Genomic DNA, 54355 nt, shown 5'->3' with positions numbered 1-54355 from the left:
GAGTACGTCTGCTCGGTCGGCACCGACATCGATACCGTCTAAAACCCCACTTTTTTCTGTGCTACGAGACGGCGAAGCCGTCTCGGCATCCTCAAAAGAGCCGTCGGCTCTTTTGGACGGGGCGATTCCGAAGGAATCGCTTGCAGTCGGCGCGACGCGCCGACGACCTCGCGGGACCGAAGGTCCCGCTCAGTGACGAAAGGCGCTTCGCGCCTTTCGAACCACGTCGGGTCGACTCACTTCGTTCGCCGACCGCTCCTTGAAAAATCTGGAGTGAAAACACCCGCTCGCAAACCGCGCGAGCGGTGTTCTCGTGAACGACCGCAGGGAGTGAGCGAGAGCCAGAGAGACGCGAAGCGTCTCTCGTGAACCGCGCTCGTTTCACTCGCGCGGACGCTCACGAACTGCCACCGCGCAGCACAGCACCGCAGAAGCCCTCGGCACTCCCTTCGGTCGTGCCTCGCCCTTCATCCACCAGGAGAGCACGGCTCTCCTGAGCCTCGGCTCGCTTCGCTCGCCGAGACGCCAGGGACCGCAACCGCGCCGCCACCGCAGCGGCCGCCGACCGCACCCGCTAAGTGTGGCCGAACCGAACGTGACAGTATGGACCACCGCGAACTCGGCGATTCGGGGGTCGAGGTATCGGAAGTCGGCTTCGGCGCGTGGGTCGTCGGCACCGACTGGTGGGGCGACCGCGGCAAAGAGGAGAGCATCGAACTGGTTCGCCACGCCGTCGACCAAGGTATCACGTTTTTCGACACCGGCGACGTCTACGGCCACGGCCGGAGCGAGGAACTCATCGGTGAGGCGCTCGCCGAGCGCCGCGACGAGGTCGCCATCGCCAGCAAAGTGGGCTATGACTTCTACAACAACCCACAGGCCGGCCACGGCGAGATTCCGAAGGAGATAACGCCCGAATACATCCACGAGGCGGTCGAAAAGAGCCTCGACAGGCTCGACATGGATCACCTCGAACTGCTCCAACTCCACAACGCGAACGTCGACGAGGTGGACGAAGACATCTTGGAGGCGCTCGACGAACTGCGCGAGTCGGGCAAAGTCGAAGCCATCGGCTGGGCGCTCGGTCCCTCCATCGGCTGGCTCGCCGAGGGCGACGCGGCCATCGCCAACGAGTTCGACGCCGTCCAAGTCGTGTTCAACGTCTTCGAGCAGACGCCGGGCGCGCACTTCATCGAGACCATCGCGGACCTCGATGCCGCGACGAGCATCCTCCCCCGCGTCCCGCACTCTTCCGGACTGTTGAACGAGCAGGTCACGCCCGAGACCGAACTCGACGCCGGCGACCACCGTGGCTTCCGGCCCGACGAGTGGTACGACACCGGCTGGGAGAAAGTCGAGAAGCTGCGCTTCCTCGAACGAGACGGTGAGCGGACGATGGGACAGGCGGCCATCCAGTGGCTGCTCGCCCACGACGAGGTCGCCTCGGTCACGCCGACCTTCCGCACGACCGCGGACGTCGACGAGTGGGCCGCCGCGCCCGACACGTCCGCACTCTCCGAGGACGAACTCGCCCGCGTCGCCGACCTCCACGCCCGCGACTACGACATCGAGCGCGACGACGGAATGGAAGGGCTTCGCTCGTCGGTCGATGGGACTGACCTCGAAGCGGTCGACGCGGCACACGCTGGCGACTGATCTCGATTCGCTCTCGTGTCTGCCGACTGCTGCTGCGGCAGTTTGCCGCAGCGGCGGTGCGGTTTGCGGTCCCTGGCGTCTCGGCGAGCGAAGCGAGCCGAGGCTCAGGAGAGCCGTGCTCTCCTGGTGGATGAAGGGCGAGGCACGACCGAAGGGAGTGCCGAGGGCTTCTGCGGTGCTGTGCTGCGCGGTGGCGGTTGCGGTCGGCATCCGTGCGAGCGAAGCGAGCGCGGTTCACCGCGAGCGCCACAGGCGCGAGCGGGTGTTTTTCATGAACGTTTTTGCGAGGGGTCGAGCGCGAGCGACTGCGGGGAGCGAGCGCGAACCCCCGAAGTAAAAAGGTTCTATTCGGGCTGTAGGCCTTCCTCCTCGACGCGCATCACGGCCTCGCCGTCGGCGAGGTTGGGGGCGTCGACGAGTCGGACGATGCGTTTGGTCCCTTTGGATTTGCGGAGGTACATTCGGAAGGTGGATTTGTGGCCGAGGATGTTGCCGCCGATGGGCTGGGTCGGGTCGCCGAAATAGGAGTCGGGGTTCGAGGCGACCTGATTCGTCACGACGGTGGCGGCGTTGTAGAGATTCCCGACCTTGTCGATGTCGTGGAGGTGTTTGTTGAGTTTCTGCTGGCGCTGGGCGAGTTCACCACGGCCGACGTACTCGGCGCGGAAGTGCGCGGTGAGCGAATCGACGCAGACGAGGCGGACGGGCCAGTCGGAATCCTCGTGTTCGCTGGCGATATCTTGGGATTTCTGGGCGAGCAGAATCTGGTGGTTCGAGTTGAACGCCTTGGCGACGTGGATGTTGTCGAGGATCGCGTCGATGAGTTCGTCCATCGCCTCCTCACTATTAGGACTGCCCTCGATTTCTCGCTGGTCCATCGCGGCGGCGAGCGCGTCGTCGGGTAGGCCGCGCACCATCTGGGCGATACGCTCGGGGCGGAAGGTGTCCTCGCTGTCGATGAAGATGGCGCTGCCCTCCAGTCCGCCGTACTCTTGGGGGAGTTGGACGTTGACCGAGAGCTGGTGAGTGACCTGCGATTTGCCGGCACCGAACTCGCCATAGACTTCGGTGATGGACTGGGTTTCGACGCCACCGCCGAGGAGGTCATCGACTTCGTCGACCTGCCACGAGAGCTTGCCGATCTGCTCGCGGCGTTCGAGGACGTTCGCGCCCGTCTCGAACCCGCCGATGTCGGCGGCGTCGCGCGCGGCGTTGATGATGTCCGCGGCCGTGCTCTCGCCGATATCGGCCGTATTGGAGAGTTCGCCGGGGCTGGCCACCGCGATGCCCTGATAGGAGTCGAAGCCGGACTCGGTGAGTTTGTCCGCGGTCGCGGGACCGACGCCCGGCAGGCTCTCTAGGTCTTCGGTTGCTGCCATACGACCGGGTTGTGCGGCTTCGGTGATAAAGCCTCGTTAACAGCTCGGCGGAAGTGAAGCGACGGCGGGATTCGTTACTCCCACGGATGCGTGCCCGTCGAGGGCCAGAGCGGATACCAATACTCCTTGTCCTCTTCGACGTCGAGTTCACCGTCGAGGACCGATTCGAGCTTGAACTCCACACTCGAATCGCGCTCGTTGCCCGCCCGTGGCGCGAACGGGTAGTACGCCCCGCGCCGGAACGAATACACCCAGTACACAGGACCATCCTTCTCGAAGCCAAAGAGCGCCGCGAGCAGTCGCGAGCCGTAGCCGCGCTCGATGAGCGTGTCGGCGGCAAAGTGCACGCTCGTCACCAAATCCTCGAAATCCGGGTCTTCGAGCACGACCCACTCGTAGCCGTGTGAATCGTCGACGAAGCGGGCCTCGGTGCCCGTCTCGACCTCGCCCGCGTCCAGAATCGCCTCGACCTCCTCGACCGCGTTTGCGAAGTCGGTGCTGTCGACGCCCGAAAAGCAGAGTGCGGCCACGCCCGCGGGGTCGAAGCCCAGATCGGCCTCCATCGTGAGGTGGGCCGTGCTCATCCCGAAGAGGTCGTCGGGGTCGGCGTCACGCGTCGCATCCGCCTCCGCACTCATCCCGAGCGCCGACCGGAGTCCGTCGAGAAATCCCATGTCCCGGATTCGTGTGCCAGCGGTAAAAACCGAAGTGATACGACGAATCCATCACGGGCGGTCGGCGCGCGGGAGTGTGCGAAGCACACGACTCGCACGAGGGATGAGAAGTAGCCTTACGCCGTTTCGAGTTCGCGCTCCATCTCCCGCAGCCGCTCGATGCGGTTCTCGGTCGAGGGATGCGTCGAGAGGATGCGCCCAATCGCGCCGCTCTTGATGGGGATGATGAAGAAGGCGTTCATGTCGGCTTGCTGGCGCATGTCGTCGGTCGGGACCTTGTCCATCCGCCCGTCGATTTTCATGAGCGCGGAGGCGAGCGCCGATGGTCGGCCGGTGATGACCGCACCACCTCTATCGGCGGCGAACTCCCGGTAGCGCGAGAGCACGCGCACGAGCAGGAACGACACCACGGCGACGACGAGCGAGACGAGGATGGCGACCAGTACGGGTGCACCGCCCTCCTCGCTGTCGCCACTGAACAGCCAGCCCCAGCGGACGATCATGAACGCGAGCGTCGAGAGGAACGTGGCAATCGTCATCACCATCACGTCGCGGTTCTTGACGTGGGCGAGTTCGTGGGCGAGCACGCCCTCCAACTCCTCGCGGTCGAGCGTGTTCATGATGCCCGTCGTCACACACACGGTGGCACTCGACGGCGAACGTCCCGTGGCGAAGGCGTTCGGCGTCCGGGTGTCGGCGACCGCCACCGTCGGCTTGGGGAGGTCGGCCTGCTGGGCGAGCCGGCCGATAGTGGCGTGGAGTTCGGGATACTCCTGTTCGCTGACCTCGTGAGCACCCATGCTCCGGAGGGCGAGCTTGTCGCTGAAGAAGAACTGCCCGCCCATGAACAGCGCCATGATAACCACAGTCCAGACGAGTCCGATCCCGGAGTACGCGAGCACCCCGAGAAAGACGACGTACAGCACGAGCAGCAGGACCATCGTCAGTCCCATCCGGGCGCGGAGACCCCAATCAGTCTTCCATTCCATGTGGCTACCGATAGGCGCTCGATTCATAAGTCTCCGTCGCTCGCCGTTCGAATCGGCTCCGTGGTCGTCGCTCGCAGCAGACGAACGGCCGTGTGGCACGCCGTTTAACCCGTCCGAGGCGCTACGAACGCCAATGAGTCAGTCACGCCAGTTCTGTCCGCGCTGTGGCGACCCTGTGGAGGGCGAACCGGAAGCGGGCGGACGGACGCCGCTCTGTGGGGACTGCTATTTCGACGAGTTCGACCTCGTGGAGGCCCCCGAGCGCATCGAGGTGCTCGTCTGTGCGACCTGTGGGGCCGTCAAGCGCGGCAATCGCTGGGTCGATGTCGGCGCGCGCGACTACACCGACGTCGCGGTCGACGAGGTGACGGAGGCTCTCACGGTACACGTCGACGCCGAGGAGTTCTCGTGGGGGGTCGACCCCGAGCAAGTGGACGAAAACACCATCCGCATGCACTGTCGGCTCTCGGCGGTCGTCCGCGGCGAGTCGGTCGAGGAACGGGTGACGGTCCCAGTGAAGGTCTCGCGGGGAACCTGCACGCGCTGTGGCCGCATCGCCGGCGATTACTACGCCAGCACCGTCCAGATTCGTGCGGGCGGCCGTACCCCGACCGACGCGGAGACCCAGCGCGCACTCGACATCGTCACCGACTACGTGCACGAACGCGAGGCAAACGGCGACCGCGACGCCTTCATCACCGACATCGACGAGACGGCCGACGGTGCGGACGTCAAGCTCTCGACCACCAAGCTCGGGCAGGCGGTCGCCGAACGCATCGTCCGGCGCTTCGGCGGCGAGTTCGACGAGTCGGCAACGCTCGTCACCGAGGACGAGGACGGCGACGAGGTCTATCGCGTCACCTACGCCGTCCATCTCCCGGAGTTCACACCGGGCGACGTCATCGACCCGGCCGACGACGATGGGCCGGTATTGGTCGAGAGCGTCCGGGGCAACCTCAAGGGCGTGCGCGTGACGACCGGCGACTCCTACGAGGCGGCCTTCGAAGAGGGCATCGCCCCGGATGCAACGCTGCTCGGCCGGCGGGAGGACGGTGAGGAAACGACGCTCGTCGCCGTCGAGGACGACAGGGCGATACAGGTGTTGGACCCCGAGACCTACGTGGCCAAGACCGTCTCGCGGCCGACGTATCTCGATACCGACGCCGACACCGTGGACGTGCTCAAGAGTCGGGCAGGGCTGTACGTGCTCCCGGCAGCCGAAAGCGACTAATCGCTCGCGGCGCTCGGGGAGATATGAATCGCCAGCAGTTCATCGCCATCCTGTTCGTCCTCCTGATGGTCGGTTCGTCGTTCGCCTACGCCATCACGTTCATCTGAACCGGCGGACGGCGCGGACGCCCGGCACGGTACTTTTTTGTTCCACCCCTCGAACGCGGGAGCATGCCGCTCGAAACCATCTCCGCGGGACCGTGGTCGCTACTGCCGGCGCTGCTTGCCATCTCGCTGGCGTGGTACGTCCGCGATGCCCTCGTCGGCCTGTTCGTCGGCATCGCCGGCGGCGCGGTCGTCTATGGGACTTTTCGTCCCGAAGCCGTCGGCGTTCCAGCAGGCTTCGATGGGGTCGCCCAGTCGGTGCTCGGGGGGGTTCTCGGTATCACGGTCATCCCCGACCTCGTCGCCACGTCGCCGCTGTTCGCCGACCCGTGGTACGTCAAGAACGTGTTGCTCGCGCTCTTCGCCATCGGCGGGCTGATGGGGCTGATGATTCGCGCCGGGGCGATTCGCGGCGTATTGGAGGCGCTCGCTAGTCGTGTGGATTCGCCCGCCGACGCCGAGAAGGCTTCCTTCCTCGCGGGCATCATCATCCACATCGACGACTACTTCAACTGCTTAGTGGTGGGGTCGATGATGCGTCCCCTCACTGATGAATACGACGTCTCGCGGGCGAAGCTCGCCTACTACGTCGATTCTGCTGGGAGTCCGGCCGCCCGGTTGGCCTTCTACTCGACGTGGGGCGTCGCGCTCGTGGGCTTCATCGGGGCCGGTCTCACCGCCGCCGCACGGCAGAACGTTCTCCCATCGGATATGTCGAACTACGTCACTCGGACGGGCGACGGCGTACAGGCGGCCACCGACGCGGTCTGGCCGCTGTTTTTCAACACCCTCGGGTTCGCCTTCTACTCGTGGACGGCGCTCGTCATCGCCGCGCTGGTCGCGTGGCAGATAGTGCCGAATATCTTCGAGATGGGTCGTGAGGAGTCGCGTGCCCGCGCGGGCGATGGCGTCATCGGTCCCGATGCCGACCCGCTCATCTCCGACGAGGTGGCGAACTACGAGATGTCCGAGGCCGCGACGCCGGACTGGCGCAATTTCGCCGTCCCCGTGCTCACCATCGTCGGCGTGGGCCTGATGGCGATGTTCTGGCGTGCCTCGCCGGTCGTGAACGCCCCGCAAACGACGACGCCGTTCTCGCTCCTCGGATACCAGTTCGTCCTCCCCGCAGGCGGGCCGTGGTCGTTCAACATCGGCGGGATTCGTCTCGGTCTCGCCGCGATGATGGGCCTCCTCGTCGGGTTCGTGCTCTTCCGGGCGCGCGGGGACATCCCGACGAACGCCGACGCGACCGACGCGATGGTCAACGGGTTCAAGGGCATCTTCCTCGCGGCCGCGATTTTGACGCTGGCCATCACCATCCAGAACACCGTCTCGACGCTCGGGATTTCGAACTTCGTCACCGACTGGTTCCAAGGTATTCCCGTGGGACTCATCCCGGTGCTCGTCTTCGTCGTGACGGCGTTCGTCAGTTTCTCCGATGGCAGTTCGTGGGCGACCTACGGCATCATGTTCCCCATCGTCATCCCCGTGGCGTTCACCACCGGCGCGAACCTCCCGCTCGTCCTCGGCGCGGTCCTGTCGGGCGGTATCTTCGGCGACCACTGCTCACCGATTTCCGATACCACAGTGTTGTCCTCCTCGACCAGCGGGTCGGACCACATGGTCCACGTCCGCACACAGATTCCCTACGCGCTCGTGACGGCGGCCATCGCCGGCACGCTCTTTCTCGTGCTCGGGTTCGTGGTTCCGGGCGATTTCTCGCTCATCCCGTACTGAGACCGTTCCGTTTCGTTCAGCTCAGTCCGTGCCCCAGACGTCCGCGAGCGGATGGTCGTCGGGGTCAGTCTGCCGCTCCCGCCGTTCCGGCCACCCCGAATCACCGCTGTCGCCGCTCGCTGCATCCGGGTCGAACGCCGGCAGATTTGGACCCTCCATCCGGTCGACCTGCGCGGCGAACCACTCGGGCATCGCGCTTCGGGAACGGTCGAACAGGTCGAGCAGGCTCGCGTCCGCGAGATACGTTCGTCCGTAGTCCTCGGGCGAGCGAACGACGCGGCCACAGGCCTGAATCACCGTCTTGAGCGCCGTGCGGTAGTACCAGCCCCACCGGTCCTCCTCCAGTCGACGAGCGACCCGCGAATCGCGCGTGTTTGGATACGGTGCTTTGCAGAGCACCTGCCAGCGTGCGAGGTCCCCGTCGAGGTCGAGCGCCTCCTCCATCTTCACCGAGACGAACAGTTCGGGGTCGTCGGTTGCGAGCCACGATGCCAACTGTGCGTCCCTGTCCTCGCGGTCGTGGGTCCTGATGCGCTCGCCGACGCCGAACTCGCGGAGACGGTCGGCGAGACCCTCCGCAATCGCATACGAGTGGGCGTGGACGATACCCTTCTCGTCGCCGTGTTTCGCCAACAGTTGGACGAGCAGCCGGGCGATTTTCGGGATGGTTTCCTCGCGCTGGTCGTAGGTCATCTTGCCCTGCGTCACGTCATAGAGCGGTCGGTTTTCGACCGGAAAGGTGTGGGAGATGTCGACCAGCGCCGTCGAGTTCGGGTCGAGACCCACACCGCGACAGAATCCCTCCTTGTCGAGAATCGTCGCCGACAGCAGCGCGAACTTGTTGCCCCGCTCCCAAACGGTATGTGTGAGATACCGCTCGGGGTTCAGCGGCTTGATTGTCACGGGACTGTCCGCACCCTCGCCATCGACGACCCACGTGCTCGCACTCCCCGGGTCTCGATAGTCCGAGACGAACCAGTTCAGGTTCGAGATGAGTTCCTGAAGCCGGTCGCGTTCGGTGACTTCGGCAATCGAGAGTTCCTCGGCACCCACGAGGGTGTCCTTTCGGCGCGTACAGACATCGACGAGCCGGTCGGCGAAGCGCGCGGCCGCCTCCACGCCGTCGATATCCGGCACTGAAACCTCCTCCCAGACGGGGACCGTCCGGGGCCGGAGGTCGATGGTCGCGTACATCTCGGCCCACTCGGCGAGTCCGTGCGCCTCGTCGACGACGACCATGTCGCGCCGGCCGAAGGCGTCGGAGCCGGCGGTCTGCATGAAGTACGCGAGCGTCATCGCCGCAATCGACCTGTTCGAGGCGATGGCACGGTCGGAGAAGTACGGGCAGCGGTGACGTATTTCACAGTCGAAGCCGGTCTCGCGCGCACACGGCGCGCGGTCGACGGGTGTATCGGTCTCGCCAGGGAGGAGACACGAGTAGTTGCGTTTTCCCCTAATTACCTGCAAATCCGAGAGGAGCGGGTCGGCGGCGACGTCGTCGAGCTGTGAGACTTGGGGCGTGGTGTAGTACGCACCGATAGCTTCCTGCGGGTCGGCCTCGCCTGCTCTGCGCGCACAGCCGGCGATGGCGCGGGCGAGCAGCGACTTCCCGGAGCCGGTCGGCGCACGCACGAGCACGACGTCGTTGCCGGCCGCGAACGCATCGCGTATCTTCCCGAGAGCCTGCTGCTGGGTGCCGCGATAGGAGGGTGCGGGGAACTCGGTTTCGAGCCGCGCGAGGTTCACAGGGAAGGCACCGCCGCCCAGTAGGTAAGTCCTCCGAGCGACGCACGCTCATGACTATCCACCATGAAGCGAAACGCTACGTCCGCTCGTCGAGGGTCGCAACGTCGCCCGCACGTGGGTCGTCGGGGAGTTCCTCGATACAGCCGTAACAGAGGAAATGCTCCGACCCGTCCGCGAGTTCGAGCGTGAGGCCGCCGCTCTCGTCGCCGCCGAACGTCCAGAGGTTGGCGACGCCGCCGGCGATTCGCACCGCGCGTCCACAACCGTCACACGGCTCGGTGGCCATGTCCACGAGCGGGTGCGAGCGCGGATAGCCCTTTCTCACCGTTGGGAGTCGTGAAGCGGAAATTCACAGCTGGAATCGTGCTGTGACGACCGCCAGCACAGCACGATTCCGGACAACAATGAGTGACCGCAACCGCCACGCGCGCCACCGCGACCGAGTTCGGAGAGGTGGGGAGGGTTTCGTGGTGCGTTCGCTACCGCCGAGCGTGAACTTATGGCCCGTCCGCTCCTCGCGTTCCCATGCGCGTTCTGGTCACCGGCGCGACGGGGTTCGTCGGGAGTCGGCTCGTGCCCGCACTCTTGGCAGCGGACCACGATGTGGTCGTGCTCACCCGCGACGCCGAGGGCTACGACGGGCCGGCCGAGGAGGTGCGGGAAGGTGACATCCTCGACCCCGGCAGCTTCGAGCACGCCCTCGAAGACATCGAAGCCGCCTACTACCTCATCCATTCGATGGGTTCGGGGACCGATTTCGCCGCGCGCGACCGCCGGGCCGCTCACAACTTCCAGCGCGCGGCGAGCGAGGTCGGCATCGAGCGGGTCGTCTATCTGGGCGGGCTGGGCGAGACGCGCGAGCAGCTCTCGAAACATCTCCAGTCACGTCGTGAGGTCGAGGCCATCCTCGAAACGGGTGACTTCGCCCTCACGACGCTTCGAGCGGCCATCATCGTCGGCGACGGCTCGTCGAGTTTCTCGATGGTCGAGCAGTTGGTCCACCGCCTGCCGGTGATGGTCACACCCACATGGGTACGCACCGAGTGTCAGCCAATCGCCATCGCTGACGTCGTGACCTACCTCGTTGGCGTGCTCGACGTGCCAGAGACCGCCGACGACACCTACGAAATCGGCGGCCCGGAGGTGCTCACCTACCAGCAACTGCTCCGGCGCACGGCGGCAGTTGCGGACCGGCCGCTCTATATCGTCCCGGTGCCGGTGCTCTCGCCGCAGCTCTCGACGTACTGGGTCAATCTCGTCACCGACGTTCCCAAATCGGTGGCTCGGCCGCTGATTCTCGGGCTGAAAAACCGCGTCGTCGTCACCGACGAGCGCATCGAGGAACTGCTTCCCTTCGAGCGCACCGACTTCGAGACGGCCGTCGAGCGCGCGCTCGGCAGGGCCTCCGAACCCGACCCCGAACGTACCGCGGCGCGCGTGCGGGCCGACTGATGGCGGGTCCCGAATTCGGCGAGACGTGGACCTACGAGAGCATCGTCGGCGCGCTCCCTGGCATCCAGGTTTCGACGACGTTCGCGCTCGCCATTCAACTGGGTATCTTCGAGGTGGGTGTGGTCGTCCTCGCGTGGTACTATGACCTCTGGAACGTCGCGCTCGCGGGGAGTGCGGCCGTCTTCGTCGCGGGTATCGGCTCCATCGAGATGGTTCGCGTCGCCCGGCGGATTCGTAGCGTCCCGATGCCACCGGCCTACCGCCGGCTGCTGTTCGGCTCGAACATGGAGGTCGTGCTGGCGGTACTCGCCTTCAGCGCAATGCTCACTTACCTGTTCGTGCCCAACCCCGCGACCGGGCGCGAACCGTTTCTCGACCGCCTGCTCGGTCCCAGTCCTCCCGTCCTGGTCGTCTACTTCCTCCTCTTGGTGCTCTGGGACGTCTGTTATCGCATCGGCACGGGATGGTGGGCGACCGTCACGGCGGTCTGGCGCTCCTATCGGTACTCGTTCGACGCCGAAACGGCGCGGACGCTCCTGCGGGCCGACGTCGAGACCATCGCGTTCGGGCTGCTCCAGCTCCTCCTTGTGCCGTTCGTGCTCGACTATCCGGTGTTGCTCGCGGTGCTGGTCGCCCACGTCACGGCGGTGGTCGTGGTGACTGGCGTCTCGATGTGGTTGCTGTGGCGAAACGGGGACGAGGGCGCGGGCGCTACCGCGATTTGATCTCGCGGAACTGCGCGAGGAGGTCCTCGGCGTCGGCATCCGCGACGTCGTACTCGACGGTTCCCTCGTAATCGGTGCGGTCGTCGTCGCTGCTCACATCGACCGCACTCGCTTTCTCCTCACGGCGCTGGTGTTCGGCCGCGTCATAGGCACCCATTGACATAGTGATACACTGTAGGGTTGTTCATTCACGACCATGAATGTATCGGTGGTTCGGATTCGCATGAATCGTCGTCAAGCGGCGCTATCGACACGGGTAAACGCACGGAGAACCCATTCATACCGTGGCTGGACCGCTTCGCTTCCGTCTGTCGCACGAGCACTGGGACCGTGCTCGTCTCCGCCGGGACCTCTACGAGCCGCTCGATGCGACAATCGGCGCGGAACTCACCACCCCGTGGTTCAAACCGCCGGGTGACTACGCCGCTCGACGGCTCGAAATGGACAACGGCGACCGCGCATTCTTCCTCTGGAACGACGACGCCTACTGGCTCGGCAACACCGAGACCCCGGAAGCGCTCTGGCGCACCGACAAATACAGTTTCGGGGAGGTCCCCTATCCGGTGGCACGCTGGGCACAGCGCGAACTGCTCGCCGAGCTCGAACTACGGGACCCATGGCTCGCCCAGTACGAGCATCTCGCGTGGTTTTTCCTTCCGGTGCTCTTCTCGAAGGACGGCCGCGGGAGTTCGCGGGCCTTCTTTGCCGACCACGCCGCCGGCTTTCCCGACGCCGACCGCGACGACGCGCTCGCCTTCTACGAGCGATTTCTCTCGACGGGGGTCTTCGACAACTATCGCTACACGATGGCCGCGAAACTCGGCACCAGCGAGCACGTCGATAGCACCCGCATGAGCGCGACGATGAGCGAGTTCAACGCCGCGAAGGTGCTCGCCGACGCGGGCTATGCCCTCCGTCCGGAAATCGCAATGGACTCGGGCTACGCGCTCGATTTCCGGGTCGAGAAGGGCGGCAAGGGCGCGCTCGTCGAGGTCACGCGACCGGGCCGCCCGACCGGTCGAGCAGCCGACACGCCGACGGCGGCCGTCCGGGAGACGGCGCTTGCGAAAACCGACGGTCAGCTCGCCGCCCATCCCGATACTGTGCTGTTCGTCGACTGCACCTCCTTCTACGACGACGAATGGGCCGCCCTCCGGGGAGAAAAGCCGGGCGTCGGCCATCGTCCGGCGGTCGTCTTCCGCGTGCGGCCGGACGGCTCCGTCGCGGGCTATTGCGACGGCGGGGTGCCGCTCGACCTCGCTGCGGCCGGAATCAATTGAGGAGTGCGCTCAGAGCGAGACCGGCTCGTGGCCGTCGACGCCGAGGGCGGTCGGGTCACGGTCGGAGTAGTGCTTGCGACCGATTGCCGCATCGCTGACCGCGCTGTAGGTCGTGAGCCGTGCCTCCTCGGCCGTCTCGAAGGTCGTCGACTCCACCCGGCCGAGTGCGTCGCCGAAGGTTTCCGAGCCGTTCGGCAGCGCGAGTTCGAGGTCGCCGTGGGCGTCGATGAGTTCGTCGGCGGTCACGGGATAGCTGTGTGCGTCGAGCCGTTCGTCGATGTCGGTCATGAACTGCATGGTCGATGGGGACAGTCGAACCATCATAAACATTGTCTGGGGTTTCTGCCCCCGACCTAGTAGTTCATTTAGGGACACGAATCGCCCAGAACGGACTTATTCACGGCCCGTTTGTGACGAACAATGCCCGTTGCCGACCTCCACGTCCACACGACGAACTCCGATGGGACGATGAAACTCGACGAGGTCCCCGAAGCAGCCCGTGCGGCCGACGTCGACGTGGTCGCCGTCACCGACCACGAGCGCCTCCATCCCGACCTCGATACGCCAACCGACGAACTCGACGGAACGACGGCGATTCACGGCATCGAACTCCGTGTCGAGACCGAGCGCGGGCAGGTCGACCTGTTGGGCTATGGCGTGGAACCGACGGCCGAACTTCGTCGAGAACTCGACCGACTCCAGGAAGACCGCATCGAACGCGGGCGAGCCATCATCGGCTGCGTCGAGGAGCGCCTCGACTGCGACCTCGCGCTCGAACCCGCCGAGGGTATCGGTCGCCCGCACATCGCCCGCGCCATCGACGAAAGCGGTGCCGACTACGACTATCAGGGCGCGTTTGCGGAGGTCATCGGTAGCGACTGCCCGTGTTTCGTCGCCCGCGACCTTCCGCCCTTCGAGCGCGGGGCCGCCCTGCTCGCCGAGTCGTGTGGCGTGGTCTCGCTCGCCCATCCGCTTCGCTACGGCGACCCCGAGAGTGCGCTGGCGCTCACGAAATCGACCTACGTCGATGCCGTCGAGCGCTACTACGACTACGGCCGGCCGGTCGACGTCACGCCGGTCGAACACACGGTCGAGCAGTATGGATTGCTCACAACCGGCGGCAGCGACGCCCACGACGACACCCTCGGGCGTGCCGGACTCGACGGGGACGAATACCGGGCGTTCGACGAGCGACTGTCGGCGTCCACGAGGAGCGTCCACCGGACGTGAGCCGCCGCGGAAAGAAAACCTCGCCGACAGGATAGCGGAGGGTTCAATGTCCACCGCCCCCAAACACGGGTGATGCAGTGTCACTACTGCGACCGTGAGGCCGCCGTCGCCGTCGAAAAGGACGCCCTGAAGGTCGGCCTCTGCCGTGACCACCTCCGCGAGCGACTGAGCGAACTCGCCGACGACGACGCCCTCGCCGGCCTGCAGGACGAACTCGACATCGACCGCTCGGAGTTCTGAATCACGAGGAGTCCGGTTTCCGCACCGCGAACAGCATGGCGTGGGCGACGTCGATGTCCTCGGGGTCGGTGACCCCGTCGTCGACGCGTCCACGCGCCCGGAAGGCATAGATTCCGGGACCGACGTCGCCGAGACGGAGCAGCCCGTCGTCGGCGCTCTCGTCGGGGTTTTCCCCGCCGATGCCGACCGTCCACGTGTAGGACTTCCCCGAGCGGAGCGCGACCGGGTTTGCCTCGTCGGCGCTCGACCCGCTCGTGGGTGCGACGAGCCGCCACCCCTCCTCGGTGAGACGGGTCACGAGCCCGTCCGAGGTCACGTAGAAGGCGGAGCCGGAGCCGACCCGCTTGATGGTGAACTCGATGAGGTCCGGCGGCGGGTGCGCCTCGCGTTTCGAGGCCGTGTAGTTGATCGCCTTCGGCCCGTCGTCGTCCTCGCGGTAGCAGATCGTGCGTGTCACCGCGTCGAAATCGAAGCTCTGGAACTTCGGGCAGTCGTACTGGCCGAGTGGTTTGGTCGGTGTGACGGGTTTGGGCGACTCGTCGCCGTCGAGACCGAGCGTCGAGCGCACGCCGCCGAGACACCCACTCATACCGACGGCCGCGAGCGTGACGAGCGCTTCCCGGCGTCGCATACCGTCCCTGTGACGACCGAACAGATAACCCCTCGGCCGGGCATACGCGGGTCGGTATACGGGCCGAGGGATTATCAGGCGGGGAGTCGTCCGCCCGCTCGATGCTCATCGACGAAACCGACGCCGAGTGGCAGACGATTGGACCCGACGACACCGGCTTCCGGCGCAAACAGCTCGGAGCGGCCGCCGACGGCGAGGCCATCGGCTGTAGCCTCTACGAACTGCCGGCCGGCGAGGGGGCATGGCCGTATCACTACCACACCGGGAACGAGGAGGCGCTGTACGTGCTCGCTGGCACTGGTACGCTTCGTCTCGACGGCGAGGACCACGACCTCGCCCCCGGTTCGTACGCCGCCTTCCCCACGGGCGAAGAGAGCGCCCACCGCGTCGTCAACGACGGCGACGAGGTCCTTCGGTATCTCGTAGTATCGACGATGGACGAACCGGACGTGGTGGGCTATCCCGACGCGGACGCACTCGGCGTCTACGCCGGCACGCCGCCCGGCGGCGACGAGGACGAGCGCGTTCTCTCGGGCTTTTTCCGCGAGGACGACCGACTGGATTTCTGGAATGACGTCGCTGGCGAGGAATGACCTGCATTCGACGGCACAACGGATAGGGTCTCGCCGCACCTCTCGACACTTGCTATGACGAACAACGACATCGACGCCGGCATGGACGTCTACGACAGACACGGCGAGGAGGTCGGCACCGTCGCCACCGTCGAGGACGACACGGCGTACGTCGACCTCGACCCCGGTCTCACCGACGAGGTGAGATCGAGTCTGGGCTTCGGCGACACCGACGAGGATACCTACGCACTGCGCGACGAGATGGTCGACACAGTTGCTAGCGACGGCGTCCACCTCCAGGGCACGCACTGAATATCGACGGAATTTTCGCGCGCGGGTCCGAGAGGCAGCCATGACCGAACAGCCTCGACTCGTCTACGACGACGACTGCGGGTTCTGCACGTGGTGTGCGGACTGGGCCGTCAGAAACGGTGGTTTCGAGCCAGTGGGATTCTCGGAACTCACGCCCGACGAGCAGCGCCGCCTCCCCGACGACTACGAGGAGTGTGTCCATCTCCTGGTCGACGACGCGGTGTACTCGTGTGGCAAGGCCACCGAGGAAGTCCTCCGGCGAACGGGGACGCTTCCCGACGAACCGTTCGGCTTCCTGAACGGGTTCGCCGACTACGAGCGCTTTCGGGAAGATGCCTACCGGTTCGTCGCCGACCGCCGCGACCGGTTGGGGAGCGTGGTGAGCGCCGACCCGCCGGTGCGGCGCTGACGGCGAACACCGCGGGACGGCCTGGGTGTCGCGGCGGTGTCGGTATCGAGAACGACACGTCTGGACACGAACTGCGAAAGATAGTCGGAGCTTACAGTTCAGCCCTATTCGAACGCCGAGAACCCGGTCAAATCCTGTCCGAGAATCAGCGAGTGGATGTCGTGGGTTCCCTCGTAGGTGTAGACCGTCTCCATGTTGGCCATGTGGCGCATCGGCGAGTAATCGGTCGTGATGCCGTTGCCGCCGAGCATCTCGCGGGCGACCTTCGACTGTTCGCGCGCCATGCTGACGTTGTTGTATTTGGCCATCGAGACCTGCTGTGGACGCATCTCCCCGCGTTCTTTGAGGTCGGCCAGCCGGTGGGAGAGCAGCTGTGCGGTCGTGATTTCGGTGGCCATCTCGGCGAGTTTGCCCTGCTGGAGCTGGAAGCTCGCGATGGGTTTGTCGAACTGCTCGCGGTCGGTGGCGTACTCGCGGGCGGTCTCGAAACAGTCCCGGGCCGCACCGACCGCCCCCCACGTGATGCCGTACCGAGCCTGTGTGAGACAGGAGAGGGGGCCCTTCATCCCGGAGACGCCCGGCAGGACGTTCTCCTCGGGCACGCTGACGTTCGAGAGGCCGATTTCGCCGGTCACGGAGGCGCGCATCGAGAGTTTCTCGTCGATCTCGTTCGTGCTCACGCCATCCCTGTCGGTCTCGACGAGAAAGCCCCTCACAGGAGAGTCTTCGGCCGACGTGTCGCGCGCCCAGACCACGGCGACATCCGCAATCGGGGAATTGGTAATCCACGTCTTCGACCCCGAGAGGACGTACTCGTCGCCGTCCTTCTCCGCGCGAGTCTCCATCCCGGAGGGGTTCGAGCCGTGTTCGGGTTCAGTGAGGCCGAAACAGCCCACTTTCTCGCCGCTTGCGAGGTCGGCGAGCCACTCCTCCTTCTGTTCGTCGGAGCCGAAGGCGTGGATAGGGTACATCACCAGCGCGCCCTGCACGCTCGCCATCGAGCGAATCCCCGAATCGCCCGCTTCGAGTTCCTGCATCAGGAGTCCGTAGGCGGTTTCTGAAACCCCCGGAAGGCCGTATCCATCGAGGTTCGGCGCGTAGAACCCCAACTCGCCCATCTCGGTGATGAGCTCGTCGGGGAAGGTACCGTTCTCGAAGTGCTCGCCGATGTCGGGGTTGACCTGTTCGTCAACGAACTCGCGGGCCGTGTCACGGATCATCCGCTCCTCTTGGTCGAGGTCGCCTTCCAGCCCCACGTAATCGAGCATACCGGACCTACACGGCAGACCCTGATAAACCTCCCCGTATGCTGCGCGCAACCGTTTTGCCCGTCTCCACCGATGGACACGGACGAATGACGCTCTACCCCACCGAACAGTGGCTAGAGGTGTACAAAGACCATCTCAACGACAGCGACGACCTCGACGAGGCCGGCGCGGGCTGGGGCGTCGACTTCGACGGCGACATGTATTTCGTCATCACCAACGTGCCGCTTTCTACGACCACGCTCGGCGACCTGCCCGACGAGGCGATGGAAGGGCTTCCCGACCAGCTGCGCGACCAGCTCGCGGACATCCCGCTCGATACGGCGAACGACCTCATCGACGAGGACGTCAGAGAACAGATGCCCGAGCAGAGTCGGGACTTGCTCCGACAGGTCGACGAGGACATCAACGACGGCACCATCTACGCGTTCATCGGGTTGTACGATGGTGGGTGTGAGGAGGTCGCGGTCGTCGAGGACCCGGACGAGCGCGACGTCGGGTTCAGGCTTCGTGGGACCCACGAGACGTGGGGCGGTCTCGTCCGGGGCGACGTCGAACCCATCCCGGCGGTGATGAGCGGCGACCTCGAAGTCGAGGGCGACATGCAGAAAGTCCTTCAATACTCGGGCGCGACGGAACTGCTCGGCGACATCGCCGCGGAAGTCGAAACAACCCACCTGTTCTGAGACAATGAGGACCGAAACGACCGACGACACCGCAGCACGCATCGAGCGTGTGCTCGACAAACCCGACGACGAACTCGCGGCGGAGCTACCGGGACTCCTCGATGACATCGAAGGTCGAACCGAGCAGCTCCTCCTCGACAATCCCGCATTGTTCGCCCGCGTCACCCAGCGGATGGATGCGGTCGATATCGCCGGGTTCGCAACCGAATGGCCCGAAACCGTCGAGCAGTTTCAGGGAATGCTCTGGACCGGCATGGAGCTGCTCGTCCAAGCCAGTTCCGATGTCCAAGCGTCGATTGCCGAGGACATCAGTGTGAATTTCGCGGCGACCGACGCGCCGATGACCGGCCACCTCCGTGTCGTCGAGAGCGAGGAAACCGTTCACGGAGGCACCGACCTGCTCGACGACCCCGACCTCACGATTACTGGCCCGGCCGACGAACTCGTCGCGCTCATCACGGGGAACGCGGACCCGATTCAGGGGTTCATGCAGCAAGACTACGACATAGACGGCGACATCCAGAAGGGGACCCGCCTCGCCGCGACGATGAACGAACTCACGAAACTGCTTCCCGGGTAGTGCGCCGATAGGCTACGCGATTCGTTCCGCCATCTGCTCGTCGCGCACGTCACGGACCTGCTCGGTGAAGTTCTCGAACAGCGTCTTCGCCTCGCAGGCTTTCGCGTAGTTTTCTTCGGTGATGCCATCGAGAACAGTTTGAATGCGCTCGTCGGGGAGGTCCTTGCCCCGTGTCACGCTTTCGGCCGTGTCCATGTCGTATTCGGGATGGAACTGTACGCCGAAGGCGTTGCCGACGCGGAAGCCGTGGATGCCGTAGTCGTTTTCGGCGGTTCGCTCCGCGCCCGGGGGGAGTTCGGTCACGGTGTCGGAGTGGGTCGTGAAGACCGTCACCGTATCGTCGAGGAGGAGTCCGTCGCCCTCGACCTCGCGGTAGCCGATTTCGTACTCACCCATGTCCTCGACTATGCCACCGAGCGCTTCGGCGAGCAGCTGGTGGCCGAAACAGATTCCAAGGACGGGCATATCGCGCTCCGCGGCCGCGCTGACCCACTCCTCCAGTGAACGTATCCACGGCTCGTCCCAGTAAACGGAGGCACGCGAACCGGTGACGACCGCGGCGTCGAAGGCGAACGTGTCGGGTACGTCCTGCTGAACGTCGAACTCGACGAGGTCGGCGTCGAGTTCCCGGCGGAAGTTTCGCGGTGTGGAGGGTGCTTGTGAGGCGTTGAGGAGTGCAATCCGAGGCCGACGCATCTAGTTGTCCGTGGTTATCACTCCTGCCTATTGTACGTTGTGTTCCTCGCAGGGTATTTCCCGTTGTCCACTCGATACCATCGACGAGCCAGTGTTCGTCGTCTCGGAACGTCGCGCATGATTCGGCAGTACCGCGAACTCTGCAACCGCGAAAGCGTGTCCGTGACGCTGCGGTCGTCTTCCGATTGCAGCCGTCGTGGTCCGAAAATCACCACGATTCCAGCCGGTCGGTCGTAGCTTGCGGCCACTCCATCGAGACGTTCCGGGAACGTTGCATTTCGGTACCACTCAGCAGCGTCCGCACGTCGTCTTCGAGCCGGTCGGCGTATTCGAGCCGTATTCGTCGCGCCTCGGGAACGGAGATGCTGGAGCGGCGTTCGATCTCCGCCGCAATCGGTCGATACTCCCGTGGGTCGATGGACATCCGTTCGAGATACGTCCACACCGCCGGCGAGTCGAGACCGTGTTCGATTGCCGCCGCCGTGAGTTCCGTGAGCTCCTCGAAGGCCGGAACACGAATGTGTCGAGGCCCGACACCCGGGTCGCCGATTTCGACCGGCTTGACCGCGGTCTGGGCGACGAGCCGCGAGATATCAGTCGTCAGTTTGACGATCTGTGAGGGGAGGGCCGTGTCCGGTGCTCGCCACTCGACGGTCGGGAAGTCCCGTCGCACTCGAATCGGTGCCATGATGACGTCTTCGGGCCGGAAGTGAGCCTCGAACTCCCGCTCGGTGACGCCGCGGTCGAGCGCGAGCACACGGAACGCCTCGTAGGACGCAGCGAGTCGCTCGTTCCACGCCGCGACGTCCGTCATGTACTCCCAGAGGTCCCGAAAGCGGACGAACTCCTCGCCACACAGCGACCGATAGGCGTGCGGGCGCGAAGCGGACATGAGTCCCTCGCCAGCGTAATACGGCGACGAACTCACGAGCGCGAGCGCGGGGTCGAGCGCAGTGAGGAGGTTCACCTGTCGCGCGACGTTGCCGGCGTCGAAGTGGACGTGTGTCCCCGCACACTGCATGGCGGGTTTCAGTCCCACCCCATAGATCCGTTCGAGGAGTCGCCCGCGTTCACTCACGACCGGCGAGGAGCTATCGGCGAGGGGCGTCCCGAGCGGGACGAGTCGCAACCCCTCCGCGTCGGCCGCAGCGAGCACCGTCCGGAGCGTCGACTGCAACGTGTGGCGGAGTTCGAACTCGCTCGCCACCGGCGGCGTCTTGACTTCGATCATCGCGGCGACGAACTCGGGTTCGACGCACTCGTGGGCGGTGACTAGCTCACGCCCGTCGCAGAGCGCGCCCGTTTCATCGACTACCCAGTACTCAGTTTCGACTCCTATCTTCATGATAACTCACCTCCAACCCCCGCAAATCAGGGCTGTACACGACTGAGGCGGTGAACCCGTTTATACTTGTCTATTTTATGAAAGAATTTCTACACTATCTGCGGTTCAGTCGGAGACCTGTTCGAGCCACTCCTCGGCGCGGCTCTCGGGAATCTCGGCGGCGTCGACCACGGTCTCGATGTCCGCAGCGGCGAGGTCGTCGGTCGTCTCGATGCCCGCCTCGCGCAGGCGGTCGGCGTAGGTCGGGCCGATGCCTTCGATGCTCTCGATATCGTCGCTGCCGTCACGGGATTCCTCGCCCGTGCTTTCCTCGGTGTCCTCGGTAGTGCTGGTCGGTTCCTGCGTGTCGACCGCTTCATCCACTTCGTCGCTCGCCTCGTCGATTTCGATGTCCGTGGCGTCCAGTTGTGAGCGCTCCTCGAACCACTCACAGACCTCGGGCCAGACGTCCGCATGGGAACTCCCCGAGACCGAGAGACCGATATGCCCGGTGGAGTATTCGATGACATCGGTGTCCTCGCTGCCGATGACCTCGTTGAATGGTTTGCTCGTCTCGGAGGGTATCAGGTGGTCGTATTCCCCTGTGATCTGGAGCACCGGCATGTCGATGTTCGAGATATCGACGTGCTCGTCGCCGAGATACAGCTCGTTGTTGTAGAGCTTGTTGTCCTGATAGATGTCCGTGACGAACTGGGCGAACGTGTCGCCGGCGACGTCGATGCCCTCCGAGAGCCAGCGCTCCATCCGCCCGAAGTTCTCGATGAAGTCGTCGTTTTCGAGGTTGTCGTAGAGGCGGACGTACTTCGAGACGTAGTTCGAGACGGGGTCCATCAGCGCGAAGCCCACGTCGAGCATCTCGGCGGGCGCGTTTCCATAGGTTTCGGTGAGGTCCTCCGGCGAGAAGTACTCGTCATCACCCCAGAGTTCGAGCACGCCCCCAGTATCGTCGAAGCAGAGACCGGCGGCCATCAGCCCCAGATTCCGGACTTTTTCGGGGTGGAGCGCGGCGTACATCGCCGACATCGTGCCGCCCATGCAGTAGCCCAGCACGTTGATGGAATCCTGTCCCGAGCGCTCGCGCACCTCGTCGACACAGTTGTCGATGTAGCGGTTCACGTAGTCATCGAGCGTGAGATGTTGGTCCAATCTGGAGGGTTCGTTCCAGTCGATCATGTAGACGTCGAAGCCCGCTTCGAGCAGCCGCCGGACGACCGAGCGGTCGGGCTGGAGGTCCAGAATGAACGGCTTGTTGATGAGCGCGTAGATGATGAGAATCGGCACGTCGTGCTGTTCGTCGGTCTGGGGTTCGTAATGCAGCAGTTCGAGCTTGTTTTCGGTGTATACCACGTCGCTCGGCGTCGCCCCCACCTCGACGGAGGCCATCTGGGCGAGCTGTTCGGGAGCGATTTCGGTCTTCTCGATGGCGTCGGCAGCCGCCTCGAAGCTCTGGCGCTGGGCGTCGAGGTTCATCGCGAACGGGTTGAACGGCTGTGCGTCGCGTTCGCTCATTATTCCTCCAGGAGGCGGTCGAGTTTCTTCGCAACCTCGTGCTGGCGGCGTTCGAGTTCGATGAGCCGCTCGGCCACCTCGTCGACGTCGTCGCGGGTGGCGAAGCCCAGACTTTCGAGGGTGTCCTGACTCATGTCGTCGATCTCCTGCTGGAGGTCCATCATGTCGCCGACCATCTCACCCGTGCCGGCGGCGAAGGCCGTGGTCCCCATCACTTCCGAGAACGCCTCGTTGGCGCTCTGGAGCCAGATGTCACGGAACTCGGTCATGTCGACGTCCTCGCCCTCGGCGGCGTCGGCGATGCGCGAGGACATCTGTTCGGCGGCCTCGACCCAGACCTCGTAGGCGCGGCCGTAGCCCGCCATGCCGTCTTCCATGGTGTCGCCATCGGGCGTCGAGTCCTCGAAGGCACCCATCCACGACTCCATGAACGCCGCTTGGGCCTCCATGTTCTGCTCGAACGATTTGGCCACCGCGTCGTTCATGTCGTTCATCATCGTCGCCCAGTGCTCCTGTATCTCCTCGGGGTCGGTGTTGCTCATACTGCTCATAAGTGTGTGGGTGTGAAAAGTGTGTGTCCGTTAGGCCGAGACCTGCGTCTCGAACTCCTCGGCTTGGGATTCGAGCTGGCTCTGGAACTGCTCGACCTGTTCTTGGAGCTGCTGTTGGAACTCCGTCGCTTGCTCCAACTGCTGTTCGGACTGGGCTTCGAACTGTTCTTGGATATCGGCCATGCGCTCCATCTGTTCGTCGAGTTGGCTTTCGAAGCTCTCGGCGAGCTCCTCGTTTTGGCTTGCTGCCTGCTCGACCATCTCAACCATCTGCTCTTGGACCTGCTCGTGGGCCTCGAACAGCTCGTCGAAGCTTTCCGCGAGCGTCTCCGTGTAGTCGTCGGCGAACTCTTCATGACTGTCGAGACCCTGCTCGAAGGCACTCGTGAGCTGGTCGAAGCTCTCGGCGTGGACGTCCTTCAGCTGGGCGAATCCTTCCTCGGCCGGCTCGCGGAACTGCCGGACGCTCGCGCCGGCCGGCGTGGCGGTCTCCATCGCATCGAAGTAGCTCTGGGTCGCGTTTTCGGCGGTCTCGACGCCCTGGCGCTGGAGGTTCTGTTGGCTCTCGATGCCCGAGAGCATCATCTTCCCGGCGTTTTGCTGGAAGTCGATGCCCTGCTCGATGGCCTGCTGGCTCTGTTCCAACACTGTGCGCTGCATTTCGAACGTCGCTTCGATTGGGGTTGTGTACTGACTCATGATTGGTCTCTGTTGCGTTTGACCGGGACGACGACCGTCTGGACGATGTCGCCTTCCTCGATGTCGAGCGCCTCGCGTTCGGCGTCGGGAATCGAGATGCGTCCGCCGCTCTGGACGCGCGTCTTGAAGGTCGCCGTCCCCATACTGGAGGCGGCGATTCCCGGGAGGCTGCTCGGTCCCGACTGTCCGGCGTTCATCATCTGTTTCGCGAACTCCGTCTGTTGCTCGACGGCCTGCTCGCTGGCCTCTTGGAACTGCTTTGCCCACAGCGCCGGCGGCCACGTCGCGTCGTCTTCGTCGGTCATCGCTCACCCCCACCTACACCCTCAGAGCGGATAAGGATTGCGCTCGTTACCATCAATAACCATTCGATGGTATAGCGAGTGCAGAGATGGTGGGTTGTGGTTCGCGGTCGCTGCCGAAGATGTGCCGAAATCGTCGGATGAGTACCCAGAGATGGGGAAAAACGCCTGCATGGGAGTCGAAATCATTTATATACGTCGGTCCCGTACACGGGGTAGCCCATGAGCTCCGAATCGAAGCCCTCCACGCTGACCGATGCGTGGGTTCGCAACTCCACGTACTTCCTCGACAGCGTCCTCGCGGCCAACCGCGCCACGCTCGCCGCACTCGGCGTCGACACCGACGAGGAGGTCATCGCCGGCGAGGAGCGCCCGGAGTGGACCGTCGAACTCACCGAGGACCGCCGCGATGCGCTCTCGGTCGGCGACAGGGTCGAGTTCTCGAAACGCCTCACCGACGACGATGTCCGGTCGTTCGCCGACGCCAGCGGCGACACGAACCCGCTCCATCTCGACGAGGAGTATGCAGAAGGAACGATGTTCGGCGAGCGCATCGCCCACGGCACGCTCGTCTCGGGCCTCATCAGCGCCGCGCTCGCGCGCCTGCCCGGTCTCGTCATCTACCTCTCACAGGACGTCGAGTTCCACAACCCAGTAAGCATTGGCGACCGCGTGACCGCCGAGTGCGAAATCGTCGAGGACCTCGGCGAGAACCGCTATCGGCTCCGCACCACGATCAAAAACGGCGAGGAGACGGCCATCGACGGCGAGGCGGTCGTCATGCTCGACGAGCCTTAGAGAAAGTCGCCCACGAGACGATTGAATTTTTCAGGGTGCTCCCGCGGCGGCCAGTGGCCACACCGCTCGAACGGTTCGAACTCGCCGTTCGGGATTCGCTCTGCGGCCCGCTCTGACCACGCGATGGGAAAGATGGGGTCCTCGCGGCCGTGAATCAACAGCGTCGGGGCTTCGAGTTCGTCGAGGCGGTCGAGATAGCACGTCTGCAATCCACACGCACGAAACTCGTCGCGCTGCCATGTGCCGAGCGCGCGCGCCGCCGTCGGCCCGACCGCGCGCTGCACGTCGGCGACGAATCCCGACGAGGAGTTCACCGTGAGGCCGGCGAGGCTGCCCGCGACCAGTGCCGGATTCAGCAATCCAGCACCCAGCCAGCTGTCGAATCCCGGCGTGTTGAGCAGCGCCGCCCCGCCGGGCCGCCACGGCGCGTCGCGGCCCAAACCATAACTATCGACGAGCACGAGGCGCTCGATTCGCTCCCCATCGTCAAGCGCGTGCCCGAGCGCGACGGCCCCGCCCATCGAGATGCCGACGAGGCTCGCCCGCTCGATGGCGAGCGCGTCGAACAGGCCATCGAGAACAGCCATGTACGAGTCCATCGTGTACTCGTCGGCTCCGTCGCTCTCGCCGTGGCCCGGAAAGTCCGGCGCGATGACTCGATGGTTTTCGGCGAGATGGGGAAGGGTATGTTTCCACGAGACGCTCGCCGCATCGAGTCCGATGCCGTGGAGCAGGATTACGGGGTCGCCCTCGCCCGCAGTCAGGTAGCGGATGCCGACCGACTCGGAACCGGCTTCGACCGTGACTCGTTTCGACTCGACGCCCGCTAGCCCCTCGTTCATACCCTCCACTCGGGGAGCACGCGGATGAGCGTTCGCAAACACCGAGCGACGGTGGGAACTCACGTCGTGATTGGCGCGAAAACGAGACACGCTGACTCCCGAATCGACGATACCGACCGCCTGCTCATCGACACCGAGGAAACTCGTGTGACTATCGACCCCCGGTAGGCTGCTCTCGCTTGCACCCCTTCGACTACAAAAAGAATCGGCGTTGCTTACACCCTGTAAACAGGGGAGTACCTGCTGACTCGGTTCCATCCGGAACCCATCCTAAATGTGAAATAAATATCAACCGTTAGCATTTTTCTTTAATCGTTCTTTCACAACGAGAGACTTGTCATTGAGTTCCCGATATATGTCTTCCTCCCCGATATATGGCTCAGATTTGTTAATAAAATAGTCCATCTTTTCGATCTGATTCTTTTGCAGTTCTTCCGAGTCTCCCAAGCCGTAGTAATCACTATTATCTAGGATATCCGCAGCTTTAACAGCCACCGCACTTCTCCCCATTTCGAAGCATCTTTTATAAATATCGTAGTGTCGTTCGAGATAGTCGTCGATATTCTCGTCAAAACTAGTGGATTCAACAATATTTATAACTTCTTTCCCGAACTTCGAACAGATTTCATCGGAGGTGACATCTGTATCCTCTAGTAGGTCGTGGAGAAGGCCAGAGATGACGATACGCTTTTCGTAATCTCTGTTGTAAAGATTCATTCCCACTCTTGTACTGTGGAGGATCACCGGTTTCGGATTGTCTCCCGAGGATTCGAACGAATGCACCAGATATTGAATAGCCCGTTCGATCTCTTCATCTTCCTCTATATTCCTCATCTCTATGATTAGAGAGCGGATGCGTTCTTAAGTTCGTTTTGACACGAACAACCTGAGATGTCGTTGCTAATCAGCCCACCTTGGGGCTGGTAGGACGAGAACGAACCACCCCCACGACCCGCAACGATCATTTCTCGACGTCGAGCAACGCGACCCGTTCGCAGACGAGCGCCGCGAGACCCGCGTCCGTCGCCGCCAGTTCCCGCTCCTCAACGTCGAAAAACGCCCGAACGCGCTCTTCGTCGAGCGAATCGAGCGTGTCTTCGGCGTCGAGCAGGTTTTCGATCTCCCTCGCCGTTGCCCGCTCTGCGCCCCCGTTCTCGGCAGCGACGAGCACGACGACCGGTTGTTCGCCCTCGCTCACGCCGAGTTCGAGCGCCTGCTCGATTTGCCGGCGGCCGGCGGCGTACAGCAGGATTTCGACCGCGCGCTCGCGCGCGACCGCCTCGTCGCGTTCGCGTGCCCGGTCGGCGAGTGCGAGTGCCCGCTCCAGATGGGTGCGCGAGACGATATAGCGCGCGTCGAAGGCCTGCACCGTACAGCCGTGCTCGTCGCCAATCGCCCCGAGTCGGTCGACGAACTCCTCGATATTCTCGACCGTCGCCTCCCCTTCGACGAGTTCCATCAAGGGACCTCCTGAATCTCGGATTCGGCCATCAGAACTCACCGAGATTCGACTGGTCGTCCCCGTCCGTTTCGTCACCGACGACCGCAACCGACCCCGCCGGCTCGACAGCCGCCATCGATGGGTCGCTCCGCCCGACGTTTTCGAGAACGTTCTCGGCGGTCTTCGTCCGCCCGCGGAGCGCACCCAACACCACGGATTTGTCGGCGTTGCGGAGGTCCGCGCGCGTCTCGATGTCGTTCTCGAACAGTCGGCGGGCGCGCTTACGGCCCACGCCGCGTACGCCCGCGAGGTCGATGAGTTCCGGGCGAATCCCGTGGGCCACACGAGTACGGGCCTCCCTGACGGCGGGTGCCCACTCCAAGCCGAGTTCGCCGGCGAGGCGCTCGGCGGCCGACAGCAGCCACTCGGCGGTGTCGACCTTCCCCCGCAGGTCGCCCGGACCGATGCCGTAGCGGTCGGTAATCGTGCTTTCGTCCAACTCGCTGGCCCAGTCGTCGAGCATGCTGGCGGTCTTGAGCGCCGAGAGCCAGTCCTCGAAGCGCTCCTCGAACTCGCTCGGGACGCTCCCCAAAAGCTCGCTCTCGCGTTCGTGGGCGAGCATGGTGTACTCCTCGCGGTCGCCCGAGCGCAAGTAGAGTTCGTACATGTCCGGCGTGCGACTCACGAGGTGAAAGAGTCCGAGCGCGCTCGGGCGGTCGTCGGCGCTTTCGAGACCGTCGACGATTTCGGCGGCGCTCATCGGGTCGAGATAGAGTCTCGAGACCGTGTGGCCGAGCGACGTGGCTTCGAGGTCGTCGCCATCGCGTTCGAGGAAGTCGTTGGCGACGAGATAGTCGAGCATCGAATCCATGACCCGTTCGAGACGCCCCCCTTCGGTGGTCTGGGTCGCATAGAGGGTTCGGTCGAGGAATTCGAGTAATCCCGACCGCGAGCCGGCGAACCCGGAGGCCACGGTCGCAAGCAGATGCGTGCGGAGGGCGGGTTCGGCGGCGAGTTTCGAGCGCACGGGTTCGGGGTCGGTCCAGATATACCTATCGAACAGTTCGTCGAGTTCGTCGTGGCTCTTCGCAAGAAGGAGCGACTCCCCGTATGGGTCGAGTCCCGGCCGGCCGGCACGCCCGCACATCTGGTGGACTTCGAGCGTCGAGAGCGGTTTCATGCCGCCGGCCTCGCCCGAATACCGCCGCCAATCGCGGACGACGACGCGACGACTCGGCGTGTTGACGCCGGCCGCGAGCGTCGGCGTCGCCGAGACCACCTTCAGCAGGCGCTCGCGGAAGGCCTCCTCGACCAGTTCGCGGTGGTCGCTCGCCAGGCCCGCGTGGTGGAAGGCCGCACCGTCCTCTACTGTGCTCGCCAAGTCCGCGCTCGTCTCGGTATCGCTCACGTCCCGGATTTCGGCGGCGACGTCGGCGAGGCGCTCGCGTTCCTCCCCTGTGAGTTCTCCTTCGACCGTGTCGGCGAGCCGGCGGGCCTCGGCCTCTGCGTTGCGCCGGGAATTGACGAACACGAGCGTCGAGCCGTCGTCTTCGAGCGTATCGCGCACGATGGCGGCGGTCGGCTTCTCGCCGTCCCTGACCGCGAGTTCGTGCTGTGCGCCGTCCTCTAAATGCACGGCCTGTCCGAAGTGGACGCCCTTCTTCAACTCGATGGGTCGCCACGTCGAATCGACGAGTTCCGCATCGAGCCAGTCGGCGAGGATTTCCGGGTTGCCGATAGTTGCCGACAGCGCCACGGTTTGCAGGCCAGGATTGCGCTGGCGGAGTTTTGCGAGCGTCACCTCCAGCGTGGGACCGCGATGGCCGTCGTCGACGAGATGGACCTCGTCGGCGACCACACAGCTCAACTGTGAAATCCACGGCGCATCGTTCCTGACGAGCGAGTCGACCTTCTCGCTGGTGGCGACGATGATATCGCAAGAGGCGAGCCACTCGCCGTCGGACTCGTAGTTTCCGGTCGAGACTCCGATGGAGAGTCCGTACTGCTCGAAGGTCTCGAACTCCGCGCGCTTCTCGCCGGCGAGCGCGCGCAGCGGGACGATGTAGAGGGCTGTGCCACCGCGGGCGACGCTCGCGGTCATGGCGAGTTCCGCGATGAGGGTCTTCCCCGATGCCGTGGGCACGCTCGCCACTAGACTTTGGCCGTCGGTGACGCCCGCTTCGACCGCCTCCGTCTGTGGAGGGTACAGCTCCTCGATGCCCTCCTCGCGCAGATGCTCGGGCAGCCACTCCGGGACCGCCGACAGCTCCGAGACGTTCATTGTATCCTCTCTGCCCGTCTCGGGGTTTAAACTGTCGTCCGAGCGCGGTGAAAGTGAACAGTATGAGGAGACAAACCACTACTGTTGCTGATTCACGAACTCAATGTAGCCACTGTGAGTTTCTTCGCGTAGTAGTTTGGCCATCTCGATAGGGTCTCTTCCGTCAATCATGTCAATCTCTTTCTCTACTACCCATCCTGCGTCACTATATAATGCAACTTGCACAACGCTCTCCTCAGTTCCAAACACGAGTGTTGCCGTTTCCGTTTTAGACATATCCTCATGAGTTAACTTACCTTCAAAATAGATTGGTTCGAAATAAACGGATTTGCCGTCCCACTCGTCCTGATTTTCGCGCCATTCACCCAGTTCTACTTTTTCAACCGGGCGTTCAGGAAGTGATTCGATAACGCGATGGTTGGTAAGGCAAACCTCGCATTCCTGGTCAAGATAGTCTAGCGGATTGTGATTCTCGATCTGTCGCTTCATGCTTTCCGCGTGAGCGCGAAACGAGTCGGATTCGAGAGTTTGTTCAGGGTTCTCCAACATCCGCTCCAATATCTTTTCTTGACTCTCCTCGGACGCTGTGCGCTCTAACACGAGTGTGCCGCGTTGAACGAGAAAATTTTCGATATCGCGTGGAATTCGTTGGGGTGTTCGGATTCGACCTGATTCCTCTATCTCTGTGTTACTGAATCCGGCGAAGTGAGGAGGTTGAATACACGTTATAAGCGCAATTTTGGGTAGTTTGACGTAGTAGTGCGTCCTTGCGCCGTGAACGACTGTGGCGTCTATCGCACGGTCTCGATAGAATTCCCATCGATCAGGGAGTTCGGACGGATCTGTTCGCAATTCCAGATCGCTAAGTAGTACCATGTGGTGTGTGAACGGGTCTTTGTGGACTGGTGCGTCGTTTAGGATGATATCGTGCCAGATGTCTCGCGCATCCTCAACGGCTTCTCTTTGATGTTGTGGTAGGCTTTCCCACTCTGAAAGGTCCGAGTGGATGAGTCGCCAATTGAGAGAGATATGGAACCGGTGGAGCCAGTCGTCGTGACTGAATGTGGTTGAGTCTTCTCGTTGATATGGATGATAGATGTATCCCGCAACGGGACTCTCGAATTTGTTGAGGTGCTGTTCACAGTCTGGGCACAGCAACTTCTCGTTATAATCTTGGATTCGTTCGTTGGGGTTCTCATATCCACGAAGGAATGGTGATGCCCCGCTCTTTTTGAGGTGTTTGAAGACGAATCTGGGAATGATGTGACTGTCTCTAAGTTTCGCTTCATCGCCGCAGAGTGCGCATTTGGAGGGCATTGGATTTACCAATTTTAGAGTTTCAGGGCTTATAACAAGATGGTCGGAGAGACCGGTACCGTACGCGACAGCCACATTCCCCCGCGCCGTCAACCATATGGTCGCGCCCTGGGAATCGGGCGTATGCGAATCGAGTACGACCGCGACACCTGCATCGGCATGTTTCAATGTGTGGCCGAGTGGGAGGGCTTCGAGCGCGACGAGGACGCCGGCAAGGCGGTGCTGGTCGATGGTGAGGAGGACGAACCGGAAGAATTCGTCCGCGAGGTGTCCGCCGACGCGGAGTTGGACGCCAAGTTCGCCGTCCGCGCCTGCCCCGTCGACGCCATCACGATATACGACGACGGCGAGCAGATAATCCCGTAATCAGGCCAACGAGCCGAGCACGGCGATATCGTAGGAACCGACGTCGCTCGGCTTTTCGAGCACGATGACGTCGAAACTCCACGTCCCGCCGGCCGCGAGGTCGTGCGTGCTGTCGAGGTAGCGCCCGAGCTGCTCGCCGTCGGCATTGGAGACGCGCGTGCGGACCTCGACCAGTTCGAGGCGTTGCTGACCGGTGTTCTCGACGGTGCCCTGAATCACGACGCCGCGGTAGTCCTCGTAGACGACGAGTTCGTGGCTCCGCAGCGCGAGGGCATCGAGCGGGACGGCGTAGTCGTGTCCTTCGAGTTCGGCACGCGCCGCCGCAGCGGCCGCCGCGCTGGCGTTCGAGTCGTTGGCCGCGGGTAAATCGACCGTCTCGCCGGCCTCGTACTCGGCGGTGTCGCTACGACCCCCACAGCCGGCGAGGACGCCCCCGACGCCGGTACCGACCAGCGCGAGGAAGCGACGCCGGCCCAGCGAACACGTGGGTACGTCGGGGTCGTTCATCGGTCGTCGTCCACCCCGAGGTCGAGAGAGCGCTGTGAGTCACGGAGGACGAACGGACCGATGGCGAGCGTTCGCTGGGCTATCGTCCCGAGACGGACGATGTACGCCACGAGCACGAAGAACGGGGCCGAAGCGATGGCGGCGGCCGCGCTGACGACGAAGACGACGTTCCCGACGCCGAGTGTCGAACCGACGAACGAGTTCGGGTTCAGATAGAGCAGCCCCATGATGGAGACGGCGAGGGCGGGCACGCCGGTATAGAGCATGTCCCGCGAGAGGTCGACCAGTTCGCGCCGGAAGTACAGCGTCTTGAAGTGCTCGCGTGCCGGGCCGAAGAGGAAGAGGACGTCGAGCAGGTCGTCGAAGGCGTCGTGGCCGTCCGCGTCGAGCGAGTCCGCATAGGCCGACCGGACCCGTCGCGTCGCGTAGATGTTCCACGAGTAATCGTAGTTCAGGATGATGCCGATGACGTCGAAATCGCCGAAATCGGCGTCGGCGAGCCGGTCGCTGATGGTGGCCGCGTGGTCGCCCAGCCGCCCGGTGAGGGCGGTCACGCTCTCGCGCAGCGCCTCGTTTTCGGTGTCGTCAACAGCCGCTTCGAGCGCCGACGCGCGCGCTTCGCTCAGTTGCATGAACGTCCGCATGAACGAAGCGGGGTCGGCCGGCGCGACCGAGCCGGTCAGTTCCTCGATGTCCTGACGGAAATCGACCGCACCCGCCATTCGGTCGCGCTGCTCGCCCAACGGCCCCAGCTCGCGCGAGAGGACGAGCTGGTTGAGCGTGACCACGAGCGTGATGCCGGTCACGAGCGACATGACGAACGACTGGAACAGCCGCTCGACGTGCGTTCCCTGTCGGATGAGCACCCGCAACGAGATCGTGTTGACCGCGCCGGCGACGACGAGCACGACGAACAGCCCACCGGTCAGCAGCGCGGCGATGGCGGCGCGGTTGGCCGTGAGCAACAGCCACGACCGCAGCCGACCGTTGCCCGTATTCGCGCCGGAACCACTCATATGCGCCGGGAGTTCCGTAGCCGACAAAAGTCCTCGGGCTGCGTGGAGCCGGCAGGCTCTTTCCGGTCGCTTTCGCAGACTAGCCATGAACGTTCGGACAGTGCGGTCGTACTACCGGACCATCGACGGAAAACGCTACGAGGACCTCCGGGACCTCCTCGCGCCGGAGTTCGTCCACGAGCGCCCCGACCGAACGTTCGAGGGACGGGAGACCTTCGTTGCGTTCATGCGCGACGAGCGCCCGCGAACCGAGACGGGCCACGAACTCGACAGGGTGTACGACGACGGCGACGAAATCGCCGTCCGCGGCCGCCTGCTGGATGGCGACGAACGCCTGTTCGGGTTCGTCGACGTTCATACCGTCGAGAATGGCTCGATAGCCCGTCTCAGGACCTACACCGACTGACTATTCCTTGCGACCCGCGCCGACCGCGCTCTCGCCGACCGGGTCGTGGCCCTCGATGAGTTCTTGGCCGCCCATGTACGGTCGGAGTGCTTCGGGAATGTCGACCGTGCCATCCGGGTTCTGGTAGTATTCGAGGATGGCGACCATCACGCGCGGGAGTGCGACGCCCGAGGCGTTGAGGGTGTGAAGATATTCGGCGGACTCGTGGCGTTCCGGGCGGTAGCGCAGGCCGGCCCGGCGGGCCTGAAACGCCTCGAAATTGGATGCCGAGGAGACTTCGAGCCACCGCCCGCCCTGCGCCGGACCCTCGGGCATATCGTCGGCGGGAGCCCAGACTTCGAGGTCGACCTGTTTTGCGGCTTTGAACCCGATGTCGCCGGTACAGATTTCGAGTACACGATACGGCAGGCCCAACCGACGAAGCGTCTCCTCTGCCTCCTCCAGCAGCCCATCGAGTCGCTCGTAGCTCTCTTCGGGTTCGACGAAGTTCACCATCTCGACCTTGTTGAACTGGTGGACGCGGACGATACCGCGGGTTTCGGTGCCGTGTTCGCCCGCCTCGCGCCGGAAGTTCGGCGTGTAGGCCTGATGCTTGAGCGGGAGGTCCTCTCGAAGCAAGATGTCGTCGGCGTACATGTTCGTCACCGGAACCTCCGCGGTCGGGCAGAGCCAGAGGTCCTCGCCGTCGAGTTTGTAGGCGTCGTCGGCGAATTTGGGTAATTGGCCCGTGCCGGTCATCGATTCGGAGTTCACCGGAACCGGCGGGAACACGTCGTGATAACCCTGTTCGCGGTGGAGGTCGAGCATGAACTGGGTCAGTGCGTGTTCGAGCCGCGCGCCGTCGCCCTTCAGGAAGTAGAACCCAGCGCCAGTGGTCTTCGCACCGCGTGCCTCATCGATGAGTTCCAGTCGCTCGCCGAGCTCGTAGTGGGGAGTTACCGTTTCGGGCATCTCGCGGCGGGCCGAAAATCCCTCGCGGCGGACCTCGACGTTGTCCGATTCGTCCTCGCCTTCGGGCACGCTCTCGTGGGGAACCTGGGGGATTTCGAGGAGAGCTTCGTTCAGCCGGGTTTCGAGGTCGTCGGCGCGCTCCTCGACGTCGGCGATGTCCCCTTTGAGGTCCTGCGAGCGTTCGATGGCCTCGTTGGCTTCGGTCTCTTCGCCGGCCTGTTTGAGTTCGCCGATGCGACTGGAGACCTCGTTGCGCTCGTGGCGGAGTTCGTCGCCGCGGTTCTTCGCTTCGCGCCACCGTTCGTCGATATCGAGCACTCGGTCGAGGTCCACGTCGGCCCCGCGGGCGTCGAGGGCCGCGCGCACCTCGTCGGTGTGCTCGCGGAGGTACTGTCTGTCGAGCATTTCCCGGCGATTGACGGCCATCAGTCAAAATCCTATTGTTCGACGGGAGGTTTTTCACGGCGCTCGACGTGGCGAGAGGTATGGCAATCGGTGACGTCTTCGCAGTCGATGGCTGTCCGGACCTCCACTACGTCGATACCGGAATGTACGACACACCCGAGTACGGTGCGGTCTACATCCTCAACGCCGACGAACCTGCACTTATCGATACCGGCATCGGTACTCGGTACGAGAACATCCTCGACGCGCTCGCCGAGGTCGGCATCGCCCGCGACGAACTGGCGTACATCCTCCCCACCCACGTCCACCTCGACCACGCGGGCGGAGCGGGCTATCTCGCCGACGCCTGTCCGAACGCCACAGTCATGACCCACGACATCGGCGTCCCCCACCTCGTCGACCCCGAACGGCTGGTCGCGGGCACCAAGGCGGCCGTCGAGAGCCAATGGGAGTTCTACGCCGAGCCGAAGCCCGTCCCCGAAGAGCGCATCGAAGGGGTGAGCGACGGCGACGCAATCGACTGCGGCAATCACATCCTCGACGTCCACCACGCACCGGGCCACGCCCCCCATCAGGTGATGTTCCACGACCGCACAAACGACGCCCTGTTCACTGCCGACGCGGCGGGCATCTGGGTGCCGGAAATCGAGACGATTCGCCAGACCTCGCCGCCCTCAAACTTCGACCTCGAAGCCTGCCTCGACGACATCGAGACGATTCGGGACATCAGTCCGGATGTGCTCTGTTTCGGCCACTTCGGTCCCCGGGAGTACGACGACGCGCTGATGGATGAGTACGCACGGGTGCTTGAGGAGTGGGTCGACGACATCGAGGAGCAACGCGCCGAACTCGACGATGATGAAGCGGTCATCGAGCACTTCGTCGAGCGGAGCGAGATGGCCGATACGTGGTCCGAGCGCAAGGCCAGCGCCGAGGAGCGTCTGAACGTCCGGGGCGTGCTCGCATATCTCGACCAGCGGTAGATTTGCCGAATTTATCCCCGTCCTGTCTCTGGAATTCGCTGATTTAATCCGATTCGAAAATACGCTCATTCATTCCGGATGCCTCATCTACCGCTTTGGCTACGTCGTCGGATACCTCGGGGTGCGATGTCGCTCCCATGAGCATGAGCACTGCTGCCCCCTCTTCGTCCTCGCTGCTGACCTCGACTTCCGACATCGTTTCGTGTGTCTCGTGGTCAGCCAGTAGCACGAAATTTTCATCGGTCTCGAATTTCGATGTGCGTAATTCGTAGCCACTACGACGGCTCACGAAGCGTCTCGTTCGTTCATCCTCGTCTTCTAGGTCCCAGTCGCCGACGAGCGAGTTCACATCTATCATCGAATGCTCTATCAACAACGGTATTGTGTGACATCGAAACGCTTTCGCTCACTCGATCTGTTTTTCTGGCAGCAATGTCCCGATGGCAGGAGGTCGTCCGCCGAGAACTCGCTCGATACGAGACACAGACGGGCTACGATGTGGCCGAGCTGAGTGAGTTGTACGAGCAGTCCCTGCCGACACTCCGTGAGGAATTTCCGGACAACCAGCATTTGAAGGCGAAACTCAGGCAGATACTCCAGCAACTGCGCGACCGCGACGAATTGAAGTTTCTCGGAAGCGGTGTGTATCGAATCGAGGCACTCGATATGGACACCGAAACCACTGCCGAGGCAGCCGAGGGCGAATCGACGGTGGAGTACACGGCCGAGACCTACGAAACGACAGTTGCTGCGCGCTCGTTGCCGGCAGCGTTCAGAATCGGGATTCTCGACCGATACGACCATACCTGTCCGGTCTCCGGCGTGGACCACGACCGCCTGCTCGACGTGGCGCACGTGCTTCCGTGGAGCGATTTTCCGGAGTATCGAACCGAGCCGGCGAACGTGTTGTGCCTGAGCAAGACCCACCACGCGGCGTTCGATGCAGGGCTATTTACACTCGATGAGTCGTGTCGGCTCCGAGTCAGCCCGGAGTTCGAGACCGACAGCGACCTGCTTCGGCGGACGCTGCTCGACCGCGCTGGCGAACGTATCGAGCTACCCATCGATTCCGCAGCTATGGGTGGTCGTCTGCGGGAACACAATACCCGTCATTTGGATTGGTGGGAACGGTGAGACCGCTTCCTTCCTCGACACTGGAGAAGGAATAAATACGCTTGAGTTCGCGCCCACACACCACGCATTCGCCGTGGAGTTCGACGTAGTCCGTGCGCCAGTGGCCGATAAACTCGAAATCGTCGCCGCCGTAGGTGACGGTTTCGGTGTCGAGACAGTCCTGCGGACGTTCGTGGTCGTTCATCGATACGATCACGATTCCGGCCAGCCGTCTTGAGCGTTGGGTGTGTTCGCCGAAAAGGTCAGACAACTTCGAAACCGGATGGCCGATGTTTATTACCGAGCCAGCCGGTGATGGGGCATGGACTGGCAGGAGGCGGAGGCGAACTTCGAGAGCGAGGTGCTCGGCGAGCGAACGCTGTCACGGATGTTCGCACAGAGCGCCACACGCCACGACGAGCAAATCGCCCAGCAGTACAAAGGCGGCGTCTACGACCGCTCGCTGGCCGGCCCCGTCGTTCCGCACGCACCCGACGGCGACTTTGCGAGTCTGACCTACCGCCAGATGCACCGAGTGGTCAAGCGGCTCGCGGCGGGCTTTCGCTCCCTCGGCGTCGGGGCGGGCGACCGAATCGGCCTCTTTGCGAACACGCGCATGGAGTGGGCACAGACCGACTTCGCCGTGCTCGCCGCCGGTGGGGTCACCACCACGGTGTACACGAGTTCCTCGCCCGACCAAGTCGAGTATCTCCTGGATGACCCCGGCGCGACGGGCGTCGTTGTGGAAAACCAGGAGTTGCTCGAAGAAGTGCTCGATGTCGAGGAGGAACTCGACCTCGACTTCATCGTCTCGATGGACGACATCGAGGGATACGGTGACCGCGAGGACGTGCTCACGCTCGCACAGGTCCACGAGCGCGGCGTCGGCGCGTTCGACCAGGACGAATACGAAGGCTGGCTCGACGCGTGCAACCCCGAGGACCTCGCCAGCCTCGTCTACACCTCCGGGACGACCGGCCAGCCGAAGGGCGTCAGACTCACCCATCGGAACTTCAAGGCGAACGTCGACCAGGTCTATCGCCGGTTCGGGCCACGGGAGGACAAGGGCGACCTCCCGACCATCGGTCCCGACGCCACCACGCTCTCCTTTCTCCCGCTGGCACACGTCTTCGAGCGGCTCGCCGGTCATTTCATGATGTTCGCCGCCGGGGCGACCGTTGCCTACGCCGAGAGTCCCGACACGCTCCAAGAAGATTTCCCGCTCGTGCATCCCTCGACGGGCACGAGCGTGCCCCGCGTCTACGAGAAGCTCTATGACTCCATCCGCGAGCAGGCCGCCGAATCCACAGTCAGAGAGCGCATCTTCGAGTGGGCCGTCGATATCGGACAGGAGTATCAAGAACAGGATTCGCCAAGTCTCTCCCTGCGGGCCAAACGCGCACTCGCCGACAGGCTGGTCTTCGAGCAGGTCCGGGAGGGTGTCGGGGGCAACATCGAGTTCTTCATCAGCGGCGGCGGTAGCCTCTCGCCCGAACTGGGCCGGCTGTTCGACGGAATGGGCCTGCCCATCCTGGAGGGATACGGACTCACCGAGACCGCACCCGTCGTCTCGGTGAATCCACCCGAAGCGCCCGAAATCGGCACCATCGGTCCGCCCGTCTTCGACGAGGAGGTGAAAGTGGATTCGACGGTCGTCCCCGATGACTTCGACGCCGACGGCGAGGTCGGCGAACTCCTCGTGCGCGGTCCGAACGTCACCGATGGCTACTGGGAGAACCCCGAAGCGACCGAGGACAGCTTTGATGGCGGGTGGTTCAGAACCGGTGACGTGGTCGAACTCCGGCCCGATGGGTATATCGCCTTCCGGGAGCGCTCGAAACAACTACTGGTGCTCTCGACGGGCAAGAACGTCGCGCCCGGACCCATCGAGGACGCCTTCGCCCAGCGGCAACTGGTCGAGCAGTGCATGGTCCTCGGTGACGGCGAGAAGTTCGTGAGCGCGCTCGTCGTCCCGAACGTCGAGCGCGTCCGCGAGTGGGCCGACGGGGAGGGTATCGACCTACCCGACGATACAGAAGAATTATGTCATGACGGGCGCGCGCAGGCCCGCATCGGCGATGTCGTCGAGGAAGTCAACCAGAGCTTCGAGTCCCACGAGCGAATCAAAACGTTCGCGCTCGTGCCCGAGGAGTTCACCGAGGACAACGACCTCCTGACGCCGACGATGAAGAAAAAGCGCCGAAACATCAGAGAGCACTACGACGAGGCAATCGACGCGCTGTATGCCGACTGAGACGTCCACGCGCCATCGGCGGGAAGTGAACGCGCTTATATGGTCCGGTTGCTTACCAGTTCGCATATGGAGGGTCGAGAGTGGCATCTGGCGGTGCAGGGCTGATAGCGCTCGTCGCGGGCATCATGGCGCTCGGGGTCGTCTCACAGATCCTCGGCGACCGCTTTCGCGTGCCGAGCATCATCTTTCTGCTGACGACGGGGCTGGTGCTCGGGCCGTTATCGGGACTGGTACTCCCCTCGCGGGTCATCAGTGCCGACACCTTCGGGGGCGCGCTGCCGGCCATCGTCGGGCTCGCGGTCGCCATCATCGTCTTCGAGGGGGCCTTCCACCTCCGCATCGAGGACCTCCGCCAGACCTCCTCGGCGACGATACGGCTCGCCACCGTCGGCGCGGCCATCTCGCTGGTCGGCACAGCACTCGTCGTCCACTACGCGCTCGCCGCCCCGTGGGACGTCTCCTTCCTCGTCGGCGCGCTGCTGGTGGCGACCGGTCCGACGGTCATCACACCGATTTTAGAGGTCGTACCGGTGCGCGACCGCGTGGCGACCACGCTCGAAACCGAGGGCATCGTCAACGACGTCACCGCTGCCATCCTCGCGGTCGTCGTCTTCGAGGTCGTCTTCGAGGCCTCGGCCGGAATCGCCGCCGTCCTCGTCGTCTTCGCCATCAAGCTCGGCGTCGGCATCGTCGTCGGCACGCTGGTCGCCGGCGCGCTCTGGTATCTCATCCGCTATGTGGACCTCTCGCCGGGCAACGCACCCCGTAACGCCCGTCTGCTGGTGCTCGCCGGCGCACTGGTGGCGTATGGAGTAGCGAACGTCTGGACCTCCGAGGCCGGCATCGCGGCGGTCGCCACCGCCGGTCTCATCGTCGGCAACCTCGACATCCCCTACGAGGCCGACATCACCGACTTCAAAGGCGACATCACGCTCATCGTGCTCTCGTTCGTGTTCATCGCACTCGCCGCCCTGCTCAACTTCGAGGACCTCCCCATTGGTCTCGGCGGACTGGCGGTCGTGGTCGTCGTGATGGTCGTGCTCCGGCCACTGATCGTCTTCGTCTCGACCGCCGGCGACCGCTTCACCCGCGAGGAGCAGTTGTTCATGAGCGCCATCGGCCCGCGGGGCATCATCCCGGCCTCCGTGGCGACGCTGTTTGCGGTGCGCCTCCAGGCCGAGGGGATGGGTGCGGCCGCCGAAACGCTCGTCGGCACCGTCTTCTTGGTCATCTTCGCCACCGTGTTGGTCGAGGGCGGGTTAGCCAGATACATTGCGGAGTACCTCGACGTGATTCCCATGCGCGCCATCATCGTCGGCGGCGGCAAAGTGGGGAGAGACCTCGCCACGCGGCTCGACGCCCGCGGCGAGAACGTCGTCATCATCGAACACGACGAGGAAATCGTCGAGACCGCCCGGCAGGATGGGTTTTCGGTCCACATCGGCGACGGAACCGACCGCAACGTGTTGCAGGCCGCCGGTGCCGAAAAGGCATCGACGGTCGTGGCGACCACCGGCGACGACGACGTGAATTTGCTTGTGGCCCAGCTCGCGGCCACCAGTTTCGACACCGAGCAGGTCATCGCGCGGGTCAACCAGCCCGAAAACGAGGACGCCTTCGCCGAACTCGACGTCGAGACAATCTCCTCGACCATCGCCACCTCGTGGGCCATCGACAACCGCATCGAACGGCCAGCGCTCTGGAACTGGATGACCGAACTCGGCCGGTCGGGCGACGTCCAGGAGTTCGAGGTCACCGCCGAAGACGTCGCCGGCAAGACCATCGCCGACCTCGCAAGCGCCATCCCGGAGGGCTGTCTCATCGCACTCGTCAGCCGCGACGGCGAGAACATGGTGCCCGACGGCGACTTCGAACTCCAGCACGGCGACCGCATCACGCTCGTCGGGCTGAACGAATCCGTCCAGAACGCCCTCGAACGGTTCCACCCCGCGGACTAAACACGAGCTTTTGCTACGCTCAGTCGCTCCCGATGGTCGCTTCCTTCGCTCGCAAAAGCTCGGCCAAAAGCCTCGTCACCTCCTTCGGAGGTTCCTCGGCCCGCTCACTCCCTGTGGTCGTTCGCGGTGTGACGCTGTGCCTTCCGCGAACCTCCGCAACCGCACAGCACCGCCGAAGCCCTCGCGCCCTACGGACCCTCACCCTTCATCCACCAGGACCGCACCACCACTGCCGCCGCGCCACCGCGGCAACCACAAACCGCACCGGGCGGCGCGCGGCACTCACCCCATTCCGCGACCGACCCCACATTTTTGCCGCGCCGCGCCCTCGGTTTCGTGTGAAACAATCGCAAGACACCGTTGGCGGTGGTCGTCCGTGACCGAGGCCAGAGACCTCTTCGAAGTCGCGGTGTTGCCGGTGGCGAGCGCCACCGACGCCCAAACCACCTGTGCTGGCGCGGCGGCCCACCTCCGTCGAGCGGGCGGTCGCGCTGTCGTCGTCCACGTCATCGAGGGGTCGCCACCGACTGACGAAGACGAGCACACCGAGGACGCAGAAGAAACGTTCGCGGCCGCTCGCGAGGCGTTCGGTGCCGCCGATATCGATATCGAGACGCGCCTCGAATACGGTGAGGACATCCCCGAAACGGTCTTCGCGGTGGCCGACGAGGTCGATGCGAGCGCCATCGCGTTCACCCCACGCGCCGGCGGCCGCTGGGTCAAGCTCCTCTCGGGCGACCTGACGAGCGTCCTCGTCAGCGACAGCGACCGCCCGGTCGTGGTGCTACCGGACAGACACGAGTAGCGCCAAAATAGTCTGAAACAGCCGAGTTACGGCTGCGAGAACTCGATGGCCGCGCCCTGCCCGAAGCCGACACACTCGGTGGCGAGCCCGCGCTCGACTCCTCGCTTTTGCATCTCGTGGATGAGCGTCACCGGCAGGCGCGCACCGGAGGCTCCGAGCGGGTGGCCGATGGCGATTGCACCGCCGTTGACGTTGAATATCTCGTCGTCGATGCCGAGTTCGCGCTGGCAGTAGAGGGTTTGAGAGGCGAATGCCTCGTTGAGTTCCACCAGACCGTACTCGTCGATATCCCGACCCGTGCGTTCGAGCAGCCCTTCGGTAGCGGGCACGGGACCGATACCCATGACCTCGGGTTCGACGCCCGCGACGTTGTTGCTTCCGACTTCGGCGAGCACCTCCAGACCGTGGTCGTCGGCGAACCCGCGGCTCGTGATGAGCGTCGCGGAAGCGCCGTCCGAGACCTGTGAAGCGTTTCCGGGCGTCACGGTTCCGTCGGATTTGAACACCGTGGGGAGTTCGGCAAGCTTTTCGGCCGTGGTTCCGGGTCTGAGTCCCTCGTCGGTGTCGATGGTCTCCTCGCCGTTGTCGATGGGGACGATCTCGTCGTCGAAGCGTCCCTCCTCGGTGGCCTCGACCGCGCGCTGCTGCGAGCGGGCGGCGTACTCGTCCTGTTCTTCCCGACTGACGTCGTAGCGTTCGGCGACCTCCTCGGCGGTCATCCCCATCTGGAGCTGGGCCACATTATGATTCTCGTTCAGTCGGGGATGGACGTTCTGGGAGTTCTGGCCCATCTTCACCCGGCTCATGTTCTCGACACCGCCGGCGATAACCGCATCGCGCTGGCCAGCCCGGACGGCATCGGACGCCGAGATGATGGCTTGGGCCGAGGAGGCACACCAGCGGTTGATGGTGGTTGCGGGCACCGTCTCGCCCAAATCCGACAGCAGCGAGATGACGCGCGAGACGTTGTTGCCCTGCTCGCCGCGCTGCTGGGCGCAGCCCCACATCAGGTCGTCGATGTCCTCGCCCCCGAGACCTGTTTCGGCGAGGATTTCGTTGATGAGTGGTATCGAGAGGTCCTCGCTGCGGACCTCCGAGAAGACGCCGTCCTCCTTGCCCTGCGGGGTGCGGTACGCCGCCGCGACGACCGGGGTCGTATCGACCATGCGCGCCGTGGGTCCCGTATCGGGTTAAACCCACGCAAACCCGTGGTTCTTTCATCGAGGTTTCCATCCGGGCGAGTTCGACGGTCTTATTCGTCCGGACGGCCTACACAGGCGGGAATGAGCAGTCCGGAACTGGACGTCGTCGAATTCCTGCTCACGACACACGTCTACAACGATGACCGTGAGCGCGACGCCGACGACCTGCCGCCACGCTACCGCCGCGCGTTCTGGTCCGAGGAGGGTATCGAACGACCGCTTGCCGCCACCGAGACCACAGCACAGGAGGCCACCGGCGTGGCCGACCCCTGGAGCGCCGTCTCGGGGTTGATGTTCACCGACCACGACGACTTCGCGGGGTCGCTGTCGCTCACCGAACCCGAAATGGCGAAAGAATGGTTCGAAGAGCGTGCCGACGCCGAGCGAATCGGCGAGAACCCGACGCTCGCGGCCGCCCTCGACGACGCCGACTACGAGCGCGCCCGCGAGGCAAACAGGCCCGTGCGGGCCGACCGAGTGTGGATCGATAGCCTGCTCGACGAATACTTCGACGGCGAGGAGGACGAGGAGATGCTGGACCTCGTGGACGTGCGCGCGCCCGAGGAGGTCGAGATGACCCTCGACGACCTCGTCCTGACTGCGGACCAGGAAAACGAGATCGTGAAGATAATGAAGGCCATCGAGCATCGGGAGTACCTCGCCACCATCGGTCTGCGCGAGATCGGCAAACTCCTCTACGTCGGTCCGCCCGGAACAGGGAAAACGACCACGGCCAGAGCACTCGCCCACGAACTCGACCTGCCGTTCGTGGAGGTCAAACTCTCGATGGTCACGAGTCAGTATCTCGGCGAGACAGCGAAAAACGTCGAGAAGACCTTCGAGGTGGCAAAGCGGCTCTCACCATGTATCCTGTTCATCGACGAGTTCGACTTCGTCGCCAAGACCCGTAATTCGGACGAGCACGTCGCCCTGAAGCGGGCGGTGAACACCCTGTTGAAGTCCATCGACGAGGTGAGCCTCATCGACGATGAGGTGCTCCTCATCGGTGCGACCAACCACCCCGACCAGCTCGATGCGGCCGCATGGCGCAGGTTCGACGAGATCGTCAACTTCCCGAAACCCGACTCGCTGATGCGGGCTGACATCCTCCGCATCGTCACCCGGAACATGGACATCGAGAACTTCGACCCCGAGGCGCTGGCCGCCGACACCGAAGGACTCACCGGCAGCGACCTCCGGCTGGTGCTCCGCGAGGCCGTCCTCGACGCGCTGACCGAGGAGCGCACCACCCTGACACAGGCAGACCTCGAAGCCGCGGTCCGTGACTTCGAGGAGCGCGATAGTTTGAAGGACCTCGACATGATCGAGGGCGACCACGACGCCCTCGTGGCGGGCGGCGACATCAGCGCCGATGGTGGAAGTTCGGAAAGCCACGACCACGGCGACCACGCACACGACCACTGAGCGGGATGGAGGTCACGCTACTGGGTACCGGCGATACGACCGGCACACCAACGGTAGGCTGTGGCTGTGACACCTGCACGGCGGCCCGGGAGAAGGATATCGAGCGCAGTCGGTTTTCCGTCCACGTGCGAAACGAAAAGAGTGGAAAATCGCTGCTCGTCGACGTGAGTCCCGACTTCCGCCAGCAGTTCCTCGGCCGTGACGTTTCGCTCCCGGACGCGGCGCTCGTCACGCACATCCACTTCGACCACCTCGACGGGCTGGGCAACGCCTTTCGGCTCTTCTCGGAGTTGCCCGTCTTCGCCGCGAGCGAGACCGACTCCAAAACCGGTGAGAGTGTCGCCGACACGGTGAGCCGAAAGTACGACTACCTCGATGCGCTCTCGGTGCGGCCTCGCGCGCCGCTCGAACCCTTCGAGGTATGTGGCTTTTCGGTGACGCTCGTTCCAGTACCGCATCCGCCGCTCGTGTGTTATGGCGTCGTCATCGAGGGCGAGGACGCGAAACTCTCCATCACCGGCGACACGAACTACGCGATTCCCGACGAATCGCGCGAGAAACTGGCCGACCCGGACCTCCTGCTCGCCGACGCCATCGCCCCGGCGAAATTCTGCGAACAGCACCCGCTCGGTGGCGACCACCACGACTCACGGGGCGTGCCACGCACGTTCGGCACGAAACACATGACCCGCGAGGGTGCGCTCTCGTTGGCCGACGAACTCGATGCTACCGAGACGCGGCTGGTCCACGTCTCGCATTTCTTTCCGGCCGAGGAGGCCTTCGCGGAACCGCTCGCGGTCGATGGCGAACGCTACGTTCTCTGATTACTGCGCCGATGAACTCGACGCATGATTCAGGAATCGCACCGCAATCGCACCGAGGGCGATGTCGAGCGCGATGAGGACGGCAAAGGACGGAATCAGCGTGTTCCAGATGCCGCCGAAGGCCGTCACGTCGATGACGGTCAAGACGTCGCGGCCGAGCATCAGCGCGCGGGCGGCATCGACGCCGTAGGTGACGGGATTGAACGCCGCCACCACCTGCACCCACCGCGGCAGGACGGAGACGGGCAGAAACGAACTCGACACGAATAACAGTGGGAACACGAGGAGGTTTGCGACGATGATGGTCGATTCCTGGTCTTCGGTGACGAGTGCGACGATGTTCGAGAAAGCGGTGAACCAGACCGCGAAGACGATGGCGATGAGGACGATGCCGAGCGCGCCCGAGAGTCCCGTTTCGATGTAGGTACCGACCTCGCCACCGGTATCGAACCAGAGCAGGACGTAGCCGAGCGCGAGGATGATGACCGTCTGGATGACGATGCGGACGATCTCCGAGAGCGCCTTGCCGAGGAACATCGCGGTGCGGTTGATGGGCGAGACGAGCACCTTCTCGAACATGCCGTTCTCCATGTCATCGACCAGTCCGATGCCGGAGCCGGCGGCGGCGACGAGCGCCGACTGGATGATGATGGCGGGCGTGAGATAGGTCACGTACGAGATGTCCGGCCCGAGCGCTTGACTGAGCGTGCCGCCGACTGCGCCGCCGAAGATTTCGGTAAAGAGGACGAGGAAGATGACCGGCTGGACGAGCGAGCCGACGACGACGAACGGGTTGCGGGTGGTCTTGATGAGCCAGCGCTTGAGGTTTATCCAGACATCAGTGAGAAAGCCGTTGCTATTGCCGGCCTCGACGGTGCTCATTGGGTCACCTCCGGCGCGGCCGACTGCGTGGACGCCGCGACGGATTCGTCGTCCTCGCCTGCTGGCTCACCGGTGATGGCGAGGAATACGTCGTCGAGGGTCGGCGAGCGCACGTCGAAACCCGTGACGGTGAAGCCGTCGTCGCGAAGCGCCACCAGCAGGTCGGTGCCGCGGCTGCGGGCGTGCTCGGAGGTGACGCTGATGCCGTCGTCGGTGGTCTCGACCGTGCCGTCCGCGAACAGTCCCGACTCGCGGGCGACCGCCGTCGCACGTGCGCGCCGTTTTTCGCTCGCGTCCTCGATGGTGATGGCGAGCACGTCGCCGCCGACTTCGGATTTCAGGGTATCCGGTGCGTCCGTGGCGACGATCTTCCCATCTTGGATCACCGAGAGCCGGTCACAGAGTTCGTCGGCCTCCTCCAGATACTGGGTCGTGAGGAACACCGTCGTACCTTGCTCGTTGATGTCACGGAAATACTCCCAGAGGCGGATGCGGGCCTTCGGGTCCAGACCCGTCGTGGGTTCGTCGAGAAAGACCAAGGGTGGTTCGTGGACCAGCGCGGTCGCCACGTCGAGGCGCTTTTTCATCCCGCCGGAGAACTCCGTCGCCTCCTTGTCGGCGACGTCGGCGAGGTCGACGAGGTCGAGCAGTTCGTCGATACGCTCGTTGCGCTCGCTTCGTGGCACGCCGTAGGCCTCACAGGCGAAGCGGATGTTCTCGCGGGCGGTGAGTTCCTCGTCGACGCTGGTCTCTTGGGCCATGTAGCCGATGGTCTCCCGGACGGATTGGGCCTCCTCGATGACGTCGAACCCGTTGACCGTCACCGTCCCGGCGGTCGGGTGCAACAGCGTGGTGAGGGTCTTGATGGCGGTCGTCTTGCCCGCGCCGTTCGGCCCGAGAAAGCCGAAGAACTCGCCTTCTGGGATCGCGAGGTCGATGCCACGCACCGCCTCGGTCCCGTCGGAATACGTGAGTTCGACACCCGTGGCTTCGATGGCGTTCATTGCACGTCGAAAGCGTCGAACCGTCTTAAGACTCCGGGCTCGGGTTCGTTATCCCGTGTACTGGTGGTACTCCATGCCCGGACTCTTGAGTTCGTTGTGTTTGCGTTCGAGATACGAGTAGACCGAGCCGTGGGGCGCACCGTCGAGAATCATCTCGACGGCGTTTCTGACGACCTCGACCTCCTCCGGGGTACCGATAGCGCCCACGGTCGTGCCGTAGATGACGACCGACGCGCCCGAGAGTTCGGCCATCAACTCGCGCGTGCGGCCGTCCTTGCCGATGAGACGGCCCTTCTTCCGGGTGAGGTCGGTCTCGTTGCGCGTGGCCGCTTCGATGTCGATGAGGTCGAGCAGCATCAGCTCGTCGTCGAGCAGCGTCAGTGCGTCCTCGGGGGCGAACCCGCGACCGATGGCCCGCACGATATCGGGACCTTTCAACCCTTGGACCGGGTCCTCGACCGACTCGATGCCGACCGACCCGGTCTCGGAGTCGATGTCGAGACGAACGCCCGCTCGGTCCTCGATATCGCGCATCGTCGCGCCGCCCTCGCCGATGAGGACGCCGATGCGGTCCTGCGGAATCGTCACGTGTCGCATGTCCGTCCTACGAAACCCGGCGATTTCAACTCTTCGCACCCTCCGCCGTCCGCGCCAGCGAGTCAGACCTCCCGATAGTAGACGTACTCGACGAGCGTCTGCGAGCCGACCTCCCGCTCGCGCTCGCTGGTGCGCTCGAACCCGCGCGATTCGTAGAAGGAGACACCCGTCGAGTTCTCGGCGAGTACCTCGACACGCAGCCGCCGGATGCCGCGGTCGGAAAGGCGGTCGAGGACGCCGTCGAGCAACGCGGTGCCGAGCCCGTCGTTCCAGCGGTCTGGGTCGACGTAGATGGCATACAACTGTGCCTCCTCGTTGGCGGTCGGCGCGGCGCTCGCGTAGCCCGCTATCCCGTCGGTTTCGGCGACGAGATAGACGTTCTCGGGTGCGGTGATCGGCTTTTCGAGCGTCTCGGCCGCGTACCAGTCCTCCAGGATGGTCTCGATGGCCGTCTCGGTCAGGAACTCACTGTACGTTTCGGTCCAGCCGCTGCGCGCGACGCGCTGAATCCCCGGGATGTCCTCGACGGTCGCCTCCCTCACTGTGGTTTCCATACCGTGTGAACGCTGTCCGTGGTAATCAGTCTTCGCGCGCGGCCGTCACCTCGGCGAGCAGCCGCTCGCCGTCGACATCGAGACCCTGCCGGGTGAAGAAGTTCGCCACGTTCTCGCAGTCGCGTTCGAGGAACTCACGACTGTTGGGGTGATGGACCGTCACCGCCTGTCCGAGGTCGATGACCCACAGCTGTGAGTCGTGGACGAGAACGTTGTACTCCGAGAGGTCGCCGTGGACCAGCCCTGCGCGATGGAGCCGGCGCATGTATTCGCGAACGACCTCGTAGGCCGTTTCGGGGTTTTCGAGGTGGACCTCGCCGAGACGTTTGGCGCGCTCGCCATCGGTTCCCAGAAACTCCATCACGAGGGCGTTGCGCTCGACGGCGAGCGGTTCCGGGACTCGCAGCCCTGCCCGCTTCGCCCGCTTGAGGTTGGCGAACTCCTTTTTCGTCCACGCGAGCACGACCTTCTTTTTCTTGTTGCCGATGTCATCGAAGCGCGGGTCGCCCTCCAGATACTGACGCATCTGAGTGAAATCGCTCGCGTTGATGCGGTAGATCTTCACTGCGACGTCGCGCTCGCCAGCGCTTGCGAGGAAGACGTGGGCTTCCTTTCCAGTCGATATCGGCCCGCCGAGCGCGTCGATGTGGTCGTGCTGGACGAGCGTGTAGAGCGCGCCGAGGGTCGCCTCGTCGAAGACACCACCTTCGACCTTGAACTGGTCGGCGTCCTTGATGCGTTCTCTGAACTTCGCAAACTCCCGGTCCTGTGTGCGGGCGGTGCGGTCGACCTCGGTATCCGAAACGTCGAGCGCCTCCCACTCGTCGCCCGGTGCATCAGTTGCTTCCTCGTCGAGCAGACCGTACTCGTCGGTCACGCGATATCGGCCCCCGCTCTACACGAAGTAGTCACGGCACGATTCCAGCAAACCGTACACGAGAGTGCGCAGAGCGCACTGGACGGATGAAAGCGTTCCACGCTAGTCGGTGATATGCCCCTCCTCGCGCAGTCGGTCGGCGTCCCCCTTGTCGTAGCGCCACTCGACGTCGGCCTTCTCGTCCTGCCAGTCCCACGGGTCGACGAGCACGACATCGCCCTCACGAATCCAGACGCGCTTTTGCATCCGCCCCGGAATCCGGGCGGTGCGGTCGGTGCCGTCCATACACCGTACCTGCACCCTGTTGGCCCCGAGCATGCCCGTGACGACGGCGAACAGCTCGCCCTCGTCGGGCATTCGGAGGCCCTTTTGACTCTCACCGTCGCTCATGGCACCTCTTCGACAGCGAGCGGTTTAAGTCTTCCAGCGGGTCACGACTCCATGATGAGTCCGTAGAGCAGGCCGACGAGTGCGCCATAGAGTACCCACGCGAGAAAGCCCACGGGTTGGAGGTTCGGAATCGCCACCGCCTCGACGCCGATGACGAACGCGAGCCAGAGCGGAATGAACAGTACGTAGACGACGAGCCAGATGGCGATTCCATAGATGATTCCGAGCGCGTTCGTCGTCACGGTGAGCGCCGAGCGCTGGAGCAGCGGGACGAGAATCTCCTTGAGCACCTCGTTGCGCTGTGAGAGGGAGATGACGCGATTGACGAAGGAGTTGATGGAACGGGAGACGAAGCGGACGAACAAGAGAGTGAACAGCGTGCTCAGGACGAACAGCACCGCCCAGCTGACGTTGTACTCGGGCCGGGCGACGAGCGCGCCGAACTGGAGGACACCACCACGACCGAGACCCGCCTGCAGGACGATACCGACGAGGATCGCGCCGACGAAACTCCCCGCAATCACCGCCAGTATCCCGTCGCCGCTCATGCGCGCTTGCGAACCGGTATCGGTCGCCATGATATGTCCTCGCTGGCGTCGAGGAAAAGCGTTCCTCCGCGGGTGACGGGTCGTTTTTATGCCGCCCCGTTTTCGACTCGTCGCCGAATCCATCGCGCCGAATCACAGAGCGGGATAACCGCGAAACCGGCCCAAACCGGGCTATGATATGCTGTACCAATGATTTAAGGGGCTGCCACGGGATGGGACGACGATGCGCGCCGTAGTCTTTCAGGGACCGGAAGAGCCGATGGCAATAGAGGACATCGACCGTCCCGAACCCGATGCGGACGGTATCGTCGTCGAGACCGAGGCCTGCGGGGTCTGTCGGTCGGACTGGCACGCCTGGAAGGGCGACTGGGATTGGATCGGGCTGATGATGCGGCCCGGGCTGGTCTTCGGCCACGAACCCGCCGGCACAGTGGTCGAGGTCGGCGAGGACGTCGAACGGATTCGGGAGGGTGACCGGGTGACGAACCCGTTCAACATGAGCGACGGCACCTGCATCCATTGTCGAGCCGGGCGGGCGAACATCTGCGAGCGCTCGGTGCCGATGGGCTTTCTCGACTTCCAGCAGGGGGCCTACGCCGAGGAGTACCCCGTTCGTGTCGCCGACCAGAACGCCATCAAACTTCCCGATGGCGTCGATTCGGTCGATGTCGCCGGACTCGGCTGTCGGTTCGCCACCGCGTTCCACGGGGTGGCCCATCAGGTCGATATCGACCCCGGCGACTGGGTCGCAGTGCACGGCTGTGGCGGCGTCGGTCTCTCCGCAATCCACGTCGCCGACGCGCTCGGCGCGAACGTCATCGGTGTCGACCTCAATCAGGCAGCGCTCGACAAGGCCGAAGACCTCGGCGCGGACGAAACGGTGAGAGCCGACGAGGTCAAGGACGTCCCCCAACAGGTCAAGGGGTTTACCGAATCGAGTCGCGGCGTCGGGGTGAGCGTCGATGCCTTGGGTATCGCCGAGACCTGTCGAAACTCGGTCAACAGCCTGATGGCGGGCGGCCAACACCTCCAGATCGGGCTGACGACCTCGGAGGAAGGTGGTGAAGTCTCGCTTCCCGTGGACACGATGGTGCAGGACGAGCGCGAGTTCTACGGCTCGTACGGCATGCCGCCCCACGAGTACGACGAGATGTTCCGGATGATGGACCGTGGAAAGCTCGACCCCGGACAGATCGTCACCGAAACCATCTCACTCGAAGACGTCCCCGACAAAGTCGCTGCCTTCGGCGACTACGACAACGTCGGAATCCCCGTTTGTAACGAGTTTTGAACCGGGCTTCGGGAGGAGTCGGCCAACCATCCGCCGCAAGTCATCGTTTTTAAACCGCCGACGAGGGATGGACGAGTATGCTCGACACACTCGGACTCGCCGGTATCGTCGGTGTCCTCTGCTGTCTCGGGGGGTTGGCCGTCATCGCGTACGTCGCGCCGGTCGTCGCCGGCGGGCTGGCGCTCGTGCTCGTCGGTCTCGCGCTCGTGGTGCGCGGCCTGCTCTCGGGAGTGCTCTCGGCGTTCGGGATGGACGGGATGCTCTAGTCGCTCTCGCCGCGGTCTTCTCGCGGGACGCGAGACGGCTACGCCGTCTCGTCCGAGGCGGTGGAACCGCCTCGCCGCCCGCTCGAACTACCCGAGGTGCTCCGCACCTCGCTGTCCGCCCGGTGTTCGCTGATGAGTTTATCGACCATCTCCCCAGTTTGGGATTTCCGGCGCTGTTCGGCACGCTCGCGCCAGCCCTCGATGGCCGTCTCGACCTCGTTTTCGCGCGCGACCGCGAGGTCGTCGAGTTCCTCGATGGTCACGTCCTCGGCCGGGGCGGTCGGGATTTCGTGCTCGAACAGTATCTCGCGGGCGACCTCCGAGAGACCGCCCGCCTTGAGCACGAGACGCGGCTCGCGCTCGGCGAGGGTTTCGGCGGTCGAGCGCCCCGCCCCGCTCGCATCGCGCAGATAGACGACGTCGCCGGGCGCGAGTTCCCAGCGCTCGTCGGCCGCCCGGAGCGCGCTCGTGGTGAACTTTGCCACTGGTTTGACGGGCACGAGACCCTGTCTCTTCTCGGCGACGTCGGCGAAGTTCGAGTGGTCGAGCCGCCAGAGTTCCTTCAACCGACTGAGTTTCGCCTCGACCTGTTCGGTTTCCTCGTGCTGGGCGTCGAGCTTTCGTTCCAGCTGTTCGTTTTCGCGCTCTAACCGATTGACCTCCCGACGTTCTCTGGCCTCGCGTCGCTCCTTGCGTTTGGCATCGGATAGCTCGCGTTCGTACTCGGCAATCGTTTCGTCCTTTTCCTCGATGGTCGCTTCGAGGTCCTCGACGTGTGCATCGAGGCGTTCGACGCGCGATTCGAGGTGTTTGATGCGCTTTTCCTCGGCGGTGAGTTCGCGCGGTTCGTGGGTCTCCTCGCTCTCGTCGCTGCCGTCGTCGTCCGCGAGATCGTCGAGGACCGCCTCGACCGATTCCTCGCCGGCGACCACGCGGGCGATGACGGCACCGGTCTCGATGCGTGGCGGCACCTTCTCCCCGATGCGCTCGACGGTGTCGGCGTAGTCGTCGAAAGCGTGGAGGGCGGCCGCCAGCGCGTCGCGCTCGTGGTCGTTGTCGTAGCCTTCCTCACGGGTGCGGTGTTGTTTCTCGTCGACGGGCAGGTCGCGCTCCGGTACCCAGCCCGCCGCCGAGAAACTCCGACGCATCTTTTCGACTGTGGAGGGCACCGGCTCGACGTCGGCGGCGACCACCACGGGCCGACCGCGCTCGATTATCCATTCGATGATATCGGCAGTATCGGCGGTTCTGGTGCTCAGTACGTCGAGCACCTGCCCGTCGAGGCCGACGATGGCGACGGCAGTCGTCGTCCCGGGGTCGATGCCGACGAGCACATGGTCGCGGCGTTTCGCGAGCGGGCGGAACTCGATGCCGTCGCGCCTGACGCGCTCGATTTCGACTCTGGTGTCGCCCGAGCGGTTCGCCGACACCGGAAGGGCGGATGGACGCGCCTCGACGGTGAAGACGGCGTTCGCGTAGCCGCCGTACTTCTCGGTCTCGTCCATTTCGTAGTCGAGTCCAGCGTCGTCGAGCGCGGATTCGACCTCGCGGGCGCGGCGCTTCACCGAGCCGTGAATCCGGCGAGTATACCTGTCCTCGGACCAGCCACCTTTGCCCGTCGACCGCCCGCGGGCGACCTTCACCTCGGTGGTGTCGGTGAACGCCGAAACTTCGCAGCCCACGTTCGCGGCGGCGAGACGGGCGGCGGCCTCGGCCTCCTTCATCGGCTTTTTGCCGTAGGGAACGCCATGACGGGAGGCCACCCGCGAGAGGGGTTCGGGCTGCTGGTCGCCGGTGACCTGCACCAGTTTGGTCTCGTCGGGCAGGCTCCCCAGAAGACGGACGAGCGCGTCCTTGTCGGCGGCGAGTTCGTAGACGTTGTCGGTGGCGACGATGGCTGGCTCCTCGCGGTCGATGAGCCGCCGGAGTTTGCGGTGCGAGACCACGTCGCGGTCGAACTGCTCGCCGTCGAACGCCACGACGGCGTAGGAGGGCGCATCGCCACGGACGTCCCCGCTCTGGACGTCGACGCCGAACACCACCGCATCGAGCGCGCTGATGCGACTGCTCACGCCAGCGGTAGGGAGGCTGTCGGCATAAATCCACGGCGGAAAACATGATGATTGTCTTACATTCGAAGAGAGTTTGCTGAGACGAGCCACAGATATATGATTGCGCTATTCCTTCGCCTGATATGGAGACCAAGCGTATCTTTGAAGTCATGGATAATATGAATGATTCGTACCTATTGCCATCGATTCAGCGAGAATTTGTTTGGGATACCAATGATATTATCGATCTATTTGATTCTCTGCTTCGAAACTATCCAATCGGCGCACTTCTACAATGGAACCTTTCTGCGGATGATGCTGCTGTGCAACCAATGTATCAGTTCGTGACCCACTATATCAGTGAGGCTAACTTCCCTCAGTCACTAACAACACCGACGTATCGAAACCCGCCATACGATTCTGAGAATCCTCTCCCTTCTCCTATCAAATTGGTTTTGGATGGGCAACAGCGATTGACGGCGCTCAATATTGGACTCCAAGGTTCATTCTACGAGCGGAAACATAATCATCCAAGCAACAAAGCGAGTTCGTGGGACCAGAAACGCCTGTATTTGAATATCCTTTCAGATCCCCGATCTGCTGACTCCGAACTCGGCAACAAATATGACTTCTCATTTCGGCCCGAGCAATCAAGGACCGTAGATACGTACTGGTATCCTGTACAGCGTATTATGAGTATCCGCAGCAACGATGATCTCTACTCTGAACGCCAGAAAATCAAAGATGAGGTACGAGGATTGATGTCGGACGCAGATGATGTAGACAATCCAGACACACGAATTCTAAATGTCGAACGCAATCTCGAAGACCTTCACCGTGCTGTCCACAAAGACCAGAAGCTCCACTTTTTCACCGAAGGGCGGTGGTGCAGAAGTCTTCACAAGGAATACGGTAGGACGGATTTGATGTGTCCAGCAAGTCCGTCCTACCGGATAATGCGACGGTCGAACAGGTTTTCAAAGCATTGGAGACCGAGACGG

Annotated in this window: 62 protein-coding genes (1 of these 62 cut by a window edge); 28 read left to right on the top strand and 34 right to left on the bottom strand. The window is 63.8% G+C overall.

The window, feature by feature from the left end:
* Both ACQUQO_RS09160 and ACQUQO_RS09155 read left to right on the top strand, forming a co-directional pair.
* Window positions 1-42, top strand: partial view of a succinylglutamate desuccinylase/aspartoacylase family protein gene (locus ACQUQO_RS09160; RefSeq protein ID WP_435077682.1) — the 3' end only. The gene continues 915 nt to the left of window position 1, outside the view; only the last 42 of its 957 coding nucleotides appear in the window; its start codon lies beyond the left edge, outside the window; the stop codon is at window positions 40-42.
* A gap of 561 nt (window positions 43-603) precedes the next feature.
* On the top strand, window positions 604-1656 hold the full coding sequence (locus ACQUQO_RS09155; RefSeq protein ID WP_435077681.1) for an aldo/keto reductase: 1053 nt from the start codon (window positions 604-606) through the stop codon (window positions 1654-1656).
* A 344-nt stretch (window positions 1657-2000) separates the two neighbouring features.
* Here ACQUQO_RS09155 and radA read toward each other — a convergent pair whose 3' ends face one another.
* The 3 genes from radA to htpX all read right to left on the bottom strand — a co-directional run bounded on the left by radA (window position 2001) and on the right by htpX (window position 4698).
* Window positions 2001-3035: a DNA repair and recombination protein RadA gene (gene radA, locus ACQUQO_RS09150; protein ID WP_435077680.1), complete on the bottom strand. Its 1035-nt coding sequence runs from the start codon at window positions 3033-3035 to the stop codon at window positions 2001-2003.
* A gap of 74 nt (window positions 3036-3109) precedes the next feature.
* Window positions 3110-3709 (bottom strand): PspA-associated protein PspAB, encoded by a 600-nt coding sequence (pspAB, locus tag ACQUQO_RS09145; RefSeq protein ID WP_435077679.1) that lies wholly within the window; start codon window positions 3707-3709, stop codon window positions 3110-3112.
* A gap of 116 nt (window positions 3710-3825) precedes the next feature.
* Window positions 3826-4698: a zinc metalloprotease HtpX gene (gene htpX / locus ACQUQO_RS09140; protein WP_435077678.1), complete on the bottom strand. Its 873-nt coding sequence runs from the start codon at window positions 4696-4698 to the stop codon at window positions 3826-3828.
* A 133-nt stretch (window positions 4699-4831) separates the two neighbouring features.
* On the opposite strand from htpX, the gene ACQUQO_RS09135 reads away from it, so the two are divergent.
* Together ACQUQO_RS09135 and ACQUQO_RS09130 are read left to right on the top strand one after the other, a co-directional pair.
* Complete coding sequence (locus ACQUQO_RS09135) at window positions 4832-5929, top strand: 60S ribosomal export protein NMD3 (RefSeq protein WP_435077677.1); 1098 nt, start codon at window positions 4832-4834, stop codon at window positions 5927-5929.
* A 170-nt stretch (window positions 5930-6099) separates the two neighbouring features.
* The gene (locus tag ACQUQO_RS09130) at window positions 6100-7770 is read left to right on the top strand and encodes a Na+/H+ antiporter NhaC family protein (protein WP_435077676.1); all 1671 of its coding nucleotides are present in this window, start codon (window positions 6100-6102) and stop codon (window positions 7768-7770) included.
* Between the two features lie 21 nt (window positions 7771-7791).
* Here the strand turns inward: ACQUQO_RS09130 and ACQUQO_RS09125 are convergent, their stop codons facing one another.
* Entirely contained in the window at window positions 7792-9516 is a 1725-nt protein-coding gene (locus ACQUQO_RS09125) for a helicase C-terminal domain-containing protein (RefSeq protein ID WP_435077675.1), read from the bottom strand.
* 76 nt (window positions 9517-9592) lie between these two features.
* On the bottom strand, window positions 9593-9802 hold the full coding sequence (locus ACQUQO_RS09120) for a DUF7561 family protein (protein WP_435077674.1): 210 nt from the start codon (window positions 9800-9802) through the stop codon (window positions 9593-9595).
* 239 nt (window positions 9803-10041) lie between these two features.
* Here ACQUQO_RS09120 and ACQUQO_RS09115 point away from each other — a divergent pair, with 239 nt between their 5' ends.
* A complete protein-coding gene (locus ACQUQO_RS09115; RefSeq protein ID WP_435077673.1) occupies window positions 10042-10968 on the top strand; it encodes an NAD(P)H-binding protein in 927 nt (308 codons plus the stop codon).
* The gene (locus ACQUQO_RS09110; RefSeq protein ID WP_435077672.1) at window positions 10968-11693 is read left to right on the top strand and encodes a DUF7530 family protein; all 726 of its coding nucleotides are present in this window, start codon (window positions 10968-10970) and stop codon (window positions 11691-11693) included. The genes ACQUQO_RS09115 and ACQUQO_RS09110 overlap by 1 nt, the downstream gene beginning before the upstream one ends.
* Here ACQUQO_RS09110 and ACQUQO_RS09105 read toward each other — a convergent pair.
* Entirely contained in the window at window positions 11680-11856 is a 177-nt protein-coding gene (locus ACQUQO_RS09105; protein WP_435077671.1) for a DUF5786 family protein, read from the bottom strand. The two genes, ACQUQO_RS09110 and ACQUQO_RS09105, sit on opposite strands and share 14 nt — an antisense overlap.
* A 121-nt stretch (window positions 11857-11977) precedes the next feature.
* Here ACQUQO_RS09105 and ACQUQO_RS09100 point away from each other — a divergent pair, with 121 nt between their 5' ends.
* Window positions 11978-12973 (top strand): DUF5784 family protein, encoded by a 996-nt coding sequence (locus tag ACQUQO_RS09100; protein WP_435077670.1) that lies wholly within the window; start codon window positions 11978-11980, stop codon window positions 12971-12973.
* 9 nt (window positions 12974-12982) lie between these two features.
* Here the strand turns inward: ACQUQO_RS09100 and ACQUQO_RS09095 are convergent, their stop codons facing one another.
* Window positions 12983-13270, bottom strand: a complete 288-nt coding sequence (locus tag ACQUQO_RS09095; protein ID WP_435077669.1) for a DUF5789 family protein — start codon at window positions 13268-13270, stop codon at window positions 12983-12985.
* Window positions 13271-13393: 123 nt separating this feature from the next.
* On the opposite strand from ACQUQO_RS09095, the gene ACQUQO_RS09090 reads away from it, so the two are divergent.
* Together ACQUQO_RS09090 and ACQUQO_RS09085 are read left to right on the top strand one after the other, a co-directional pair.
* Window positions 13394-14203 carry a PHP domain-containing protein gene (locus ACQUQO_RS09090; protein WP_435077668.1) on the top strand — a complete coding sequence of 270 codons (810 nt, stop codon included), beginning with the start codon at window positions 13394-13396 and terminating at the stop codon, window positions 14201-14203.
* A gap of 72 nt (window positions 14204-14275) precedes the next feature.
* A complete protein-coding gene (locus ACQUQO_RS09085) occupies window positions 14276-14443 on the top strand; it encodes a DUF6757 family protein (protein ID WP_435077667.1) in 168 nt (55 codons plus the stop codon).
* 1 nt (window position 14444) lies between these two features.
* On the opposite strand, the gene ACQUQO_RS09080 is transcribed toward ACQUQO_RS09085, so the two are convergent.
* The gene (locus tag ACQUQO_RS09080; protein ID WP_435077666.1) at window positions 14445-15074 is read right to left on the bottom strand and encodes a hypothetical protein; all 630 of its coding nucleotides are present in this window, start codon (window positions 15072-15074) and stop codon (window positions 14445-14447) included.
* Between the two features lie 101 nt (window positions 15075-15175).
* Here ACQUQO_RS09080 and ACQUQO_RS09075 point away from each other — a divergent pair, with 101 nt between their 5' ends.
* From ACQUQO_RS09075 to ACQUQO_RS09065, 3 genes are read left to right on the top strand one after another with little or no spacing between them, the layout of a single operon-like run.
* Window positions 15176-15667 carry a cupin domain-containing protein gene (locus tag ACQUQO_RS09075; RefSeq protein ID WP_435077665.1) on the top strand — a complete coding sequence of 164 codons (492 nt, stop codon included), beginning with the start codon at window positions 15176-15178 and terminating at the stop codon, window positions 15665-15667.
* A gap of 54 nt (window positions 15668-15721) precedes the next feature.
* Entirely contained in the window at window positions 15722-15958 is a 237-nt protein-coding gene (locus ACQUQO_RS09070) for a hypothetical protein (RefSeq protein ID WP_435077664.1), read from the top strand.
* Window positions 15959-15998: 40 nt separating this feature from the next.
* Window positions 15999-16367 (top strand): DCC1-like thiol-disulfide oxidoreductase family protein, encoded by a 369-nt coding sequence (locus ACQUQO_RS09065; RefSeq protein ID WP_435077663.1) that lies wholly within the window; start codon window positions 15999-16001, stop codon window positions 16365-16367.
* 104 nt (window positions 16368-16471) lie between these two features.
* Here the strand turns inward: ACQUQO_RS09065 and ACQUQO_RS09060 are convergent, their stop codons facing one another.
* The gene (locus tag ACQUQO_RS09060; RefSeq protein ID WP_435077662.1) at window positions 16472-17635 is read right to left on the bottom strand and encodes an acyl-CoA dehydrogenase family protein; all 1164 of its coding nucleotides are present in this window, start codon (window positions 17633-17635) and stop codon (window positions 16472-16474) included.
* Between the two features lie 86 nt (window positions 17636-17721).
* Between ACQUQO_RS09060 and ACQUQO_RS09055 the strand changes: the two genes are divergently transcribed.
* Together ACQUQO_RS09055 and ACQUQO_RS09050 are read left to right on the top strand one after the other, a co-directional pair.
* Window positions 17722-18318: an SCP2 sterol-binding domain-containing protein gene (locus ACQUQO_RS09055; protein WP_435077661.1), complete on the top strand. Its 597-nt coding sequence runs from the start codon at window positions 17722-17724 to the stop codon at window positions 18316-18318.
* Window positions 18319-18322: 4 nt separating this feature from the next.
* Window positions 18323-18898 (top strand): SCP2 sterol-binding domain-containing protein, encoded by a 576-nt coding sequence (locus ACQUQO_RS09050; RefSeq protein ID WP_435077660.1) that lies wholly within the window; start codon window positions 18323-18325, stop codon window positions 18896-18898.
* Window positions 18899-18910: 12 nt separating this feature from the next.
* Here the strand turns inward: ACQUQO_RS09050 and ACQUQO_RS09045 are convergent, their stop codons facing one another.
* The 6 genes from ACQUQO_RS09045 to ACQUQO_RS09020 form a co-directional block, all read right to left on the bottom strand.
* Window positions 18911-19594, bottom strand: coding sequence for a type 1 glutamine amidotransferase (locus tag ACQUQO_RS09045; RefSeq protein WP_435077659.1), 684 nt, complete (start codon window positions 19592-19594; stop codon window positions 18911-18913).
* Between the two features lie 208 nt (window positions 19595-19802).
* On the bottom strand, window positions 19803-20939 hold the full coding sequence (locus ACQUQO_RS09040; RefSeq protein ID WP_435077658.1) for a glutamate-cysteine ligase family protein: 1137 nt from the start codon (window positions 20937-20939) through the stop codon (window positions 19803-19805).
* A gap of 105 nt (window positions 20940-21044) precedes the next feature.
* On the bottom strand, window positions 21045-22448 hold the full coding sequence (gene phaC, locus ACQUQO_RS09035) for a class III poly(R)-hydroxyalkanoic acid synthase subunit PhaC (RefSeq protein ID WP_435077657.1): 1404 nt from the start codon (window positions 22446-22448) through the stop codon (window positions 21045-21047).
* Window positions 22448-22990, bottom strand: a complete 543-nt coding sequence (locus ACQUQO_RS09030) for a poly(R)-hydroxyalkanoic acid synthase subunit PhaE (protein ID WP_435077656.1) — start codon at window positions 22988-22990, stop codon at window positions 22448-22450. Before ACQUQO_RS09030 ends, phaC begins: the two co-directional genes overlap by 1 nt.
* A 39-nt stretch (window positions 22991-23029) precedes the next feature.
* Window positions 23030-23698: a hypothetical protein gene (locus ACQUQO_RS09025; RefSeq protein WP_435077655.1), complete on the bottom strand. Its 669-nt coding sequence runs from the start codon at window positions 23696-23698 to the stop codon at window positions 23030-23032.
* Window positions 23695-24003, bottom strand: a complete 309-nt coding sequence (locus ACQUQO_RS09020; protein WP_435077654.1) for an AbrB/MazE/SpoVT family DNA-binding domain-containing protein — start codon at window positions 24001-24003, stop codon at window positions 23695-23697. Before ACQUQO_RS09020 ends, ACQUQO_RS09025 begins: the two co-directional genes overlap by 4 nt.
* A 219-nt stretch (window positions 24004-24222) precedes the next feature.
* Between ACQUQO_RS09020 and ACQUQO_RS09015 the strand changes: the two genes are divergently transcribed.
* Window positions 24223-24798 (top strand): MaoC family dehydratase, encoded by a 576-nt coding sequence (locus ACQUQO_RS09015; RefSeq protein ID WP_435077653.1) that lies wholly within the window; start codon window positions 24223-24225, stop codon window positions 24796-24798.
* Here the strand turns inward: ACQUQO_RS09015 and ACQUQO_RS09010 are convergent.
* Window positions 24795-25640 (bottom strand): alpha/beta fold hydrolase, encoded by an 846-nt coding sequence (locus ACQUQO_RS09010; protein WP_435077652.1) that lies wholly within the window; start codon window positions 25638-25640, stop codon window positions 24795-24797. The genes ACQUQO_RS09015 and ACQUQO_RS09010 overlap by 4 nt on opposite strands.
* A 24-nt stretch (window positions 25641-25664) precedes the next feature.
* Between ACQUQO_RS09010 and ACQUQO_RS09005 the strand changes: the two genes are divergently transcribed.
* Window positions 25665-25808 (top strand): hypothetical protein, encoded by a 144-nt coding sequence (locus ACQUQO_RS09005; RefSeq protein ID WP_435077651.1) that lies wholly within the window; start codon window positions 25665-25667, stop codon window positions 25806-25808.
* Window positions 25809-25928: 120 nt separating this feature from the next.
* Here the strand turns inward: ACQUQO_RS09005 and ACQUQO_RS09000 are convergent, their stop codons facing one another.
* The 4 genes from ACQUQO_RS09000 to ACQUQO_RS08985 form a co-directional block, all read right to left on the bottom strand.
* Window positions 25929-26474: an HD domain-containing protein gene (locus tag ACQUQO_RS09000; protein ID WP_435077650.1), complete on the bottom strand. Its 546-nt coding sequence runs from the start codon at window positions 26472-26474 to the stop codon at window positions 25929-25931.
* Window positions 26475-26601: 127 nt separating this feature from the next.
* Window positions 26602-27099 carry a KEOPS complex subunit Cgi121 gene (gene cgi121, locus ACQUQO_RS08995; RefSeq protein WP_435077649.1) on the bottom strand — a complete coding sequence of 166 codons (498 nt, stop codon included), beginning with the start codon at window positions 27097-27099 and terminating at the stop codon, window positions 26602-26604.
* Window positions 27100-27130: 31 nt separating this feature from the next.
* A complete protein-coding gene (locus ACQUQO_RS08990) occupies window positions 27131-29362 on the bottom strand; it encodes an ATP-dependent DNA helicase (protein WP_435077648.1) in 2232 nt (743 codons plus the stop codon).
* Between the two features lie 78 nt (window positions 29363-29440).
* On the bottom strand, window positions 29441-30754 hold the full coding sequence (locus ACQUQO_RS08985) for a hypothetical protein (RefSeq protein WP_435077647.1): 1314 nt from the start codon (window positions 30752-30754) through the stop codon (window positions 29441-29443).
* 48 nt (window positions 30755-30802) lie between these two features.
* On the opposite strand from ACQUQO_RS08985, the gene ACQUQO_RS08980 reads away from it, so the two are divergent.
* Window positions 30803-31045, top strand: coding sequence for a ferredoxin (locus tag ACQUQO_RS08980; protein ID WP_435077646.1), 243 nt, complete (start codon window positions 30803-30805; stop codon window positions 31043-31045).
* Here the strand turns inward: ACQUQO_RS08980 and ACQUQO_RS08975 are convergent, their stop codons facing one another.
* Both ACQUQO_RS08975 and ACQUQO_RS08970 read right to left on the bottom strand, forming a co-directional pair.
* Window positions 31046-31552, bottom strand: a complete 507-nt coding sequence (locus ACQUQO_RS08975) for an FxLYD domain-containing protein (RefSeq protein ID WP_435077645.1) — start codon at window positions 31550-31552, stop codon at window positions 31046-31048. It lies immediately after the preceding gene.
* Window positions 31549-32568, bottom strand: a complete 1020-nt coding sequence (locus ACQUQO_RS08970) for a hypothetical protein (RefSeq protein ID WP_435077644.1) — start codon at window positions 32566-32568, stop codon at window positions 31549-31551. Before ACQUQO_RS08970 ends, ACQUQO_RS08975 begins: the two co-directional genes overlap by 4 nt.
* An 85-nt stretch (window positions 32569-32653) precedes the next feature.
* Here ACQUQO_RS08970 and ACQUQO_RS08965 point away from each other — a divergent pair, with 85 nt between their 5' ends.
* Complete coding sequence (locus ACQUQO_RS08965) at window positions 32654-32974, top strand: nuclear transport factor 2 family protein (protein WP_435077642.1); 321 nt, start codon at window positions 32654-32656, stop codon at window positions 32972-32974.
* Here ACQUQO_RS08965 and serS read toward each other — a convergent pair whose 3' ends face one another.
* Window positions 32975-34330, bottom strand: a complete 1356-nt coding sequence (serS, locus tag ACQUQO_RS08960; protein WP_435077641.1) for a serine--tRNA ligase — start codon at window positions 34328-34330, stop codon at window positions 32975-32977. It lies immediately after the preceding gene.
* Window positions 34331-34410: 80 nt separating this feature from the next.
* On the opposite strand from serS, the gene ACQUQO_RS08955 reads away from it, so the two are divergent.
* Complete coding sequence (locus ACQUQO_RS08955) at window positions 34411-35313, top strand: MBL fold metallo-hydrolase (RefSeq protein ID WP_435077640.1); 903 nt, start codon at window positions 34411-34413, stop codon at window positions 35311-35313.
* Window positions 35314-35356: 43 nt separating this feature from the next.
* Here the strand turns inward: ACQUQO_RS08955 and ACQUQO_RS08950 are convergent, their stop codons facing one another.
* Entirely contained in the window at window positions 35357-35662 is a 306-nt protein-coding gene (locus ACQUQO_RS08950) for a hypothetical protein (RefSeq protein WP_435077639.1), read from the bottom strand.
* Window positions 35663-35745: 83 nt separating this feature from the next.
* On the opposite strand from ACQUQO_RS08950, the gene ACQUQO_RS08945 reads away from it, so the two are divergent.
* Window positions 35746-36447, top strand: a complete 702-nt coding sequence (locus ACQUQO_RS08945; protein ID WP_435077638.1) for an HNH endonuclease — start codon at window positions 35746-35748, stop codon at window positions 36445-36447.
* On the opposite strand, the gene ACQUQO_RS08940 is transcribed toward ACQUQO_RS08945, so the two are convergent.
* Complete coding sequence (locus tag ACQUQO_RS08940) at window positions 36389-36631, bottom strand: hypothetical protein (RefSeq protein ID WP_435077637.1); 243 nt, start codon at window positions 36629-36631, stop codon at window positions 36389-36391. The genes ACQUQO_RS08945 and ACQUQO_RS08940 overlap by 59 nt on opposite strands.
* Before the next feature lie 117 nt (window positions 36632-36748).
* On the opposite strand from ACQUQO_RS08940, the gene ACQUQO_RS08935 reads away from it, so the two are divergent.
* The 3 genes from ACQUQO_RS08935 (at window position 36749) to ACQUQO_RS08925 (ending at window position 41443) form a co-directional block, all read left to right on the top strand.
* Window positions 36749-38680 (top strand): AMP-dependent synthetase/ligase, encoded by a 1932-nt coding sequence (locus ACQUQO_RS08935; protein ID WP_435077636.1) that lies wholly within the window; start codon window positions 36749-36751, stop codon window positions 38678-38680.
* An 80-nt stretch (window positions 38681-38760) separates the two neighbouring features.
* On the top strand, window positions 38761-40638 hold the full coding sequence (locus tag ACQUQO_RS08930) for a cation:proton antiporter domain-containing protein (RefSeq protein WP_435077635.1): 1878 nt from the start codon (window positions 38761-38763) through the stop codon (window positions 40636-40638).
* A gap of 376 nt (window positions 40639-41014) precedes the next feature.
* Window positions 41015-41443, top strand: a complete 429-nt coding sequence (locus ACQUQO_RS08925; RefSeq protein ID WP_435077634.1) for a universal stress protein — start codon at window positions 41015-41017, stop codon at window positions 41441-41443.
* Between the two features lie 26 nt (window positions 41444-41469).
* Here ACQUQO_RS08925 and ACQUQO_RS08920 read toward each other — a convergent pair whose 3' ends face one another.
* Window positions 41470-42609 (bottom strand): thiolase family protein, encoded by a 1140-nt coding sequence (locus ACQUQO_RS08920; protein WP_435077633.1) that lies wholly within the window; start codon window positions 42607-42609, stop codon window positions 41470-41472.
* Window positions 42610-42726: 117 nt separating this feature from the next.
* On the opposite strand from ACQUQO_RS08920, the gene ACQUQO_RS08915 reads away from it, so the two are divergent.
* Together ACQUQO_RS08915 and ACQUQO_RS08910 are read left to right on the top strand one after the other, a co-directional pair.
* Window positions 42727-44070, top strand: coding sequence for an ATP-binding protein (locus tag ACQUQO_RS08915; protein ID WP_435077632.1), 1344 nt, complete (start codon window positions 42727-42729; stop codon window positions 44068-44070).
* A 5-nt stretch (window positions 44071-44075) separates the two neighbouring features.
* The gene (locus tag ACQUQO_RS08910; RefSeq protein WP_435077631.1) at window positions 44076-44894 is read left to right on the top strand and encodes an MBL fold metallo-hydrolase; all 819 of its coding nucleotides are present in this window, start codon (window positions 44076-44078) and stop codon (window positions 44892-44894) included.
* Here ACQUQO_RS08910 and ACQUQO_RS08905 read toward each other — a convergent pair whose 3' ends face one another.
* From ACQUQO_RS08905 to ACQUQO_RS08875, 7 genes are all read right to left on the bottom strand, one after another.
* A complete protein-coding gene (locus ACQUQO_RS08905) occupies window positions 44895-45776 on the bottom strand; it encodes an ABC transporter permease (protein WP_435077630.1) in 882 nt (293 codons plus the stop codon). It lies immediately after the preceding gene.
* Window positions 45773-46780: an ATP-binding cassette domain-containing protein gene (locus ACQUQO_RS08900; protein ID WP_435077629.1), complete on the bottom strand. Its 1008-nt coding sequence runs from the start codon at window positions 46778-46780 to the stop codon at window positions 45773-45775. The genes ACQUQO_RS08905 and ACQUQO_RS08900 overlap by 4 nt, the downstream gene beginning before the upstream one ends.
* Before the next feature lie 48 nt (window positions 46781-46828).
* Window positions 46829-47377 carry a KH domain-containing protein gene (locus ACQUQO_RS08895; protein WP_435077628.1) on the bottom strand — a complete coding sequence of 183 codons (549 nt, stop codon included), beginning with the start codon at window positions 47375-47377 and terminating at the stop codon, window positions 46829-46831.
* Window positions 47378-47439: 62 nt separating this feature from the next.
* The gene (locus tag ACQUQO_RS08890) at window positions 47440-47931 is read right to left on the bottom strand and encodes a GNAT family N-acetyltransferase (RefSeq protein ID WP_435077627.1); all 492 of its coding nucleotides are present in this window, start codon (window positions 47929-47931) and stop codon (window positions 47440-47442) included.
* Window positions 47932-47956: 25 nt separating this feature from the next.
* The gene (rio1, locus tag ACQUQO_RS08885) at window positions 47957-48808 is read right to left on the bottom strand and encodes a serine/threonine-protein kinase Rio1 (RefSeq protein ID WP_435077626.1); all 852 of its coding nucleotides are present in this window, start codon (window positions 48806-48808) and stop codon (window positions 47957-47959) included.
* 102 nt (window positions 48809-48910) lie between these two features.
* A complete protein-coding gene (eif1A, locus tag ACQUQO_RS08880) occupies window positions 48911-49198 on the bottom strand; it encodes a translation initiation factor eIF-1A (RefSeq protein ID WP_435077625.1) in 288 nt (95 codons plus the stop codon).
* A 41-nt stretch (window positions 49199-49239) separates the two neighbouring features.
* Entirely contained in the window at window positions 49240-49776 is a 537-nt protein-coding gene (locus ACQUQO_RS08875; RefSeq protein WP_435077624.1) for a hypothetical protein, read from the bottom strand.
* Between the two features lie 193 nt (window positions 49777-49969).
* Between ACQUQO_RS08875 and ACQUQO_RS08870 the strand changes: the two genes are divergently transcribed.
* Both ACQUQO_RS08870 and ACQUQO_RS08865 read left to right on the top strand, forming a co-directional pair.
* Window positions 49970-51037, top strand: coding sequence for a zinc-dependent alcohol dehydrogenase family protein (locus ACQUQO_RS08870; RefSeq protein WP_435077623.1), 1068 nt, complete (start codon window positions 49970-49972; stop codon window positions 51035-51037).
* 77 nt (window positions 51038-51114) lie between these two features.
* Complete coding sequence (locus ACQUQO_RS08865; protein ID WP_435077622.1) at window positions 51115-51303, top strand: DUF7470 family protein; 189 nt, start codon at window positions 51115-51117, stop codon at window positions 51301-51303.
* 38 nt (window positions 51304-51341) lie between these two features.
* Here ACQUQO_RS08865 and ACQUQO_RS08860 read toward each other — a convergent pair whose 3' ends face one another.
* Window positions 51342-53375 (bottom strand): DUF460 domain-containing protein, encoded by a 2034-nt coding sequence (locus ACQUQO_RS08860; protein WP_435077621.1) that lies wholly within the window; start codon window positions 53373-53375, stop codon window positions 51342-51344.
* 122 nt (window positions 53376-53497) lie between these two features.
* Between ACQUQO_RS08860 and ACQUQO_RS08855 the strand changes: the two genes are divergently transcribed.
* The coding region (locus ACQUQO_RS08855; RefSeq protein WP_435077620.1) for a DUF262 domain-containing protein at window positions 53498-54355 on the top strand (858 nt) is incomplete at its 3' end.

The organism is Halococcus sp. AFM35 (assembly GCF_051195015.1).
Taxonomy (GTDB): domain Archaea; phylum Halobacteriota; class Halobacteria; order Halobacteriales; family Halococcaceae; genus Halococcus.
Note: the sequence above shows the minus strand (reverse complement) of the source record. Positions and strands in the feature narration are given on the sequence as shown.

Coding starts and splice junctions, on each gene's coding strand:
- ACQUQO_RS08990 (WP_435077648.1), bottom strand. CDS start 29,362: ATGAACGTCTCGGAGCTGTCGGCGGTCCCGGAGTGGCTGCCCGAGCAT.
- ACQUQO_RS09075 (WP_435077665.1), top strand. CDS start 15,176: ATGCTCATCGACGAAACCGACGCCGAGTGGCAGACGATTGGACCCGAC.
- ACQUQO_RS09105 (WP_435077671.1), bottom strand. CDS start 11,856: ATGTCAATGGGTGCCTATGACGCGGCCGAACACCAGCGCCGTGAGGAG.
- ACQUQO_RS09000 (WP_435077650.1), bottom strand. CDS start 26,474: ATGAGGAATATAGAGGAAGATGAAGAGATCGAACGGGCTATTCAATAT.
- ACQUQO_RS09030 (WP_435077656.1), bottom strand. CDS start 22,990: ATGAGCAACACCGACCCCGAGGAGATACAGGAGCACTGGGCGACGATG.
- ACQUQO_RS09130 (WP_435077676.1), top strand. CDS start 6,100: ATGCCGCTCGAAACCATCTCCGCGGGACCGTGGTCGCTACTGCCGGCG.
- ACQUQO_RS09020 (WP_435077654.1), bottom strand. CDS start 24,003: ATGACCGACGAAGACGACGCGACGTGGCCGCCGGCGCTGTGGGCAAAG.
- ACQUQO_RS09120 (WP_435077674.1), bottom strand. CDS start 9,802: ATGGCCACCGAGCCGTGTGACGGTTGTGGACGCGCGGTGCGAATCGCC.
- ACQUQO_RS08940 (WP_435077637.1), bottom strand. CDS start 36,631: ATGAACGACCACGAACGTCCGCAGGACTGTCTCGACACCGAAACCGTC.
- ACQUQO_RS09010 (WP_435077652.1), bottom strand. CDS start 25,640: ATGAACGAGGGGCTAGCGGGCGTCGAGTCGAAACGAGTCACGGTCGAA.
- ACQUQO_RS09080 (WP_435077666.1), bottom strand. CDS start 15,074: ATGCGACGCCGGGAAGCGCTCGTCACGCTCGCGGCCGTCGGTATGAGT.
- ACQUQO_RS09005 (WP_435077651.1), top strand. CDS start 25,665: ATGAGCGTTCGCAAACACCGAGCGACGGTGGGAACTCACGTCGTGATT.
- ACQUQO_RS09110 (WP_435077672.1), top strand. CDS start 10,968: ATGGCGGGTCCCGAATTCGGCGAGACGTGGACCTACGAGAGCATCGTC.
- htpX (WP_435077678.1), bottom strand. CDS start 4,698: ATGGAATGGAAGACTGATTGGGGTCTCCGCGCCCGGATGGGACTGACG.
- ACQUQO_RS08895 (WP_435077628.1), bottom strand. CDS start 47,377: ATGCGACACGTGACGATTCCGCAGGACCGCATCGGCGTCCTCATCGGC.
- ACQUQO_RS08945 (WP_435077638.1), top strand. CDS start 35,746: ATGTCCCGATGGCAGGAGGTCGTCCGCCGAGAACTCGCTCGATACGAG.
- ACQUQO_RS09050 (WP_435077660.1), top strand. CDS start 18,323: ATGAGGACCGAAACGACCGACGACACCGCAGCACGCATCGAGCGTGTG.
- ACQUQO_RS09155 (WP_435077681.1), top strand. CDS start 604: ATGGACCACCGCGAACTCGGCGATTCGGGGGTCGAGGTATCGGAAGTC.
- ACQUQO_RS08875 (WP_435077624.1), bottom strand. CDS start 49,776: ATGGCGACCGATACCGGTTCGCAAGCGCGCATGAGCGGCGACGGGATA.
- ACQUQO_RS09115 (WP_435077673.1), top strand. CDS start 10,042: ATGCGCGTTCTGGTCACCGGCGCGACGGGGTTCGTCGGGAGTCGGCTC.
- pspAB (WP_435077679.1), bottom strand. CDS start 3,709: ATGGGATTTCTCGACGGACTCCGGTCGGCGCTCGGGATGAGTGCGGAG.
- ACQUQO_RS09070 (WP_435077664.1), top strand. CDS start 15,722: ATGACGAACAACGACATCGACGCCGGCATGGACGTCTACGACAGACAC.
- ACQUQO_RS08980 (WP_435077646.1), top strand. CDS start 30,803: ATGCGAATCGAGTACGACCGCGACACCTGCATCGGCATGTTTCAATGT.
- ACQUQO_RS09095 (WP_435077669.1), bottom strand. CDS start 13,270: ATGCAGTTCATGACCGACATCGACGAACGGCTCGACGCACACAGCTAT.
- ACQUQO_RS08955 (WP_435077640.1), top strand. CDS start 34,411: ATGGCAATCGGTGACGTCTTCGCAGTCGATGGCTGTCCGGACCTCCAC.
- ACQUQO_RS09025 (WP_435077655.1), bottom strand. CDS start 23,698: ATGAGTCAGTACACAACCCCAATCGAAGCGACGTTCGAAATGCAGCGC.
- ACQUQO_RS09060 (WP_435077662.1), bottom strand. CDS start 17,635: ATGCTCGATTACGTGGGGCTGGAAGGCGACCTCGACCAAGAGGAGCGG.
- ACQUQO_RS09085 (WP_435077667.1), top strand. CDS start 14,276: ATGCAGTGTCACTACTGCGACCGTGAGGCCGCCGTCGCCGTCGAAAAG.
- cgi121 (WP_435077649.1), bottom strand. CDS start 27,099: ATGGAACTCGTCGAAGGGGAGGCGACGGTCGAGAATATCGAGGAGTTC.
- ACQUQO_RS08890 (WP_435077627.1), bottom strand. CDS start 47,931: ATGGAAACCACAGTGAGGGAGGCGACCGTCGAGGACATCCCGGGGATT.
- ACQUQO_RS08865 (WP_435077622.1), top strand. CDS start 51,115: ATGCTCGACACACTCGGACTCGCCGGTATCGTCGGTGTCCTCTGCTGT.
- ACQUQO_RS09045 (WP_435077659.1), bottom strand. CDS start 19,594: ATGCGTCGGCCTCGGATTGCACTCCTCAACGCCTCACAAGCACCCTCC.
- ACQUQO_RS08920 (WP_435077633.1), bottom strand. CDS start 42,609: ATGGTCGATACGACCCCGGTCGTCGCGGCGGCGTACCGCACCCCGCAG.
- eif1A (WP_435077625.1), bottom strand. CDS start 49,198: ATGAGCGACGGTGAGAGTCAAAAGGGCCTCCGAATGCCCGACGAGGGC.
- ACQUQO_RS09090 (WP_435077668.1), top strand. CDS start 13,394: ATGCCCGTTGCCGACCTCCACGTCCACACGACGAACTCCGATGGGACG.
- ACQUQO_RS08965 (WP_435077642.1), top strand. CDS start 32,654: ATGAACGTTCGGACAGTGCGGTCGTACTACCGGACCATCGACGGAAAA.
- radA (WP_435077680.1), bottom strand. CDS start 3,035: ATGGCAGCAACCGAAGACCTAGAGAGCCTGCCGGGCGTCGGTCCCGCG.
- ACQUQO_RS08915 (WP_435077632.1), top strand. CDS start 42,727: ATGAGCAGTCCGGAACTGGACGTCGTCGAATTCCTGCTCACGACACAC.
- serS (WP_435077641.1), bottom strand. CDS start 34,330: ATGCTCGACAGACAGTACCTCCGCGAGCACACCGACGAGGTGCGCGCG.
- ACQUQO_RS08970 (WP_435077644.1), bottom strand. CDS start 32,568: ATGAGTGGTTCCGGCGCGAATACGGGCAACGGTCGGCTGCGGTCGTGG.
- ACQUQO_RS09065 (WP_435077663.1), top strand. CDS start 15,999: ATGACCGAACAGCCTCGACTCGTCTACGACGACGACTGCGGGTTCTGC.
- ACQUQO_RS08905 (WP_435077630.1), bottom strand. CDS start 45,776: ATGAGCACCGTCGAGGCCGGCAATAGCAACGGCTTTCTCACTGATGTC.
- ACQUQO_RS09040 (WP_435077658.1), bottom strand. CDS start 20,939: ATGAAGATAGGAGTCGAAACTGAGTACTGGGTAGTCGATGAAACGGGC.
- ACQUQO_RS09135 (WP_435077677.1), top strand. CDS start 4,832: ATGAGTCAGTCACGCCAGTTCTGTCCGCGCTGTGGCGACCCTGTGGAG.
- ACQUQO_RS08870 (WP_435077623.1), top strand. CDS start 49,970: ATGCGCGCCGTAGTCTTTCAGGGACCGGAAGAGCCGATGGCAATAGAG.
- ACQUQO_RS09055 (WP_435077661.1), top strand. CDS start 17,722: ATGACGCTCTACCCCACCGAACAGTGGCTAGAGGTGTACAAAGACCAT.
- ACQUQO_RS08900 (WP_435077629.1), bottom strand. CDS start 46,780: ATGAACGCCATCGAAGCCACGGGTGTCGAACTCACGTATTCCGACGGG.
- phaC (WP_435077657.1), bottom strand. CDS start 22,448: ATGAGCGAACGCGACGCACAGCCGTTCAACCCGTTCGCGATGAACCTC.
- ACQUQO_RS09015 (WP_435077653.1), top strand. CDS start 24,223: ATGAGCTCCGAATCGAAGCCCTCCACGCTGACCGATGCGTGGGTTCGC.
- ACQUQO_RS08975 (WP_435077645.1), bottom strand. CDS start 31,552: ATGAACGACCCCGACGTACCCACGTGTTCGCTGGGCCGGCGTCGCTTC.
- ACQUQO_RS08935 (WP_435077636.1), top strand. CDS start 36,749: ATGGACTGGCAGGAGGCGGAGGCGAACTTCGAGAGCGAGGTGCTCGGC.
- ACQUQO_RS08910 (WP_435077631.1), top strand. CDS start 44,076: ATGGAGGTCACGCTACTGGGTACCGGCGATACGACCGGCACACCAACG.